General features: G+C 34.6%; 56 protein-coding genes and 3 pseudogenes (1 of these 59 running past the window's edge). 53 read left to right on the forward strand and 6 right to left on the reverse strand.

What is annotated here, in order from left to right; genetic code table 11:
- Positions 1 to 43 precede the first annotated feature (43 nt).
- From JFU54_RS15960 to menA, 15 genes are all read left to right on the forward strand, one after another.
- Positions 44 to 610: a TetR/AcrR family transcriptional regulator gene (locus JFU54_RS15960; protein ID WP_078422116.1), complete on the forward strand. Its 567-nt coding sequence runs from the start codon at positions 44 to 46 to the stop codon at positions 608 to 610.
- A gap of 57 nt (positions 611 to 667) precedes the next feature.
- Positions 668 to 2,524 (forward strand): alpha/beta fold hydrolase, encoded by a 1,857-nt coding sequence (locus JFU54_RS15965; RefSeq protein WP_201065282.1) that lies wholly within the window; start codon positions 668 to 670, stop codon positions 2,522 to 2,524.
- 545 nt (positions 2,525 to 3,069) lie between these two features.
- On the forward strand, positions 3,070 to 3,579 hold the full coding sequence (locus tag JFU54_RS15970; RefSeq protein ID WP_002142397.1) for a DinB family protein: 510 nt from the start codon (positions 3,070 to 3,072) through the stop codon (positions 3,577 to 3,579).
- A 544-nt stretch (positions 3,580 to 4,123) separates the two neighbouring features.
- Entirely contained in the window at positions 4,124 to 4,429 is a 306-nt protein-coding gene (arsR, locus tag JFU54_RS15975; RefSeq protein WP_000046014.1) for an arsenical resistance operon transcriptional regulator ArsR, read from the forward strand.
- A 60-nt stretch (positions 4,430 to 4,489) separates the two neighbouring features.
- Positions 4,490 to 4,927 carry an ArsI/CadI family heavy metal resistance metalloenzyme gene (locus JFU54_RS15980; protein ID WP_201065284.1) on the forward strand — a complete coding sequence of 146 codons (438 nt, stop codon included), beginning with the start codon at positions 4,490 to 4,492 and terminating at the stop codon, positions 4,925 to 4,927.
- Between the two features lie 18 nt (positions 4,928 to 4,945).
- Complete coding sequence (arsB, locus tag JFU54_RS15985; RefSeq protein WP_002128038.1) at positions 4,946 to 5,986, forward strand: ACR3 family arsenite efflux transporter; 1,041 nt, start codon at positions 4,946 to 4,948, stop codon at positions 5,984 to 5,986.
- A gap of 25 nt (positions 5,987 to 6,011) precedes the next feature.
- Complete coding sequence (gene arsC / locus JFU54_RS15990; RefSeq protein WP_201065286.1) at positions 6,012 to 6,416, forward strand: arsenate reductase (thioredoxin); 405 nt, start codon at positions 6,012 to 6,014, stop codon at positions 6,414 to 6,416.
- Between the two features lie 266 nt (positions 6,417 to 6,682).
- Entirely contained in the window at positions 6,683 to 7,657 is a 975-nt protein-coding gene (locus tag JFU54_RS15995) for a phosphotransferase (RefSeq protein ID WP_201065297.1), read from the forward strand.
- Positions 7,658 to 7,720: 63 nt separating this feature from the next.
- Positions 7,721 to 8,320 carry a DJ-1/PfpI family protein gene (locus tag JFU54_RS16000; RefSeq protein ID WP_016120473.1) on the forward strand — a complete coding sequence of 200 codons (600 nt, stop codon included), beginning with the start codon at positions 7,721 to 7,723 and terminating at the stop codon, positions 8,318 to 8,320.
- Positions 8,321 to 8,688: 368 nt separating this feature from the next.
- The gene (locus JFU54_RS16005) at positions 8,689 to 9,438 is read left to right on the forward strand and encodes a metal ABC transporter ATP-binding protein (RefSeq protein ID WP_002084653.1); all 750 of its coding nucleotides are present in this window, start codon (positions 8,689 to 8,691) and stop codon (positions 9,436 to 9,438) included.
- Positions 9,435 to 10,301 carry a metal ABC transporter permease gene (locus JFU54_RS16010; protein ID WP_201065298.1) on the forward strand — a complete coding sequence of 289 codons (867 nt, stop codon included), beginning with the start codon at positions 9,435 to 9,437 and terminating at the stop codon, positions 10,299 to 10,301. The genes JFU54_RS16005 and JFU54_RS16010 overlap by 4 nt, the downstream gene beginning before the upstream one ends.
- 17 nt (positions 10,302 to 10,318) lie before the next feature.
- Positions 10,319 to 11,257: a manganese ABC transporter substrate-binding protein/adhesin MntA gene (mntA, locus tag JFU54_RS16015; RefSeq protein ID WP_201065312.1), complete on the forward strand. Its 939-nt coding sequence runs from the start codon at positions 10,319 to 10,321 to the stop codon at positions 11,255 to 11,257.
- A 140-nt stretch (positions 11,258 to 11,397) separates the two neighbouring features.
- Positions 11,398 to 11,607 (forward strand): glycine zipper domain-containing protein, encoded by a 210-nt coding sequence (locus tag JFU54_RS16020; RefSeq protein ID WP_088039723.1) that lies wholly within the window; start codon positions 11,398 to 11,400, stop codon positions 11,605 to 11,607.
- A gap of 435 nt (positions 11,608 to 12,042) precedes the next feature.
- Positions 12,043 to 12,252 carry a hypothetical protein gene (locus JFU54_RS16025; RefSeq protein ID WP_201065638.1) on the forward strand — a complete coding sequence of 70 codons (210 nt, stop codon included), beginning with the start codon at positions 12,043 to 12,045 and terminating at the stop codon, positions 12,250 to 12,252.
- A gap of 316 nt (positions 12,253 to 12,568) precedes the next feature.
- Entirely contained in the window at positions 12,569 to 13,480 is a 912-nt protein-coding gene (menA, locus tag JFU54_RS16030) for a 1,4-dihydroxy-2-naphthoate polyprenyltransferase (protein WP_201065315.1), read from the forward strand.
- Positions 13,481 to 13,579: 99 nt separating this feature from the next.
- Here menA and satA read toward each other — a convergent pair whose 3' ends face one another.
- Complete coding sequence (satA, locus tag JFU54_RS16035; protein WP_201039107.1) at positions 13,580 to 14,131, reverse strand: streptothricin N-acetyltransferase SatA; 552 nt, start codon at positions 14,129 to 14,131, stop codon at positions 13,580 to 13,582.
- A 253-nt stretch (positions 14,132 to 14,384) separates the two neighbouring features.
- On the opposite strand from satA, the gene JFU54_RS16040 reads away from it, so the two are divergent.
- The 4 genes from JFU54_RS16040 (at position 14,385) to JFU54_RS16055 (ending at position 18,864) form a co-directional block, all read left to right on the forward strand.
- Complete coding sequence (locus JFU54_RS16040; RefSeq protein WP_002013625.1) at positions 14,385 to 15,071, forward strand: response regulator transcription factor; 687 nt, start codon at positions 14,385 to 14,387, stop codon at positions 15,069 to 15,071.
- Positions 15,068 to 16,852, forward strand: a complete 1,785-nt coding sequence (locus JFU54_RS16045) for a sensor histidine kinase (RefSeq protein ID WP_201065317.1) — start codon at positions 15,068 to 15,070, stop codon at positions 16,850 to 16,852. Before JFU54_RS16040 ends, JFU54_RS16045 begins: the two co-directional genes overlap by 4 nt.
- Positions 16,853 to 17,035: 183 nt before the next feature.
- Positions 17,036 to 17,878, forward strand: a complete 843-nt coding sequence (locus JFU54_RS16050; protein WP_201065321.1) for a polysaccharide deacetylase family protein — start codon at positions 17,036 to 17,038, stop codon at positions 17,876 to 17,878.
- 275 nt (positions 17,879 to 18,153) lie between these two features.
- Positions 18,154 to 18,864 (forward strand): alpha/beta hydrolase, encoded by a 711-nt coding sequence (locus tag JFU54_RS16055; protein ID WP_201065324.1) that lies wholly within the window; start codon positions 18,154 to 18,156, stop codon positions 18,862 to 18,864.
- Between the two features lie 115 nt (positions 18,865 to 18,979).
- Here the strand turns inward: JFU54_RS16055 and JFU54_RS16060 are convergent, their stop codons facing one another.
- A complete protein-coding gene (locus JFU54_RS16060) occupies positions 18,980 to 19,345 on the reverse strand; it encodes a YxeA family protein (RefSeq protein WP_002013629.1) in 366 nt (121 codons plus the stop codon).
- A gap of 574 nt (positions 19,346 to 19,919) precedes the next feature.
- Between JFU54_RS16060 and JFU54_RS16065 the strand changes: the two genes are divergently transcribed.
- From JFU54_RS16065 to ppsA, 4 genes and pseudogenes are all read left to right on the forward strand, one after another.
- Entirely contained in the window at positions 19,920 to 21,458 is a 1,539-nt protein-coding gene (locus tag JFU54_RS16065; protein ID WP_002165492.1) for an alpha/beta hydrolase, read from the forward strand.
- A 590-nt stretch (positions 21,459 to 22,048) separates the two neighbouring features.
- A pseudogene (locus tag JFU54_RS16070) lies at positions 22,049 to 22,918 on the forward strand (DinB/UmuC family translesion DNA polymerase); the annotation flags it as partial.
- A complete protein-coding gene (locus JFU54_RS16075; RefSeq protein WP_201065329.1) occupies positions 22,915 to 23,256 on the forward strand; it encodes a YolD-like family protein in 342 nt (113 codons plus the stop codon). The pseudogene JFU54_RS16070 and the gene JFU54_RS16075, both read left to right, overlap by 4 nt.
- Positions 23,257 to 23,386: 130 nt before the next feature.
- A complete protein-coding gene (gene ppsA / locus JFU54_RS16080; RefSeq protein WP_201065331.1) occupies positions 23,387 to 25,993 on the forward strand; it encodes a phosphoenolpyruvate synthase in 2,607 nt (868 codons plus the stop codon).
- A gap of 55 nt (positions 25,994 to 26,048) precedes the next feature.
- Here the strand turns inward: ppsA and JFU54_RS16085 are convergent, their stop codons facing one another.
- Positions 26,049 to 26,666: a TetR/AcrR family transcriptional regulator gene (locus JFU54_RS16085; RefSeq protein WP_002165497.1), complete on the reverse strand. Its 618-nt coding sequence runs from the start codon at positions 26,664 to 26,666 to the stop codon at positions 26,049 to 26,051.
- A gap of 170 nt (positions 26,667 to 26,836) precedes the next feature.
- Here JFU54_RS16085 and JFU54_RS16090 point away from each other — a divergent pair, with 170 nt between their 5' ends.
- The 18 genes and pseudogenes from JFU54_RS16090 (at position 26,837) to JFU54_RS16180 (ending at position 44,334) form a co-directional block, all read left to right on the forward strand.
- Entirely contained in the window at positions 26,837 to 28,018 is a 1,182-nt protein-coding gene (locus JFU54_RS16090; protein WP_002165500.1) for a YhgE/Pip domain-containing protein, read from the forward strand.
- A gap of 424 nt (positions 28,019 to 28,442) precedes the next feature.
- Complete coding sequence (locus tag JFU54_RS16095; RefSeq protein ID WP_002013637.1) at positions 28,443 to 29,141, forward strand: response regulator transcription factor; 699 nt, start codon at positions 28,443 to 28,445, stop codon at positions 29,139 to 29,141.
- Complete coding sequence (locus tag JFU54_RS16100) at positions 29,134 to 30,228, forward strand: HAMP domain-containing sensor histidine kinase (protein ID WP_002165502.1); 1,095 nt, start codon at positions 29,134 to 29,136, stop codon at positions 30,226 to 30,228. The genes JFU54_RS16095 and JFU54_RS16100 overlap by 8 nt, the downstream gene beginning before the upstream one ends.
- 202 nt (positions 30,229 to 30,430) lie before the next feature.
- Positions 30,431 to 31,482 (forward strand): annotated as a pseudogene (locus JFU54_RS16110) (efflux RND transporter periplasmic adaptor subunit).
- Positions 31,479 to 32,153: an ABC transporter ATP-binding protein gene (locus tag JFU54_RS16115; RefSeq protein ID WP_201065334.1), complete on the forward strand. Its 675-nt coding sequence runs from the start codon at positions 31,479 to 31,481 to the stop codon at positions 32,151 to 32,153. The pseudogene JFU54_RS16110 and the gene JFU54_RS16115 overlap by 4 nt, the downstream one beginning before the upstream one ends.
- A gap of 2 nt (positions 32,154 to 32,155) precedes the next feature.
- Positions 32,156 to 33,340, forward strand: coding sequence for an ABC transporter permease (locus JFU54_RS16120; RefSeq protein ID WP_002165506.1), 1,185 nt, complete (start codon positions 32,156 to 32,158; stop codon positions 33,338 to 33,340).
- A 185-nt stretch (positions 33,341 to 33,525) separates the two neighbouring features.
- Complete coding sequence (locus JFU54_RS16125; protein WP_002165507.1) at positions 33,526 to 34,893, forward strand: FtsX-like permease family protein; 1,368 nt, start codon at positions 33,526 to 33,528, stop codon at positions 34,891 to 34,893.
- 222 nt (positions 34,894 to 35,115) lie between these two features.
- Positions 35,116 to 35,550 carry a ferritin-like domain-containing protein gene (locus JFU54_RS16130; RefSeq protein ID WP_002013647.1) on the forward strand — a complete coding sequence of 145 codons (435 nt, stop codon included), beginning with the start codon at positions 35,116 to 35,118 and terminating at the stop codon, positions 35,548 to 35,550.
- Between the two features lie 215 nt (positions 35,551 to 35,765).
- Positions 35,766 to 36,233 (forward strand): DUF2691 family protein, encoded by a 468-nt coding sequence (locus tag JFU54_RS16135; RefSeq protein WP_002013648.1) that lies wholly within the window; start codon positions 35,766 to 35,768, stop codon positions 36,231 to 36,233.
- A gap of 23 nt (positions 36,234 to 36,256) precedes the next feature.
- A complete protein-coding gene (locus JFU54_RS16140; RefSeq protein ID WP_002013649.1) occupies positions 36,257 to 36,772 on the forward strand; it encodes a GNAT family N-acetyltransferase in 516 nt (171 codons plus the stop codon).
- Positions 36,773 to 37,651, forward strand: coding sequence for an aminoglycoside phosphotransferase family protein (locus JFU54_RS16145; RefSeq protein WP_201065337.1), 879 nt, complete (start codon positions 36,773 to 36,775; stop codon positions 37,649 to 37,651).
- 124 nt (positions 37,652 to 37,775) lie between these two features.
- Positions 37,776 to 39,104, forward strand: coding sequence for a YjiH family protein (locus JFU54_RS16150; RefSeq protein ID WP_201065339.1), 1,329 nt, complete (start codon positions 37,776 to 37,778; stop codon positions 39,102 to 39,104).
- Positions 39,105 to 39,967: 863 nt separating this feature from the next.
- Positions 39,968 to 40,312, forward strand: a complete 345-nt coding sequence (locus JFU54_RS16155; RefSeq protein ID WP_201065342.1) for an ArsR/SmtB family transcription factor — start codon at positions 39,968 to 39,970, stop codon at positions 40,310 to 40,312.
- Positions 40,313 to 40,341: 29 nt separating this feature from the next.
- Complete coding sequence (locus tag JFU54_RS16160; protein ID WP_201065354.1) at positions 40,342 to 40,857, forward strand: SRPBCC family protein; 516 nt, start codon at positions 40,342 to 40,344, stop codon at positions 40,855 to 40,857.
- 90 nt (positions 40,858 to 40,947) lie between these two features.
- Positions 40,948 to 41,328, forward strand: a complete 381-nt coding sequence (locus tag JFU54_RS16165; protein WP_002033018.1) for a VOC family protein — start codon at positions 40,948 to 40,950, stop codon at positions 41,326 to 41,328.
- Positions 41,329 to 41,488: 160 nt separating this feature from the next.
- Entirely contained in the window at positions 41,489 to 42,076 is a 588-nt protein-coding gene (locus JFU54_RS16170; protein WP_061675630.1) for a GNAT family N-acetyltransferase, read from the forward strand.
- 322 nt (positions 42,077 to 42,398) lie between these two features.
- Positions 42,399 to 43,031, forward strand: coding sequence for a YdcF family protein (locus JFU54_RS16175; RefSeq protein ID WP_002033016.1), 633 nt, complete (start codon positions 42,399 to 42,401; stop codon positions 43,029 to 43,031).
- A gap of 154 nt (positions 43,032 to 43,185) precedes the next feature.
- Complete coding sequence (locus JFU54_RS16180; RefSeq protein ID WP_088292176.1) at positions 43,186 to 44,334, forward strand: acyl-CoA dehydrogenase family protein; 1,149 nt, start codon at positions 43,186 to 43,188, stop codon at positions 44,332 to 44,334.
- A gap of 182 nt (positions 44,335 to 44,516) precedes the next feature.
- Here JFU54_RS16180 and JFU54_RS16185 read toward each other — a convergent pair whose 3' ends face one another.
- A complete protein-coding gene (locus tag JFU54_RS16185) occupies positions 44,517 to 44,987 on the reverse strand; it encodes a hypothetical protein (RefSeq protein WP_088039689.1) in 471 nt (156 codons plus the stop codon).
- A gap of 187 nt (positions 44,988 to 45,174) precedes the next feature.
- Here JFU54_RS16185 and JFU54_RS16190 point away from each other — a divergent pair, with 187 nt between their 5' ends.
- The 3 genes from JFU54_RS16190 to JFU54_RS16200 all read left to right on the forward strand — a co-directional run bounded on the left by JFU54_RS16190 (position 45,175) and on the right by JFU54_RS16200 (position 47,495).
- A complete protein-coding gene (locus JFU54_RS16190) occupies positions 45,175 to 45,852 on the forward strand; it encodes a copper homeostasis protein CutC (RefSeq protein ID WP_201065356.1) in 678 nt (225 codons plus the stop codon).
- Between the two features lie 23 nt (positions 45,853 to 45,875).
- The gene (gene lepB, locus JFU54_RS16195) at positions 45,876 to 46,427 is read left to right on the forward strand and encodes a signal peptidase I (RefSeq protein WP_002013664.1); all 552 of its coding nucleotides are present in this window, start codon (positions 45,876 to 45,878) and stop codon (positions 46,425 to 46,427) included.
- A gap of 234 nt (positions 46,428 to 46,661) precedes the next feature.
- Complete coding sequence (locus JFU54_RS16200; RefSeq protein WP_088039687.1) at positions 46,662 to 47,495, forward strand: DNA alkylation repair protein; 834 nt, start codon at positions 46,662 to 46,664, stop codon at positions 47,493 to 47,495.
- A 213-nt stretch (positions 47,496 to 47,708) separates the two neighbouring features.
- On the opposite strand, the gene JFU54_RS16205 is transcribed toward JFU54_RS16200, so the two are convergent.
- The gene (locus JFU54_RS16205; RefSeq protein ID WP_098635619.1) at positions 47,709 to 48,119 is read right to left on the reverse strand and encodes a hypothetical protein; all 411 of its coding nucleotides are present in this window, start codon (positions 48,117 to 48,119) and stop codon (positions 47,709 to 47,711) included.
- 257 nt (positions 48,120 to 48,376) lie between these two features.
- Between JFU54_RS16205 and JFU54_RS16210 the strand changes: the two genes are divergently transcribed.
- The 7 genes from JFU54_RS16210 to pcp are packed head-to-tail and all read left to right on the forward strand — an operon-like array spanning position 48,377 to position 53,987.
- On the forward strand, positions 48,377 to 49,129 hold the full coding sequence (locus tag JFU54_RS16210) for an IclR family transcriptional regulator (RefSeq protein ID WP_061675364.1): 753 nt from the start codon (positions 48,377 to 48,379) through the stop codon (positions 49,127 to 49,129).
- Positions 49,130 to 49,143: 14 nt separating this feature from the next.
- Complete coding sequence (pxpB, locus tag JFU54_RS16215) at positions 49,144 to 49,857, forward strand: 5-oxoprolinase subunit PxpB (RefSeq protein WP_201065367.1); 714 nt, start codon at positions 49,144 to 49,146, stop codon at positions 49,855 to 49,857.
- A complete protein-coding gene (locus JFU54_RS16220) occupies positions 49,848 to 50,837 on the forward strand; it encodes a 5-oxoprolinase subunit C family protein (RefSeq protein ID WP_201065372.1) in 990 nt (329 codons plus the stop codon). The genes pxpB and JFU54_RS16220 overlap by 10 nt, the downstream gene beginning before the upstream one ends.
- An 18-nt stretch (positions 50,838 to 50,855) precedes the next feature.
- Complete coding sequence (gene pxpA / locus JFU54_RS16225) at positions 50,856 to 51,629, forward strand: 5-oxoprolinase subunit PxpA (protein WP_201065375.1); 774 nt, start codon at positions 50,856 to 50,858, stop codon at positions 51,627 to 51,629.
- A gap of 34 nt (positions 51,630 to 51,663) precedes the next feature.
- On the forward strand, positions 51,664 to 52,359 hold the full coding sequence (locus JFU54_RS16230; protein WP_002142352.1) for a DUF969 domain-containing protein: 696 nt from the start codon (positions 51,664 to 51,666) through the stop codon (positions 52,357 to 52,359).
- Between the two features lies 1 nt (position 52,360).
- Entirely contained in the window at positions 52,361 to 53,323 is a 963-nt protein-coding gene (locus JFU54_RS16235) for a DUF979 domain-containing protein (protein WP_033709246.1), read from the forward strand.
- Positions 53,324 to 53,339: 16 nt separating this feature from the next.
- Positions 53,340 to 53,987, forward strand: coding sequence for a pyroglutamyl-peptidase I (pcp, locus tag JFU54_RS16240; RefSeq protein WP_201065378.1), 648 nt, complete (start codon positions 53,340 to 53,342; stop codon positions 53,985 to 53,987).
- 493 nt (positions 53,988 to 54,480) lie between these two features.
- Here pcp and JFU54_RS16245 read toward each other — a convergent pair.
- A pseudogene (locus tag JFU54_RS16245) lies at positions 54,481 to 55,967 on the reverse strand (peptide MFS transporter).
- 393 nt (positions 55,968 to 56,360) lie between these two features.
- Here JFU54_RS16245 and JFU54_RS16250 point away from each other — a divergent pair.
- Positions 56,361 to 57,086, forward strand: a complete 726-nt coding sequence (locus JFU54_RS16250) for an NAD-dependent protein deacylase (RefSeq protein WP_201065384.1) — start codon at positions 56,361 to 56,363, stop codon at positions 57,084 to 57,086.
- 225 nt (positions 57,087 to 57,311) lie between these two features.
- Positions 57,312 to 57,671, forward strand: the start of a protein-coding gene (locus JFU54_RS16255) for a peptidoglycan D,D-transpeptidase FtsI family protein (RefSeq protein WP_172796639.1). Its footprint extends 1,797 nt past the window's final position; 360 of the gene's 2,157 nt are visible here — the first part of the coding sequence; its start codon is at positions 57,312 to 57,314; the stop codon falls past the right edge of the window.

Consider the following 57,671-nt stretch of genomic DNA (forward strand, 5'->3'; position numbering starts at 1 on the left):
AAATTAGTACTATATAGTTCTAGTTATGACAAAGGTAAAATTAATGAATCAAAAACGTGTGATTGAAGTAGCTGCAACATTATTTTTAGAAAAAGGGTTTGCTTATACAAGTATGGATGAATTAGTACGTGTAAGCAAAGTTTCAAAGTCTAATGTGTATTATCACTTTTCTAATAAGGAAGTATTATTAGAAGGGGTCGTTGATTATTGGATTGAAATGTATCAATCTGCAATTGATGACGTACTTTCTCAGAACCAATTTTTAGTTGAAGATCGTATCCAACTGTTTTTAAAGCAATTATCACAAGGAGTTCAGTCGAGAGAGTATAAGGGGAGCTGTCCATTTATTACTCTTTATATTCAAAGTCCTACACAGGCCACGCAAATAAAAGAAAAAATAGGTCTTTTTTTTACAGAATTACAAAAGAAAGTTTCTCTATTACTTAAACAAGGGGTAGAGAATGGAGAATTCAGAAATACGATTAATATTGATGAGGTAGCATCACTTTTTATTACAAATCTTGAAGGAGCGTTATTTATTTCAGAAACATTGAAGGATGCAACTGTAATCACGAAAACAGCAGATTATTTATTTAACTTGCTTCGATAAAAGAAGCTTTTTTTTACATCAAATTAGTACTGAATAGTACTAAAAAGGAGATTTTATATGAGAACAGTATTTTTAATTGGTGGAACAGGCTTTATTGGAAAGCAATTAGTGAAAGAATTAGCTAAAGAGGATGTTAAAATTCTTCTTTTAGTGAGGTCGAAAAGTAAAGCAACACGCATTTTTCAAGAAAGAGGCATCTTAAAAAAGGCAGTTATGCACTTTATTGAAGGTGATTTGACGAAAATAGATTTAGGTCTAAGTGCTGAAGATAAGGAGAGGATATTGAAAACGGATGTGATTATTCACGCAGGAGGCCCCATGGATATTCAAGTGACAAGTAAAGAGGCAGCTTCCGTATTTTTAAATGGCGCCAAACATATTAGTGAATTAGCTAAAAGTATTCATCAATTGAAGGGCTTGCAACAATTTATTCATGTTGTAGGTTATATGAGTCCCTTTGATGATAAAAATAGCAAGATTGCAATTGATGTGTTTAAAGAAGGAAACAATTATTTGAAAATGAAAAATCCATATGAGAGAACAAAATTTTTAGCAGATCTTTATATCCGTCACCAGGCATCAGCAGTAGGTTATCCGCTTTCTGTAATTAATCCGCCAACTGTAGTTGGTAGTAGTAAAACAGGGAGTACAGAGCAGATAGCAGGATTAGGTTTGCTTGTGATGAGTATGCGAAGAGGGCTCATGCCAGTGATTCCTGGAGGTAAGGGATATAGGTTACCACTTATTTCAAACGATGAGCTTGCGAAGTTTATTGTGCAAGTTTTCAGATTGAAGCAACCGACTATTCAAACATATACACTTGTTGAAGACAAACAGCACGATCAGAACATTGCTGAATTATTAAGTATTATGTCGGAAAGTATGAATATGAGGGCACCAAAAATCTCTGTCCCAATGCCACTTATGAAAGCAATTATGAATAGTGGAGTAAGTAAAATAACAAAAATTCCTTCTGATGGACTGAATTTTATCACAAAACGAAAATTTTCAAATGTTTCAACGAAAAAAATTATGGGAGGAGATTGGTTTAAGAAGACGAGTGTAATGAAATTTTTCCCTGCCGTAGTAGCTGATCTGGATTATCGAATGATGTATCAAAATGGCCAGCATAATCATTTATTTAAACGAACATTATGCGATAACACTACCCTTTACCAATTACAAGGAGAGGGTAAACCGTTTATTTTATTACATGGTTTATTGAGTGATGGAGAGGATTTATTTCCTTTAGCACAAGAGCTTCATGAAAAAACTGGTCAACCTGTATGGATCTTGGATCTTCCAGGTTTGGGACGTTCTCCTTTTAAACAAGAGAAAAATCTTCTAGATATCTATTTGAATGTAGTGAAAAAGTTATTGGAGAAAGCTACTAATGGTGCACATCTAATTGGCCATTCATTCGGTGCGTTTATTCTTCTGGAAGCATTGGTACAAAAGTATATAGATAAGAAGTATTCAATCACTTTACTTCAGCCACCTGTTGCTAAAAAAAATGCTAAATCGCTAAATGTTCCCCAATTTATGAACAAATGGACATTAAAATTGGCAACTACTAATTTGATAGGGCGTTATTTATTAAGTAATGGTTTGTTTGAAAGTATGGAGAGTATCCCTGGAAATTATATTGAAAAAATAAGTAACAGTTTTACTTCTCCTAGAATTTTAAATACTACGGTTCAGCTTAACAGTTTACTACTGAAACACGATCAAGGTGATTTTAATGAAGTAACAAAGTATAATCTTCACATTATTTGGGGGGATTATGACAGAGACTATTCTGCTCCATCGCATCTTGGTAAGGTTGATTTTGTTCCATATGGCCATCATTTTCCTCTTAGCCATCCGAGTGAAACGGCAACATTAGTAATAAAAAATAGTAATACTAGCAGATGAGAGTGTGGGATAAATAAACAGTGTGTAGTAAGATCGTTGTGTCTTTGAAATAAAATAGTACTGTATGGGGTCCCACCCGATACCTATCAAGCTATACTTCTGAAATATCCCCAAAACGAAAATTTCATCCTTTCATAGTTGTCCATAGGATCTTAGGTCGATTTTCATTTTTGAGAAGAATACATTTCTCAAATTGATGGCAATATGGGGGGAAATAATGTTACGATGTTTATAAAAAAGTAGTTAGACTAGTGTGTTTTACTCCGATTCATTTCAAAATATAATTGAAAATCCATCTTTAAATTAAAAAAGAAGGTGTTACCTTTATATATTAATAACTTCGAAATATTGTATAACAGATAATTTTTATGCATTATTGATTAACATTGCTTATTGTGCTAACGAATCAGGATAGTGTGGCGACCGACAAACTAAATAGTTGCTTATCCTCAATTATTAGAAGGAAAGTTCTATCATTTCGAGAATTTATTAGACATAGACGAGTGCTATAATTTTCTATATCTACATATAAGAGGTGACTACGCATGAATCAAAGACCGTCAGAAGAAGAATACGCCGGGAACTCCGGCGAATATATCCGTTTGGTACCGGACGGTAACATCATCGATATTCTGCTCGCCCAGGAAAAACAAATGACCGAGCTCCTGGCATCGTTGACCGAAAGCCAGTACGCGTATCGGTATGCTGAAGGAAAATGGACGCTGAAAGAAGTCGTGGGCCACATTGCAGACTCGGAACGCGTCATGACCTACCGCCTGCTCCGGTTCGCAAGAGGGGACCAGACGTCTCTGACTGGTTTTGATCAGGAATTGTTCATGCCTCCTTTCGGAAGTTGGACAACCGAGCAATTGGCCGAAGACTACCGGGCCGTACGGCAATCAACGATCACATTGCTGCGCGGGCTACCGGCGGAGGCGTGGACCCGCAAGGGCACAGCCAACAACCTAAGCATTACGGTGCGCGCCCTCGCATACGGCATCGCAGGACACGAACTTCATCACATGGGGGTCATCCGAAATCGGTACTTGAGTTAATCGTCGGCTGAGGCCTTTGGAATGGAACTAACACCTCTCATACAACCTTAGATATTAGATACCGTTCTTATTGGGGTCCCGCCCTACAACCATCAACTTAAGGATTTAGACTATTTTTGAAATTAAAAGCACATTACTATTCTCTTATGTTAATGAGAAAAGGTGACGTGCTTTTTATGAATATGCACCAAAAACAAGAGTTATCTTTATTTGCCGAAGCGTTATATCGATTTTTTTCATTTGGGGGTATTTGTTTTTCTTAGCTTGATGGTGATGGGGCACTACTCTATAATGGTCAAATTAAAATTTAAAACAGTTATAGAGACTCCGTTCCTCGGAAATATTGTAACTATTAAGTTGTAAAAAGAACCGTAGTTTTTCATTTTTGGAAAGGCTATGACCTTTTTTAATGGTGACATGGATATGATGAGAGGAAGTTGAGTTATTTTAATCAAAAAAAATTGATTAATAAGTTGCATAAAGAACTAAACAGCGTATATACTATAAATATCAAAAAAAGTTGATGAAGGGAGAGTGAACTACAGTGGCGCAAGATTTTCAGCTCTATGAGAAAAAATTCAAAGCATTAGCGGATCAGAAGCGTTTAGAGATTATGTATGAACTTTGCCAGCGAGGCCAGACTTGTGTATGTGATCTAACAGAGATTTTTGAAATGACGCAATCTAAGTTGTCATATCATTTAAAGATCTTATTAGATGCAGGTTTAATTGTAAAAGAAACAAAAGGTACGTGGAGTTATTATGATTTAAATGATGCGGAAGTAAATAATTTATTATCAGAAGAATTATGCTGTATCTTTAGAAAAACAGGCAAAGGTAGCTGTTGTTAAAATTTTGCACCATTAATCAAAAAAAATTGATTAATAACATATAAAGAGGAGGAATAAGCTATGAGATATGTTCACGTTGGTATAAATGTTACGGATTTAGAGAAGTCTGTTGAATTTTATGGAAAGGTATTTGGTGTGTCACCAGTTAAGGTGAAAATGGATTATGCAAAATTTTTATTAGAGACGCCAGGACTTAATTTCACGCTGAACGTGCGAGATGAAGTTAAAGGAAATCAGGTAAATCATTTTGGTTTTCAAGTGGATACAGCTGAAGAAATTACATTACATAAAGAAAGATTAGAAAAAGAAGGTTTCTTTGCGCGTGATGAGATGGATACAACTTGTTGCTATGCAGTTCAAGATAAGTTTTGGGTAACGGATCCTGATGGTAACGAGTGGGAATTCTTTTATACAAAAGCACATAGTGATGTTCATAAAATTGAAGAGCCTTCTTGTTGCACGACTTCTAACGTAGTAGATAAAAATTCTTGTTGTTAATAGGAGATGGAAAATAAAATGAAACGTTTATCTTTTCTAGATCGATATTTAACACTATGGATTTTTCTAGCTATGGCTGTTGGGATTGGTTTAGGGTTTGTGTTTCCTAGTGTAGTAGACGGACTAAATACATTACAAGTTGGAACGACGTCCATCCCGCTCGCTGTTGGTTTAATTGTCATGATGTATCCACCGTTGGCGAAAGTTCGTTACGAGGAAATGGGCCGGGTATTTAAAGATGTAAAAGTATTGGTTTTATCTTTAGTGCAAAACTGGATTATTGGTCCTGTACTTATGTTTGTTTTAGCAATTATTTTTCTTCCAGATAAGCCAGAATACATGGTCGGACTCATTATGATTGGTTTAGCACGCTGCATTGCAATGGTAATTGTTTGGAACGACCTTGCAGATGGGGATAAAGAGTATGCAGCAGGTTTAGTGGCTTTTAACTCCGTATTCCAAATGTTATTCTTCTCTGTTTATGCATACGTGTTTGTAACAGTCATTCCAGAATGGTTAGGGATTGAAGGGGCTATTGTCGATATTACAATGGGAGAAGTAGCGAAATCAGTATTTATCTATTTGGGAATTCCTTTTATAGCAGGTATGTTGACACGTTTTGTACTCGTTAAGTTAAAAGGAAGACAGTGGTATGAAAAGGTGTTTATACCGAAGATTAGTCCACTTACATTACTTGCATTACTATTTACAATCATCGTTATGTTCTCTTTAAAAGGGGAAATGATTGTTAGCGTACCATTAGATGTAGTAAGAATAGCAATTCCGTTATTAATCTATTTTATTGTAATGTTTTTTGTTTCTTTCTTTATGGGAAGAAAAATTGGTGCAAACTATCCGGTGACTACAACGTTAGCATTTACAGCAGGTAGCAATAACTTCGAGTTAGCAATTGCTGTAGCAGTTGGTGTGTTTGGTATTCATTCAGGCGCAGCATTTGCAGCTGTTATCGGGCCGTTAGTTGAAGTACCTGTAATGATTGCACTTGTAAACGTCGCTTTTTGGTTTAAGCGTAAATATTTTAATGATCAACCAGTATAATTTAAAAATAAAGGCGGAAAACAACATGGAAAACAAAAAGACAATCTATTTCTTATGCACAGGAAATTCATGCCGAAGCCAAATGGCAGAAGCATGGGGCAAACAATATTTAGGAGATAAGTGGAATGTATATTCTGCAGGAATCCAAGCACACGGAGTAAATACAAATGCTATTAAAGCGATGAAAGAAGTAAATATCGACATAACAGATCAAACATCAGATATAATTGATGTAAATATTTTAAATAACGCTGATTTAGTTGTTACCCTTTGTAGTCATGCGGATTCTGTTTGCCCTTCGACACCTCCGCACGTAAATCGTGTTCACTGGGAATTTGATGACCCGGCAGGAAAAGAATGGTCTGAATTTCAACGTGTTCGCGATGAAATAGGAGAGCGTATAAAACGATTTTCTGAAACAGGGGAGTAAATAAAGGAAAGAGCCAATCTTCTATTGTATAGGGGATTGGCTCTTTTTCTATACATAGTCACTACTGCATTGGTTTACAACAACTATCTCAACGAATGTAGAATATTATGTAAGAATGATATAGTTAGAATAGTAGTCCACCTCTATTAAATTTATATATATAATACTATTAATAATGAATAGAATTTTGGTTTTTAGAGTAATCGAGATAGTAATCATAAAAAATAGCGTGTAATAAAAATTTTTTCACATGAAAGGAAAAAAGGGTGAAACACATAATAAAAGACGTATTAATAAATTATTTTAAAGAAATCCATTCACTAGCAGTGGAAGAAGAGCTACATAAAAATAGCTGGAATACAGATTTACACTATAAAATTATGGTGAATGGAAAGCGATATTCCGCACGGTTTATCAATAGCAAGCGAACAATCAATCCAGCTTTTGGGGCGTTATCAAACGAACAACTGATAGAGCAAGTACGTTTTACGTATTATTTATGCGAGCATGGAGTCCTTTTTATGCAAATTAATAAAAATAGGTCAGGAGAGTCATTTACATTAGTCGCTTGGAATGATGAACAATACCGATTTATATTGTCTAATTGGATTGAAGGAGAACATATTACACTCTGTACGGAAGCTATCGCAGAAGCATTTGGAAAGGAAGCAAGAAAGGTTCATGATATTTCTAGTGCATTTCAAAGCGCGATTTTTCAGAAGAAATCTCATTTGGATGGGTATGCCCAGTTTATTAATATGTTAGAAAGCAAGACAAGCACATGTAAGGAATTGCGGGAGTATATAGATCTTGCTAAATATCATATAGACTGCGCATATACGAGTGAATTAGAGTTTATTGTACAAACAGACTTAAATCCTTTGAATGTTTTATGGGGCTCAAGTCAACAGGTAAAAGGAATTGTAGATTTTGAATCTATTAGTTATGTTGACCGTATTGAAGGGTTAGCCTTTTTAATAAAATGGTACTCTCGAACGAAAGGAATACAGTCGCATAAAGTATGTCCGGAAGTTGCTAGAGCATTTTTAGAAGGGTATAAAGCTAATAACATTTTAACTTCAAATGATTATAAAAGACTTTCTTCGTTGCTATGGTTATCCGGTAGTTTAAATTGGAACTTCGTTAAAAAGACGATGAGTCTATTTGGTGACGGGAGAGAATTAGAGGAACATTTGAAAGTTTATAGAGTAAGGGGAGAAAGGTTGTCTTCATTGTTTTAATTTGTAGATAACATTTCTTCTCTTTTGGGATTTATAAAACAAAGCATATGAGGTGTTCTAAAAATGAAAATACAAATTGTATTGTTTGACGGATTCGGAGAGCTTGTCTCCTTTGCACCTTTTGAGGTATTGAAAAGAGCGATAGAAGAAGGGGCTCCGTTTACGGTTGAATTAGTTTCTAGTGAACCAAAACAAGAGGTTACTACTTCGTTTGGAGTTACGGTTAAACTACATGATTTTTTACGAATGGATAATCGTCCAGATTTGTTAATTGTACCCGGAGGTGGCTGGAATCATAAAGCTGAACATGGGGCGAGAAAGCAAGCAGAGATTGGAACTTTGACCAAAATGATTAGAGAGATGCACAATGAAGGAACGATTGTTGCGGGAGTTTGTACTGGAGGTATGTTACTAGCTGCATCCGGTATATTGAATGATAAAAAGGCAACAATGCATCATTTGGCGCAGAGTGAAATTAGTCAATATGGGGCAGAACTTCTTCATTACAGAATTGTGGATCAAGGCGATATTATTACTGCAAGAGGAGTTACTTCAGGGATTGATTTAGGTCTTTGGATCACGGAAAGGTTTGCAAGTCCCAAAATTGCAGCTGCTGTTGAATATAGAATGGAATACGAGAGGCGAGGTGTTGTTTGGAAGTGATTTGAACGTAATCATAGTTTTTTGCTGTAGAGCGTATTACATATCCTTAAAGAAAAAGGGCCTACTCGTATGAGTTGGTTCTTTCTTTTATACACTACTATTTTTTACAGTAATATCTTTTCCAAAAGAGCATAGAATGGATCATGTATTTTGTTTCATAGTGATAATGATTTTTATTATATATTCATAAATTAGCAAAAAGTAGTTTACAAATTTGCGTCTGGCTTATATAATTTGACTCATATAAAAAAGTTTCCCCAGGGAAACTTAGGTATGGATTTACATTCATATTATATTTTTTTGTCCGAAAGTTGCCTTTGTGCAAAATAATTATATTAACGAAAAAAAGAAGGGGGAATACACAAAAAATGAGTGAGGCTATAATCGTCAAAGATTTGTTTGTATCCTATCAAGGGAATCAAGTAGTTCAAAACGTTTCTTTTGAAATTGAAAAAGGAAAACTCGTTGGAATTATCGGTCCAAACGGTGCGGGGAAATCTACTTTAATGAAAGCTGTTTTAGATTTAATCCCAAGTGATAAGGGATATGTTCGGATTCTTGGAGAGGATATTCGAAGCGCTAGAAAACATGTTGCATATGTACCGCAAAGAAGTGATATAGATTGGGATTTCCCGATCACAGTAATAGATGTCGTACTAATTGGAACGTATCCATCTTTAGGGATGATGAAAAGGCCGAAGAAAGAGCATCGGGATTGGGCGTTTGAATGTTTAAAAAAGGTCGGAATGGAAGAGTTTAAAAATCGTCAAATTGGTGAGCTTTCAGGCGGACAACAACAACGTGTCTTTTTGGCGAGAGCTTTAGCACAAAAGGCAGAGATATTTTTCTTAGATGAACCATTTGTTGGAATTGATGTAACAAGTGAAGAGACAATTATTAAAATTCTTAGAGAGCTACGTATAGAAGGGAAAACGATTGTTGTTGTACATCACGATTTAAGTAAAGCAGAGTCCTATTTTGATAAATTACTATTACTGAATAAAAGCTTAATTCATTACGGGGAAGTACGACAAGTATTAGAACCAACTGTTATGTCAAAAGCATATGTGAATCAAGGAATATTGTTTAATAATGCAGCGGAGGTACATTCATCATGAAGATTGTAGAATTTATAGATGCATTAACGCAGTACAGTTTTCTGCAGAAGGCGCTTTTAACTTCCGTTATGGTAGGAGTGATTTGTGGGGTAATAGGATGTTTTATTATTTTACGAGGTATGGCATTAATGGGTGATGCGATCTCACATGCCGTTCTTCCTGGAGTAGCACTTTCTTATATGATCGGTATGAACTATTTCATAGGGGCGGTTTTAACAGGTGTTATTACTGCAGTTGGAATTGGATTTGTAAGTCAAAATAGTAGAATTAAACATGATATGGCGATAGGGATTATGTTCACTTCTGTTTTCGCTGTAGGGATTATTTTAATTACCTTTATGAAGAGTAGTTCTGATTTGTATCATATTTTATTCGGGAATGTCCTATCAGTTCGTTCTTCTGATATGTGGATGACACTTATTATCGGAGTGGTTATTATCGGGCTTGTGATGCTATTTTACAAAGAATTACTCGTATCCACTTTTGATCCAACGATGGCGCAAAGTTACGGATTACCGAACAAATGGATTCATTATGGCTTAATGATACTACTTACAATGGTTACAGTAGCATCACTTCAAACTGTAGGAATTATTCTAGTTGTCGCTATGCTTATTATACCAGCGGCTACAGCGTATTTATTAACAAATCGTTTATGGGTCATGATTTATTTAGCCGCAGGTATTGGTGCACTTTCATCTGTAGTAGGGCTATATTTTAGTTTCTCTTATAATCTTGCTTCAGGTGCAACAATTGTTCTTGTCGCAACATTCTTGTTCGCATTGGCATTCTTTTTTTCACCGTCACAAGGTTTGTTTTGGAGAGCTATCAAAATTAGAAAAAATAGAGCAGAGTTGTCATAATTGATTGGAGGATAAAGATGAAATTCAAAAATGTTTTATTATCGATACTTTGTATTTTCGTATTTGCATTAACAGCGTGTTCGAGTAACACCAATGGAAAAGAAGAGGGCAATGGAAAATTAAAAGTTGTAACTACATACTCCATTATATATGATATGGTGAAGCAAATTGGTGGAGATAAAGTTGAGATTCATAGTCTTGTTCCGATTGGAGCTAACCCGCATGAATATGATCCATTACCAAAAGATGTTATGAAAATGACAGATGCAGATATGGTGTTTTACAATGGATTAAACCTAGAAGAGGGCGGAGCATGGTTTAAAAAACTATTGAAAACTGCAAACAAATCAGAAAAAGATGCACCGGTTTATAAAGTAAGTGAAGGTGTAGAGGCTATTTATTTAGAAACTAAGGGATTAGAAAAAGAACCAGATCCGCATGCATGGATGAATATTAAAAATGGTATTTTATATGCTGAAAATGTGAAAAAGGCATTAATTAAAGAAGACCCTAAAAATAAAGAGTTCTATACTAAAAATGCCGAAAAGTATGTAGCAGAACTTCAAAAGTTACACGATGAGACAGTGAATAGAATTCATCAAATTCCTGAGGAAAAACGTTTCTTAATCTCTAGTGAAGGTGCTTTTAAATACTTTGGAAAAGCGTATGACATTAAGACGGGATACATTTGGGAAATTAACTCAGAAAACCAAGGTACGCCAGATCAAATTAGAGATGTTGTAAGTGTAATTCAAACAAACAAAGTTCCAGCTTTATTTGTAGAAACAAGTGTAGATCGACGTAGCATGGAAACTGTTTCAAAAGAAACAAACGTGCCAATTGGAGGGACAATTTTTACAGACTCACTAGGTAAAACGGGTGAGGATGGAGATACGTATTTGAAAATGATGAAATGGAATATAGATACAATTATTAATGGATTACAAAAATTATAAAAGGCTTCGTAAAATTCAACAACAATTCCTTCACCCTTTTATATGTTAAGAAACTTCGCATAAATCTGTCCTTATAGGTCAAAATATGTAAGGTATTGTGCTGGAATGCACTTGCCTATTCTAAATAAGGAGTGAGATGAATGGCTGATAAAAACGAACGTAACCGTGTCGATAATGATGCTGGCGAAGCGGTAGGAACTGGTGTCGGTGCTGTCGCTGGAGCTGCTGTAGGTTCTGTTCTTGGTCCACTTGGTACCGTTGCAGGAGCCGTTGTAGGAGGAGCGATGGGTAACAAAGTCGGCGAAGGTGCCGATGAAGCTAATGACAGTGTTGCGACCCGAGAAGATTAGAATTTAACCAAAGTGACACTGAATGAATTGGATTCCCAAAAAAGGGAGTCCTTTTTTTATTAAGTTAATTCAGCTTTTTTAGGTAAATTCCCAGTAAGATTGTAAATCAATTCACTTAAAGTAACGGGTGCGTTAGTTCAACAAGCTATAAGCAGCAATCATAATCATTTTCTTAATCTTCAGCAATCGGTCGTTATTGCTGAATAAACCTTAGATTTTTAATCGACTTTATTGTTATATTTTTGAGTACAGTGAAGTATCTTATATCGGAAATTAAACAACTATATTTTAACCCCGTCCTAAATTTAGAACGGGGTTATGCTTGTTTTAGCTTTTAAAGTTTAATAGCACCACCTAAATGGAAGTTTTATCTCGCAACGAAGAGGTAACTCCAGTTCTAAAAGAAGGGCCTGAAGTGTTTTGGAGTTTGTAGAGTTGATAGATGCTTTAAGATATGTTTCATCAAGTCGTGATAAACCTTTTAAAGCTTATAAGCATATTACTGAAAATTGGGATGATAACAAGGATAGTGTAAATTCACAGTGGAAAAATATAATTGAGGGATTATCAATTTCCAGTGTCAAAGGTGAAGCATTCAAGGCAGTTGCTAGTACCATAGAAGGTTTCTTTAAGGAACAGGAATGACTTAATAGTCATTCCTGTTTGTTTTTTTGCGGTATCAAGTTAAGAAGCACACTCTTCCCCAAAAATCATAAAAATGAACTTCGGTTCTGTGAAAAAAATCCATTTAGGGGGTGCTTTAAAATCTTAGCTTGATGGATGTGGGGTACCACCCCATATTAGAAAAAACGATATTTTGATGCAAAGTTATGGTGCAAGCAAGAGCATTAAAGTTCTATCGCTAATTCTTTTTTTGATATAATAGATGTGAAGCAGGAAATAGATAGAAAGATACTTCTAGTGATTTTATACTTAAAATGTAGGGAGATTGAACAGAGTTATGGGGAATGAAAAAGAAATTAGTTCCGCTAAATTAATATGGAAGATGACGCGCCCACATACATTAACGGCGACGTTTTCTCCTGTAATTTTAGGGACAGTGGCATCACTTTACATTGCAGAAATTCATTGGCTTTTATTTATTGCGATGATGGTTGCATGTTTAGCGTTGCAAATAGCAACGAATTTATTTAATGAGTACTATGATTTCAAACGTGGATTAGATACCGCTGATTCAGTTGGCATCGGTGGTGGAATTGTCCGTCATGGATTGAAACCAAAAAATGTTTTAACAGTTGCGCTTTTATTGTATGTAGTAGCAGCATTTATTGGAATTTATATTTGTATGAATAGCAGCTGGTGGTTAGTCGTTATTGGTTTAATCGGGATGGCGGTTGGCTATTTATATACAGGTGGTCCCTTACCAATTGCGTACACTCCGTTTGGAGAATTAGTTTCTGGATTGTTAATGGGGACATGTTTTGTACTCATTTCTTTCTTTATTCAAACGAATACTATAACGATTGAAAGTGTATTGATTTCCATTCCAATTGGAATTTTAGTAGGTGCAATCAACATGTCGAATAACATCCGAGATATCGAAGAAGATATTAAAGGTGGAAGAAAGACATTGGTAATCCTCCTTGGGAGAGAGAAAGCAGTAGTAACACTAGCTGTAGCCTTTTTCATTGCTTATTTATGGATTGCCGTGATTGTATTGATGGGTTATATAAGCCCTTGGGCATTAGTTATGTTCCTAGGTTTGAAAAAGCCAATCTCTGCAATTCAAAGTTTCCAAAAAGGAGCAAAGGATCCCGGGTATATGCGCATCGCAATGAAATCAACAGCGATGACAAATACGATTTTTGGCTTCTTATTATCAGCAGGATTATTAATTAGTTATCTGTTTTAAATAAAAACTATTGTTAAGTGACTAAACCCCAATTTCTCGATTTTAATTTAGAGAGATTGGGGTTTTTATTTTGAGTTTGTTTAATGTTGTAAACTATTTTCATTTGAAATGCAAATACCAATAAATTGCAACTTCATCACTTGTCATATCCAAACTTTTATAAATAAGAAAATCAAATCCACCTATTACAAATCCACATTTTTCATAGAACTTACATGCTGCGACATTATTATTTTGCGTTTCAAGCATGATACCGGGCATGTTGGCTTCTTTTGCCCATTGCTTTGCTTGATCAACTAATCTTTTACCAACCCCGAGTGTACGATGTTTTTTATCCACCGTTATATCTTCTATGTAAGCATAGTGATTCCAATTCTTTTTCAATACTATTAATCCGATGATTTGGTTATGTAACAGTGCTATGTAAATTACTTGATTGGGCTTATTTATATATTCATTGTACGCCAGTTCTTCATTATCATTTTGTAAATAACTTTTTTCATAACTCGGAACGTCTTCTACTGTATATTCTATGCGTCTATTTACTTTTGAAAGAGAAAGAATTAACCGAGCATTCACTATAAAACTGTCATCAATCTCCGGGTGATTGTCTAAATCATTTGTTTCTAACTTTCTAATTAAAAGGCTCATCGTGATACCTCCCAAATCATATTATTTCTTCTGGTTCTTTATGTGATTCAAATTCATTCCAATTACAAAATTATAATGGAATTTCAATAGTAAGGCTATCTCTGCATTTTATCTTTATATCAGTATGCTATTATCTTGATATAACTATGTTACATTTAGTAGTGACAGAAATAGTGAAAGATTTCTAATTGGTTAAAATATAAAATGAACTATTTCTTTATAAAAATAAAATTAATCATGGGGAAGATGAAATATGCAAAGAACAATTTTAATTGTAGAAGATGAAGATATTTTACGTGAAATAATGAAGGATTACCTACTAAACGAAGGATATAACGTCTTAGAGGCGATTGATGGGAAAGAAGCATTATCTATATTTGAAGAACATGAGGTACATTTAATTATTTTAGACATTATGTTACCGGAATTAGATGGTTGGGCGGTCTGCCGGCGAATTCGTAAGAAATCTAATGTACCTATTATTATGCTAACGGCTCGGGTGGATGAAGATGATACCTTACTCGGATTTGAACTGGGAGCAGATGATTATGTTACAAAACCATATAGTCCTCCTATTTTATTGGCAAGAGCAAAACGATTAATTGAAAGCCGATATACTTCTACTGTTAATGTATCTATTGAAGACACATTAACTAGTAGTGGTATTCATGTACATTTCCCTTCTCGTACAGTAAATATAGATGAGAAAGAAATAAATCTGACGCATACAGAATTTGAAATATTAACGTATTTCATGCAAAATCAAGGGATTGTAATTTCAAGAGAACAACTAATCAATAAAATTTGGGGTTATGAATTCGCTGGGGATGATCGTACTGTTAATAGTCATATCCGTAATTTGCGTCATAAATTAGGGCAAAAAGCGACTTGTATTGTAACCGTTGTTAGAACTGGTTATAAATTTGAGGGGCAGGTATGAAAAAAGGAATTGTATTAAAGTTATTTATATTAACAACGGCATTATGCACACTTATTTTAGTGACTATTTTTATTGGACAAACCATATTTTTTAAGCAATATTATTCGAATCGAAAAGTTAATGATATTAAAACGAATATTCAATCCTTTGAAAAGGCATATATAAAAGCTGGAGATGACGCGAAAAGGATTCAAGAGTTGGAACAAAATTTCTACCAAGATAATGCGACATGGATTACAACGTTAAATAGTGTAGGGAATATAAAATATGCAAATGATTTTTCTTTAGAAATTCAGTTAGATCCTAACGGAAATAACACCTTTTCTGAACGTTTAATTCAGATACCGTTGTATAGTTTTGTTAATTTAGAAGATATACAAAGGATAAAAGATAGTTTAGAACAGGGGAATCATATTATTATCGATGGAGTGCAGGAAGGTGATGCAGTAGTCCCTGCGATGTTAACAATAAAAGAGAAGAATATTGGTTTGGAGAACAAGCAGTTGTCAGAGAAGTTATATGGCCCAAAAGTCGCATCTTCAAAAGAAAATTCACAGTTATATTTAGCAGGAAGTATTAAGAACGTGCAGTTACCGGAGGGTACTGTAGGAACTAACTCTATTTATGGAAATCGTGTGTTAATAGATAGAATAAAACAATTTCAGGTTGATTTAATATTAAATCAAAAACCAAATAATATTACTTCTACAGAAATAGTGGATTATGAAGAAAATGATATTAAATATAAACTATTAATCAAACTAACAATAGATGCAGATGGTAAGGTGAATTATATATTTGCTATGACATCATTACAGCCAGTTGATGAAGCTGTGCAAATGATAAAGGATTATTATGTATATTTAATTATATTTGTATTGATTTTAATCGTTTTGATATCGTTCTATTATTCAAATAAAATCGCCAAACCACTATTACAAATAAATGATACTACAAAAAAAATCGCTGGTTTAGATTTCTCAGAGACGATACCTATTACTACAAAGGATGAAATAGGTGATTTATCAAAAAATATTAATACACTTTCTAAGGCTTTGCATTCGTATATTAATCAATTGCAGCAAGATATAGAGAAAGAAAAGCAATTAGAAAATACACGTAAAGAATTTATCGCGGGTGTTTCACATGAGTTAAAAACACCTTTAAGTATTATGAAAAGTTGTATTTCAATTTTGGAGGATGGTGTTGCTAGTAATAAAAAGGATTATTACTTTAAAGCAATGTCAAAAGAAGTAGATAAAATGGATATGCTCATTATTGATATGCTGGAGTTAGCAAAGTTCGAGTCTGGTACGTATAAAATGGAAATGGATGTTTTCCATATTGATGAGATGATTGATTATATATGTGAGCAATTAACCTCGGATATAACAGCTAAGCAATTACATGTGCATAAACAACTTTCTAAAATTGAGGTAGTTGCAAATCCACATCGAATAGAACAGGTGGTTACTAACTTTATTACGAATGCGATTCGTTACACACCGGAACATGAGAATATTATTATTTCTACAATAGAAGAAAATGAACGTGTAAAAGTATGTGTAGAAAATAAAGGAGCACATATTGAACTAGAACATTTAGAGAAAATATGGGATCGTTTTTATCGAGGAGATACGTCTCGTCAACGCTCCAAAGGTGGAACAGGATTGGGCCTTGCTATTTCAAAAAATATATTAGAGCTGCATGGTGCGGAATATGGTGTTTCGAATACAGAAGATGGAGTGTTATTTTTCTTCTACTTAAATAAAAACGTGTAGAATTTTCGTTCTACACGTTTTTATCATTTTTAAACAAAATCGACATTATCTGCATTTTATCTTTATCCGTCTCTATTAATCTATTTATTGTAGATACCGGTTGAAACGAATGATTCAGTCGAGTAAAGGCTCAGCCTTATAAATAATGAATATGAAAATTAATAGGGAAAGGATCGAAAAATAATGAAAGAATCACAAAGTAAGGAAAAAACAAGTCGATTAACTAAGGTAATAATATCTCTAGGAGTTGTTTTAGCAACGACCTTTTTCACTTTCTTTTTAATTGGAAAATGGCACTCTATCCCAGCGAAGGGAGTAGCTAATGAAAGTATGAAACAAGTTAATACGCAACAACAAGAAAAGAAAAAGGAAACACAACCGACAAAACAGAAAAGACCTGATGGAAAACCGGTAGGAAAAGTTGTGTATTTAACATTTGATGACGGTCCTAGCGAATTGACTGGGAAATTTTTAGATGTACTAAAAGAGCAAAATGTTGCTTCGACATTTTTTATGCAAGGTAGTAATTTACAAAATACAGGTTTTCAGGAAAATGTAAAACGAGCAGTAAAAGATGGACATTATATTGGTGCACATAGTATGACACATAATAGTGATAAGTTATACAAAAAAGGACAATTTGTACCAGAGATGAAAGAAACGTTAGATCTTATCCATAATATTACGGGTACAACTCCTAAACTAGTCCGTCCACCATATGGATCTGCACCAGGATTAAAGGGTGAGGAAATTCGTAATCAAATTGTAGAAGCAGCAATAAAAGTTTGGGATTGGACAATAGACTCAAATGATTGGAAGTTAAAAGATAATCCAACTCAGATTATCGAAAATGTAAAGAAACAGACAACAGAAGAAGTAGAAGTTGTTTTAATGCATGAAAAGGCGCAAACATTACAAGCTCTTCCTGAAATTATTAAATTTTATAAAGAGCAAGGGTATGAATTTGGGGTATATAATGATGAAGATCATTTTCGTCTAAACTTCCAGAAAGATCAACGTCTATAGTGAACGTGGTTATCTTAACAAGGTGTTTTTTATTACTAAATCAATAACTAAGCCAAAAGTCGATTTCCTATACGATAAAGAAATCGACTTTTTCTTTATGAAATTTTACTTTGTGTATGAAGCCTGTGTTTTATGATGAATATATTGAACTCATTTTAAAACGGCATTTGAGGGCTCGTATTATTTTTTCTAAATTTATTAGTTAAGATTATTCGACAATTATATAAATAATCATTTAAAGTATAAAATATACACATCTTAGGGAGGGCATATATGTGAAGAAGTGGATGAAAATTGTTCTTTACTCTTTACTAGGTATTTTACTTATAGGAAGTATTACGTTTTTGACTTGGTCTCAGTTTACTTATAAACCAACGAAAGAGGCTTTGTCGTTAGTAGATGATAAAAAAGATGAAGGTAATATAGTATTTGGAGAGAAAGATGCTAAAATAGGGGTTATTTTTTATCAAGGAGCTAAAGTAGAAGCTGAGGCTTACAGTTACTTAGGAAAAGCTCTTGCAAAAGAGGGGCATGTTGTAGTAATGCCTAAGTTACCATTAAATTTAGCGATACTTGGAATCAATGCAGTAGACAGTGTAATTGAACAGTATCCTGAAGTTCAAAAATGGTATGTTGCGGGGCATTCAATGGGAGGAGCTATGATTTCTAAGTATGCTTTTCAACATGAAGACAAGGTAGACGGGATCATTTTCTTAGGTTCGTATCCTGCAGATGATTTTTCTACCAAATCGATTCCAATGTTATCAATTTATGGAGAAGTAGATGCTTTAGCAACTGTAGAAAAAATAGAGAACAGTAAAAAGTTAATGTCAAAGAATACAACTATGCACATGATAAAAGGCGGAAACCATGCTCATTTTGGCATGTATGGTGAGCAAAAAGGTGATAATGCGAGCTTAATTACGTCAAAAGCACAACGAGATGAAACAGTGAAAGTAATTGAAGAATGGTTATTAAAACAATGATAGCGAATGTAATAAATTTACCGAAAGGATTCTCCCATCTCAAGCATGTGTAGGAAGATAGCCTAACGGTAGGTGGGAGAGATAATAAAGAGCCAACTCGTACGAATTGGCTCTTTTATTTATTTGCTATCTCCAATTGTCCCCTTATTTTCTCCGGAATGTCCTTTTCAGAAATAATGTCGTAGGAATAGACATACTTACCTTTCACATGAATTTTTAAGTAAGTTTTTCTTATAAAATCATTAGGAGTGTTCGTTCCTACTTTATATTCCTTCTCATTCCTTAATTCATCAACACCTTTTAGCGAGTACATAGCTCTTCCTTTATGATGGTAATCTGGAACGCCATATTCCTCCGCAATAGCGTATACATTTTTTTCTTCAGCAATCGGATTAAATCTGTCTAAATCTCCGCGTAATATGAAAGGTAGTAAGTATATAGGGAGGCCTATTCCTAGTATGCAAATTACAAATTTCTTCATGATCGTTTCTCCTCTTGTTCATTTACATGATTCAGTATAGAAAAAAATTCTTATAAATATAGAGGGAAATTCCTTAAGGTTTTCTTAATAAAGTTTAACCGTGTGAAAAAAGATTAACTTGAGCATTAAGCTTACGGAATGAATAGCCAAATAACCTGTTTTCTTTATTTTTTGATGGTAGGTTATTTGGTTTTATATTGGTATGAGTGAATTAAGAAATAAGTGGGATTTAGGAACTAGAATAAATTTATCTTACAGTAATAAGAGAATTATCTAAATAAATGATAGTGAGAACAATTAAAGAAAGCATCTAGTGGGGTGCTTTTTTCTTTTGGAATAGAGAATCCCATGGGGCAGTTACATGTAATTTAGTGCTGTGCTTCTAGGTCATTGGAAAATCCAACGATAAAAAAAGAGGGGGAAGGCATTTTTTATTGAAGCTTGTTAATGATAGCTTTTTAACTTGAGAGGGGGATCGTAAAATAGATTATTAATCTCTTTGATAATTTTTATTTTCCTTATAGCTGGCATACTGTATTAGAAATTTTTAATTTTGAAAGGAGAATCAATAATTATGGGTAAGAAAAGAAGAATAAGTAATAAGTTATTACTTGTCAGTGCAATTTGTACAATAACAATTCCCTCAGTATCATATGCGGAGGAAGTAATTTCACCTGAAAATTTTACGAGTTCTTCAAGTTTGTATGAGGGACGGAATACGGAAGTATTGAAAACAAGCTTATATCCTGATACATATAATTATCTGTTTAACCACCAATTTATTTCGAAATTAAAGGAAGCAAACACAACTATAAAAAAAGTAGACAATAGTGATGATGAAAATCCTATTATATCTACTACTCTTTCATTTATTCGCCATATGAATAGTGAAGATTATAAATCTGCATTTGATTTAACCTCAAGGTCATTACAGAAAATAATATCCAAAGAATGGTTGAAGAGCTATTGGGAGGGACTGCCAGTTCAATTACAAGCAGGTTCTTTTATAGAAATTGGAGAGGTTACACAAAAAGAGACAAATCCTGTTCATACAAATGTGGAGATTCAATTAGTTTTTGAACAAATGACTGTACCTTTACTAATAAAACTAGATCCATCTGGAAAAATAGACGATTTTCAACTCAGCATGTCGTTTAGTCCTGTTGCAGAGCGTCCATCATATAGTAAGCCTGAATCATTTGTTGATAAAGAAGTAGTAGTTGGAAGTGGTGCATTTCCATTACCAGGAACATTGTCTGTTCCAAAAGGAAAGGGTCCTTTCCCAGCGGTTATTCTTGTTCAAGGATCTGGAGCAACTGATCAGGATGAAACAGCGTTTGCTTTAAAACCATTTCGCGATTTAGCTGAAGGTCTTGCATCGAAGGGAATTGCTGTCCTTCGCTATAATAAACGAACATATGAACATGGGTTGAAAACACAATTCAGTCCCTTTTATACAGTTGATAAAGAGACAACAGATGATGCTCTTCTTGTAACTCAATTTCTTAAAAATGAGCCTCTAATAGATAAGAATCAAATTTATATTCTGGGTCATAGTCAAGGTGGAATGATGCTTCCGAAAATGATTGAAAAAGACCAAAATCAAAATATTGCTGGGGCAATTGTAATGGGAGGGCCAGCTCGTACGATCCAAGACGTTGTTTTAGATCAATTTGAGTACCTTTTTTCTATTGGAGCAATGAACCTAGAGGAATATAAATTCTACAAATCGCAATTTGAATTATTAAATGATCCCAATTTCTCTAGTCAGAATCCCCCAAAAGATTTTTACTTAGGATCAGCAGTATTTTGGGATTCTATCCGGAAAATTAAAGCAGCAGAAATGTCAAAAGAACAAAAGACACCGCTTCTTATTATTCAAGGAGAAAGAGACTATCAAGTTCAATCAAAAATCGAAATTCCTCTTTGGAAAGAACAATTAAAAGAACGAGATAACGTTGATTATCGACTATATCCAAAGTTAAATCATTTCTTTACAGAGGGGGATGGGGAAATAAGTAAGCCGGATGAATATTATAGTCCTGCTAATATACCTGAGTATGTTATAAATGATATTGCTGCTTGGGTGCAAGGAAGATCGCAATTAAATTAGCAACCATATGTTTTAATAAAGGCTTTCTTTCTGTAATCAAAATAGAAACCAGCATCCAGTAGATTTCTTCTTAAAAGAAGTAGAAAAACTTGAAGATGGTGGGCTATGGTTGAAATATGTAACAAAACTTGTTTAACCGTCATTTAACAATGAAGATACATTATGGAATGTATCTATATAATGAAAAAAGCGCTATTCTTTTTGTAGAAATATACAGAAAGGATGGCTTTTTTTCGCTTTATAGATAGTACAAAACCTTAGTTTGATAGTGATGTGGTGATACCCCATGTTAAATAACAGAACGGAATTTTGATTAATATAAATATCGTGTTGTAGTTTTTCATTCTTTAAATCAATGTCAATTTTTATAGGTATATTTAAGTTTCGTTTCATATTTAAAGAGTTGTAGCCATCATATAGCTATAACGTTTCAAGTTTTAAATAATAAGTACCGTTGCTGGAGAATCGACTTTTTTAATGAAATGGAAATGAGTAAGGTAAGAGAGTTTAAAAACATAAAATAATAGGAATTGTCTTTGTTATTTTATATTTAATGGATTGGCTTTGGCTTTATTTACTATGGGACATGCGAATTCGCATTAAAGTTCAAGAGAGAAATATATGAACGTACACGGATCGAAAGTACGATTGGTATTGGTCCGAATTTATTATTGAGTAAAGTAGCGATGGATATTGAGGCGAAAAAGAATAAAGATGGAATAGCGTATTGGACATATGACGATATACCCGAGAAGTTATGGAGTATTAGACCACTCAGTAAATTTTGGGGTATATCGTATAAAACGGAAATGAAATTAAATCGAAAAGGTATACATACGATTGGGGATTTAGCAGAGTACCCATTGAATTATTTAAAACAATCATTTGGTGTAATAGGAGAAGAATTACACTTGCATAGTAACGGGATTGATTTCAGCAGAATAGCAGAGAAATATGTTCCAGCGACAACATCTATAGCGAAAAGCCAAATATTATTTCGTGATTATTCAATTGAGGAGTTCATCGTTATTTTATTAGAGCATATAGAAGAAGTTTGTTACAGATTGAGACGAGAAAAGAAATACGCGCAAACGATTCATTTTTCAGTTGGGTATAGTAGGGAATACGGAGGAGGAATAAAAAAAGCACATACGTTAAACAGAGCAACAAATTTAACGATGGATATTTACAATGTTTGTACATATTTTTTATACGAGCGGCATACAGGGGAGCCGATTCGATCGATAAGTATTTCATTAACAAATTTAATAAATGAAGGAGAAGAGCAAATTTCACTTTTCGATAACATTATACAAAGGGAAAAAGAAATGCGATTAACGAAGGTTATGGACGAAATTCGAACACGATTTGGTAAGAACAGTATTTTACGTGGCATTTCCTACACAAGCGTCGCAACAGCAAGATATAGAAACACATTATTAGGAGGACATAAATCGTGAAGAATGCTAATATGCCAAAAGGAAGAGGTATGGTAAAGTGGCAACCGTTTGCCAGTATGCCAGAGCAGTTCGTCTGTATTAAAGAAATGATACAGGAGCAAACGAAAGTCCCGCGTCCAATCTTGACGCAAGATGCAAAGGAAATGATTGGAAATAAGCTGCTATGTTCATTTTTAGGTGAAGAAGAGGTTTTACTTACATATTATAAAGATGGCTATCTATATAAAAATTACATAACAGTAGCTGATATAAATCCATTAAATAAGACGATTACTTGTACCGATGCTTTTCATAATCAAAGGATGTTTAAGTTTGTTGATGTAATTGAAGTGAATTAGAGGGGGAGAAATAAAAAATCATCTCTTCCTAACTTAATTATATCATGTAAATCACGTTCGAAATAGACTGTTTATTCTTATTTACTACTGCTACAATCAAGAACACACGCATAGTAAGGAGAGATGTTACATGAGTTCTTTCGTTCTCGATTTTCAGGAAATAGAAAAAACGCAGCTTTCGCTCGTTGGCGGAAAAGGATTGAATTTAGGGGCATTATCAAACATTCAAGGAATACAAGTGCCAGAAGGTTTTTGTGTTACAACGGTAGGGTATGAAAAGGCCATCGAACAAAATGAAGCGTTTCAAGCTTTGTTGAGTCAATTAGCAATGTTAAAAATTGAAGACCGGGCTCAAATTGCTGAAATTAGTAAGAAGATTAGAGAAACCATTATGGCAGTAGAAATTCCTTCTGATGTAGTGGAAGCAGCGGCTTATTATATCTCTCGTTTTGGAAATGAACATGCTTATGCAGTGCGTTCTAGTGCTACGGCTGAAGATTTGCCGTATGCCTCGTTTGCTGGTCAACAAGATACGTATTTAAATATCATCGGAGAAGAAGCGATTTTGCAGCATGTAAGAAAGTGCTGGGCTTCTTTATTTACAGAGCGAGCAGTTATGTACCGCATGCAAAATGGCTTTGAACATAGTCAAGTTTCTATATGTGTTGTCGTTCAAAGGATGGTTTTTCCGGAGGCTTCGGGCATTTTATTTACTGCTGATCCGATTACTTCTAATAGGAAGGTGCTATCAATCGATGCAAGTTTTGGACTCGGTGAGGCTTTAGTCTCTGGCTTAGTATGTGCTGATAATTATAAAGTAAAAGAAGGCAAAATTACCGGAATGATGATAGCGACTAAAAAATTAGCTATTTATGCTTTAAAAGAGGGCGGAACAGAGACGAAACAGATTGATTCGGTTCAGCAAAAGCTTCAAACATTGTCTGAACCACAAATATTACAACTAGCACAGATCGGAAGACAGATTGAAGCTAATTTTGGTTGTCCGCAAGATATTGAATGGTGTTTAGTGGATGATACATTTTATATTGTCCAAAGTCGCCCAATCACGACTTTATATCCAATACCAGAAGTAAATGATGGGGAAAATCATGTGTATGTATCGGTTGGTCACCAGCAAATGATGACCGATCCCTTGAAGCCATTAGGAATGTCTTTATTCCAGTTAACATCTTTTGGACAGAGGTTTCAAGCTGGAGGAAGGTTGTTTGTTGATGTTGCACAAAGATTGGCTTCGCCTACTAGTAGAGAACTTTTATTAAATATGATAGGGAATTCGGAACCGCTTATTAAAGATGCATTAACGACTGTAGTCGAGCGAGATGATTTTATTACATTGTTACCAGATGATGAAAAAGAAAAGAGTGTTGGTAAAAGTGAACCACCTGCAAGTTCACAACCAAAAATTGAAAACAATCCAGCGATCGTTACGGATTTAATAAAGATGAATCAAGCATCAATCGAAGAGTTAAAACGAAACATGCAAACGAAATCAGGGGTGGATGTACTTGATTTTATTTTGGAAGATATGCAGCAATTAAAGAAAATATTATTTCATCCGCAAAGTATGGCTGTCATTATGGCAGGTATGGATGCTTCAACATGGATCAATGAAAAAATGGAGCAATGGCTAGGCGAAAAGAATGCAGCAGACACACTTTCTCAATCAGTACAAAACAATATTACGTCTGAAATGGGGCTAGCATTACTCGATGTTGCTGATGTGATTCGGCCATATCCAGAAGTTATTGCGTATTTACAACATGTAGAAAATGATAACTTTTTAGATGAATTAGTTCAATTTAAAGGCGGAGAAAAAGCTCGAGATGCCATTCTAACTTTTCTAAATAAATACGGAATGAGATGCAGCGGAGAAATCGACATTACGAAAACGCGCTGGAGTGAAAAGCCAACAACCATTATCCCGATGATTTTAAATAATATAAGAGATTTTGAAGATGGTGCTAGTAAACGGAAATTTGAAGAAGGACTGCAGGAAGCTTTGAAAAAAGAAGAAGAGTTAGTAGATCGATTGCAGCATTTGCCGGATGGTAAACAAAAAGTAGAAGAGACGAAGCGAATGATTCGTAACATCCGTAATTGTATTGGTTATCGTGAATATCCAAAATACGGCATGATTAATCGTTATTTCATATATAAGAAGGCATTATTGAAAGAAGCTGAACAACTTGTGCAGAGCGGTGTCATTCATGTAGTCGATGATATATACTATCTAACTTTTGAAGAACTTCACGAAGTTGTCCTTACGAATAAACTAGATTACGAGCTTATTCATAAACAAAAAAATGATTACAAATTATATGAAAAACTAACGCCTCCACGTGTAATGACGTCTGATGGAGAAATCATTACAGGTAAATATAAACGAGAAAATCTTCCGGCTGACGCGATTGTAGGTTTGCCTGTTTCTTCAGGAGTGATTGAGGGGAGAGCACGCGTTATTTTAAATATGGAAGATGCGAATTTAGAAGATGGAGATATATTAGTTACTGCCTTTACTGACCCTGGATGGACACCATTGTTTGTGTCTATAAAAGGGTTAGTCACCGAAGTTGGTGGGCTCATGACACACGGAGCAGTTATTGCACGTGAATATGGATTACCAGCAGTCGTCGGTGTAGAGAATGCTACGAAACGAATAAAAGATGGGCAACGAATTCGGGTACATGGGACTGAAGGGTATATTGAAGTGTTGTAATGAAATAAAAGATCATCCGCTATTATAGTAGATGATCTTTTATTATATAGCTGACTTATTTTTTTAAACCAGCCGCATAAAAAGGTCCATGAACTGCGATTGTTGATAAAATACGAGCAATCTCCTCAGGTGTTTCTTTTTGTCCATTATTTAACCATTGTTGAATGACACCTATATGAGCAGATGCCATATAAGAAGCTAAGTATTGGCTTGGGACAAGTAAATCCTCCTTATTAATGAGAGGCCCATTCGTATCTTCAAATAGTGTTTTCCACATAAAGTCTTTCAGTTTCGTTTGGAAAGATAAATCTCCTTTTGGGCTTAGTACAGCTTTCATAAAATCACTATTTTCATTTAGAAATTCAAGAATAGAAGCGATAAGTATAAATGGCATTGTGGGGGAAGGGCTTGATCCAAGATCAGCAATAACTTCCGGTAATCTCTGTTTAGCAATGCTAGAAAATTCATACATAATTTCTTCTTGGCATTTTGTCATTAAATCAAATTTATCTTGGTAATGTGTATAAAATGTACCACGATTTATGTTTGCCTTCGTAGTAATATCTTTCACTGTAATGGCGTCAAAACCTTTTTCCTCAATTAATTCCACTAATGCATTTCGTATGGCAGTTTTCGTACGAATAACACGTAAATCTAAATTACTATCGCGCAAAGTATGTCCCTCCTTAATTTTAGCCAACACATTTCAAGGATGTGTCTTATAACCGACACATTCACGATTTTTGATTATTGTATAAGGTTCAACTCGAACATATAATTCAAATATAAATAAACAACACGTTGTTGGTTATTATAAATCAAATTAAAGGAGGAGAAAAGAAAATGTTTAAAAACAAACTTTTATTGTTATCTCCAGTTATTGCACTACTTGTTGTTTTTATTTTTTCATTAACATTATTTCCAACCGTTCAACCTAAGCCGAAAAACTTACCAATCGCAATTGTAAATGAGGATCAAGGAGTAGAAATTCCGAATCAACCGAAGATGAATATGGGGCAAACAATTGTTGATAATATGAAAAAGACATCAAAATCAGAGGAAGAACCTGCGGTAAAGTGGGTAGAAGTGCAAAATAAAGAAGCAGTTCAAAAAGGCTTAAATAATCAAGAGTATTATGCAGCATTAGTCATTCCGAAAGACTTTAGCGTAAAACAAGCATCATTACGAACACCACAGCCATCTTCGCCTGAAGTCGAAATATATATAAATCAAGGAATGAATACGGCGGCTTCAACTATGGCAGGGCAAATGTTAAATGGCGTAGTTGATAATATGAACAATAACGTTCGTACACAACTATTGGAAGGATTTAAAGCAAAAGGGACTACATTAACAACGGATCAAGTTTCAAATGTAGTAACACCTATTACAAAGAAAGTAACAAATGTGAATGAAATCGGAAAAAATAGTGCGAACGGTAACTCGCCAATGTCTTTATTCCAGCCGTTATGGATTGCAAGTTTAGCGAGCGCAGCAATTATCTTTATTGCGATAAGTAAAATGCCAGTAGGTACAAGAAAAGAAAACTTTGTATTAAAACTAAAACAAATAGTAACAGGAGCAATTGCTACACTTGTAATTGGATTTGGTCTTACATGGATAGCTGATGGAATGGTAGGATTAAATATCCCGAATTTCACGGATACGGCTCTGTTCTTATCCATTACTTCTTTTTGTTTCTTCTTAATGATTTCTGCGGTGCTTTCATTAGTTGGACTAAAGGGTATAGGTATATTCGCTCTATTACTTTTCTTTGGGGCACCGCTATTAGCATTAGCGCCTGAAATGATGTCACCATTTTATCAAGATTGGGTGTACGCATGGTTGCCAATGCGATTTATGATTGAAGGGCTTAGAGAAATATTCTTCTTTGGAAAAGGATTAGCTTGGAATACTCCTCTTACTGTACTCGTTTGGATTGGTGTAGTAAGCGTGGTTATTATACTTGGAACAGCTTTCAAACGTAGTGTAGTAAAGGAGCAAAAAACTGAAGTGAATGCATAAAAATAAGTAAAGGAAAAACCGTTTCACTAGTAGTGGAGCGGTTTTTATGTTGAAATACAAGTAAGGGTACAAAATATATTGATATAATGAAAGGAAGTTAGTTATTTGTGAAGCTAACTGTCACTTAGCTAGGCTTGATATGAAGGGATCCTACTGTAAAATCTGTTGTACTATATAATTATTATCTCTGATATACTTTAGTTTTGTTAGTTTTTCTACATTTTCTACCATAAAATGTGAAATCGTAGAGGGTGTTGCAAAGTTAACAAAACATAGACATGCAAAAAAAATGCAGAAGAAATATAGTACTCGAAGTTATCTCTAAAAAGTAAGAATCTCATAATAATGTTCTTTTAAGATGATATAAACAAAATAGACTATTTTAAAATTGGACGTATGAAAAAGGAATGAGGGGAAGAGCAAAATGAAGCAGATTTCAATTTTAATAGCGGATGATGAGGTGGAAATTGCTGAATTAATTGGGATACATTTAGAGAAAGAAGGTTATCATGTTGTGAAAGCTACTGATGGAGAAGAAGCTGTTCTTATTATTCAATCGCAACCAATTGATTTAGTTATTTTAGATATTATGATGCCAAAAATGGATGGTTATGAAGTAACGCGACAAATTCGTGTGAAGTATAATATGCCAATCATTTTTCTAAGCGCGAAAACATCTGATTTTGATAAGGTGACAGGTCTTGTACTAGGTGCGGATGATTATATGACAAAGCCTTTTGCCCCAATTGAATTAGTTGCGCGTGTAAATGCACAACTACGTCGATTTCTTACGTTAAATCAACCGAAAGTAGAGGAGAACAAATCCGTTTTAGAAGTAGGTGGAGTGGTTATTAATCTTGAGCAACGAAAGCTAAATGTATACGGAGAACAAATTGAATTAACCCCAAAAGAGTTTGATATTTTATATTTATTAGTGAGCCATCCGAAAAAAGTGTACAGTGTGGAAAATATCCTTCAGCAAGTGTGGGCGGATGATTATTATGATGGGGGAAGTACAGTTGCGGTACATATTCGTACTTTACGAAAAAAAATTGGGGAGGATACAAGAAAGAATAAGTTAATAAAAACGGTATGGGGGGTAGGTTATACTTTCAATGGCTAACATGATGAGAAGTTTTCGTTTTAAAATGATTGCTTTGTTTGCGCTAAGCATGGTGTTAGCAGCTGGCGGAACATATATAATCTATAAAGTATTACAGCTTTATTATAGAACGATGGTACATTACGAAGATTACTTAGCCCAATTTAGACCAATCGTAGATATTAAATTCTTTTTAATGTGTTTTATCCCACTATCTGTTGTATTCTTTTTCTTTTTAACAAAACCATACTTAAAATATTTTAATGAAATTTCTAACGGTATTCACCATCTTGCTAACGGTGATTTTACAAAGAAAGTTCATATTACTTCAAATGATGAATTTGGCGAGATTGCGCGTGAAATTAATATAGCGAGTGAAAAATTAAAAGAGGCGGTTGAGAGAGGTGATTTTGCAGAAAGTAGTAAAGATCAGCTCATTGTTAACTTAGCACATGATTTAAGAACGCCTTTAACATCAGTTTTAGGTTATTTAGATTTAATTCTTAAAGATGAGAATTTGTCAAAGGAGCAGATTAAACGTTTTTCTATGATTGCATTTGCGAAATCGCAGCGACTTGAAAGTTTAATTGATGAGTTATTTGAAATTACGCGAATGAATTATGGCGTGCTAAAGTTAGATAAAAAAACAATTAATATAAGTGAGTTGCTTATACAGTTAGATGAGGAATTGTATCCATTATTGGAGAAACATCATTTAGAAGCTAGGTTGAATGTTAATCCTCATTTATATATTTACGGTGACGGGAATTTGTTAGCTCGAGTATTTGAAAATCTTGTAACAAATGCAGTTAGATACGGAGATAATGGACAATTTGTTGATATGAATGGATATATTGATAATGGAGAGGTTATCGTACAAATTATTAATTACGGAGATAGCATTCCAGAAGAAGATTTGCCTTATCTTTTTGACATGCTTTATACAGGTGATAAAGCAAGAACAGGGCAGCAGGGCGGTACGGGCCTTGGGTTATTTATTGCTAAAAATATTGTTGAACAGCATAATGGAACGATTTCAGCAGAAAGTAATATAATTAGAACAATATTTGAAGTAAGATTGCCAAAAGAAGAGAGTTCAAGAATTTAATAAAAATTTAATGTTTACCCCACTTTTTATTTAACTAGTTTTTTCTACCCTATACGTATGTTAGGTCAAGGAGGAACTGGTAATGAAAAAGTGGGGCTTTTTATATTGTACATAGTATGTACGGGGCTTTATATATCAAAAACTATTAAAGAAGAGGACATACAGTTTCTAAAAATAAAACACATGAAAAAGTGAGGATATTATGAAGAAAGCAAAAAAACTAGTCATCGTTGGTGTAATTACAATTGGTTTAGGGGTCGGGTCTTATATGACATTTGCAGGAGAATCTGAACCAGTTAAAACTTATAAAATATATGAAGTGACAGAAAAATAAATAGAGAATGAGCAAAAATTAGGTGGCGAAGTTATCCCAAATGGTATAGAAGCAATTTCATTCGATCCAACAAAAGGTACGAATGAATTAGCTGCTAAAAAAGGTGATGAAGTAAAAAAGGACAGCTTCTTTTTAAATATAATGACCCTATTACTAAACAAGGTGTAACATTGCATCAGAAACAAATGGATTCAGCGAAGCAGAAACTAAAAAAAGATAAAAACGCTGGTCTTCCTGAGGAAGCGTTAAAAGCATCAGAAATCGAAGTGCAACAATTAGAATCGCAACTTGAAATGAAAAAGTTTGAAGTAGAAAAAGCTGATGAAATAATTAAATCAGCAAAAGAGAAAGTGAACACACTTTCTGTAACGAGCCCGGCTGATGGTGTAATTGATGACATTGTCAAAAATAATGATGCTGGTATGAGCGGAATTACGCTTCGTCACGCTGGTCCATTTAAAGTAAAAGGCCAACTGTCTGAATATGAGCTTGCGAGTGTGAAGATTGGGCAAGAAGTAACAGTTTCATCAAAAACTGTATCTAGTAAGACGTGGACAGGAAAAGTTACAGAAATCGGATCCACACCATTAAAAAATATGGATGAAAACAAAACAGTTTCCAGCTATCCATTCACTGTTACATTGAACGATAGTGAAGGATTACAAAACGGTTTCCACGTAAACGTGACAAACAAAACAGGTGAAGCAACAGGTACAATCGTTCCGAAAAGCAGTATGGTGAAAAAAGGTGACAAAGATGTTGTCTTCGTTGTAAAAGATGGAAAAGTGAAAGAACAAGTGGTTACGGTTGAATTTGAAACGAATCATGAAGCAAAAGTTTCTGGAGTGAAAAAAGGTGTACAAATTATCTCTGAACCTATGAAAAATGTAAAAGATGGTATGGAGGTTAACACAAAATGATTCATTTAAAAGGCATCACGAAATCTTTTCAAAACGGTACAGAGTCCGTCCAAATATTACATGGAATCGATATAATACTGAACCAGGGGGAATTCACTTCCATTATGGGACCATCTGGTTCTGGTAAGTCAACCTTAATGAACATTATCGGTTGTTTAGATAAACCAACGGCAGGTACGTATGAGCTAGCTGGTCAAAATATTTCAACCATGTCTGAAACAGAACTTGCACACGTTCGTAATAAAAAAATCGGCTTTGTATTTCAAAATTTCATGTTACTACCAAGGCTTACAGCACTTCAAAATGTAGAATTACCTCTTATTTATGCAGGAGTTGATAAAAAAGAAAGACGTGAGCGTTCGTTAGCTGCTTTAACGAAAGTTGGGTTAGCTGACCGTGCTACCCATCTTCCAAGTGAGCTATCAGGTGCTCAAAAACAGCGTGTTGCTGTAGCGCGTGCGATTGTAAATAATCCGAAATTTATTTTAGCCGATGAACCAACTGGTGCACTTGATACGAAAACGAGTGAACAAATTATGGAGCTCTTTTACGAATTAAATAAACAAGGTTCAACGATTATTATGATTACTCACGATCGTGAAATCGGAGAAGCAGCAGTACGTCAAATTGTAATTCATGACGGCAATATCGTACAAGATTGGAGAGAATAAATTTGAATACGAATGAAAATATACGCATGGCCATATCTTCTATTTTTGCGCATAAAATGCGATCTATATTAACAATGCTAGGCATTATTATTGGAATCAGTGCAATTATTACAATTATTTCAATGGGAGATGGACAGACTGCAAAGATGCAAAAGGAACTTGCAGAGAATCAGCATATGGATGAACTTAAAATAGAATACTTCAACCCGGATTCTCCGACAGAAAAAGCAAAAATTACACCACATATGGTAAAGCAATTGCAAGTGATACGAGGTGTAAAAGATGTGTATCCCAATGTGCATATGGACGTAAAAGTATATACGGGATCAAAAAATGTTTCCTTTAGTTTAAATGGGGGAACAGGAAACTTTATGCAGGACTCTAAAATGAAAATGGTACATGGGCGAGAGTTAACACCGGATGAACTAAAAAAGCCAATTCCTGTTGTAATTGTAGCTGAAGATTTATTTAAAACACTATTTGATAATTGGAAAGATGATTTGTATATAGATATAAAAGGAAAACCATATAAGGTTGTTGGGGTGTACAAATATGAAGACGGTTTTCAACGTCAATTTAAATTGTATGAAGGATATACATCTATCGACAATGCACCTTTAATTGCAGGGATTGAGGAATACGATACAGTGAAAATTAAGTTAACTTCTCCAAGTGAGCGAGAGGCTGTAGAAAAACAAGCTATATCTGTATTGGATGAATTGAAATCCCCAGAATTTGAGCATTCTTTTACAGTCGAGGATACGAAAGCATATGGTCAAAAAATAGAAGAGTCAACACGAACGATGAAAATAGTATTTGCTAGTATTGCTGGAATTTCCTTAATCGTAGGTGGTATTGGTGTGATGAATATCATGCTTGTATCCGTTACAGAGCGTACACGTGAAATAGGTATTCGAAAAGCGCTCGGTGCAACGAGAGGAAAAATATTAACACAATTTCTCATCGAAGCATGTATTTTAACGTCATTAGGCGGGGCGATTGGTTTTGGATTAGGTATGTTTTTTGCTTGGATCGCTTCGTCAATAGGTGAATGGCCACTAGTTATTTCTGTAAGTCTTGGATTACTCTCAGTTGGAATATCGATGTCAATTGGTATTGTCTTTGGCATACTGCCGGCTAATAAAGCGGCTAAATTGGATCCGATTGAGTGTCTGCGGTATGAATAAGTGAACAGGGTAATTTTTTAGTAAGGTGTTTTCAAAAAAGAGTAAATACTCCTGCGAGTATTCACTCTTTTTTTCAACAAATCATTGATGTAATGTCTTCCATTTCTGGAGGGATGGCTGGTGACCTTATCTAGCATTGCCCTTTGTAATATTTTGCATCAATCATTTCCTGGAGGTTAAGATAAATGAATTTATTTAATATAGTTCAACGTAACATACGGCGTAATTTTAAAGAGTATATACTCTATTTTGTATCGTTAGCTTCAAGTATGCTTATCTATTTTATATTTGCATCACTTCGATATAGTACTCAAATAAAAAAAGAAATGGTTAATAATGTGATGATTAATAGTGTTCTTCAATCTTCAAAAGTGATTCTCATTATTTTTATAGCTATATTTATTATTTATTCTACTAATTTTTTTATAAGGAAACGAAAAAAAGAGGTAGGATTATATTCTTTACTAGGAATAACTAAAAAACAAATTGGTACGATGTTATTTTGTGAGACTATGATAATGGGAGGCGTTGCTTTAGTAGTTGGCATACTGATTGGCAGTATGAGTTTTAAGTTATTTTTAGAACTGCTAATGAGTTTAATGAAATTAAATGTACCTATTCATTTCGAGTTATCTATAAAAGCGATAATAGACACGTTCATCGTCTTTTTATCTATTTTATTATATACAGCATGGAAAAACTCTCGCATTATTTATAAATTTCCATTGATTGAAATGTTTCAAGCTAATCATCAAGGAGAACGGATGCCAAAAGGTTCTGTACCTAGGGCGTATATAGGTCTTATTTTAATGGGATTAGGATATATACTAGCAGGCTTCTTCCGTGAAGTAGTAAATATTGTGCGGAATCCCATTGATCCTATGAACCCTATTATAAATCCTATAATGATTCCAGTTTTTATTTTGTTTTTAGTTGTTTTTGGGACATATTTTCTATTCACTTCTTATACAGTTATTGTTTTAAAGAAAATTAGAAGTAAAAGAGAAATATTTTATAGCGGTATAAATATAATAAACATTTCGCAATTACTATACCGAGTAAAAGGAAACGCTAAGTTACTTGCAATAATTGCTATATTAAGCGCTACAGCTTTAACTGCAATTAGTACAGTCGCAGCAGGGTATTATGTAGGGCAATCTGAAACAAATGGAGATTTTATGCAACTGTATGGAGTTGCGTTATTTATTGGAAGTTTTTTAGGGGTTATATTTGTATTGGCGACAGGTTCAATTATATATTATAAACAATTATCTGAAGCGTATGCTAATCAGAGATATTATGAAACTCTTCGTAAAATAGGTGTTACGAAAAAAGAGGTAAGAAAGTCAATTTCGAAGCAAGTTAGCTTTAGTTTTATTTCACCTCTAATAGTCGGACTTGTTCATAGCTTATTTGCGATACCAATAATAAACAACATGCCTATATATAACATCATTACTCCTATTTTAATTAGTAGTGGTGCATATTGTATAATTTATGTTGGATATTATGTGTTAACTATTTATTCGTATTTTAAAATTGTGTATAAATAAAATGGAATGATACGTGTAATAGATAAAAAACGGTTCACTAATAGTGAACCGTTTTTTTTTGTGAACTCATTATTACTCTATAAGAAAATAAAGCAGTGATAGATAGGTTCTTCAATATTTTAAAGGTAATCGAAGAGTTTGGATTTGCGGTTCTTTTTTGTATACATGCTCCTACTATTTCAAAATGCATAAAATGTTATGTGAAATAACGGAGGGGATACGATGTATAATTCGAATTATGATAATTGGTATAGACAGAATGATAAGCTAATTAGTGATATTGAAAAAGCTATAAACGGAGAGTATAGCGCTATAAGCTGCTATGCAAAATTAGCTAACATGGCTCCAAATCAAGTAGAACAAAAACAAATTCTTGAAATTCGTAATGATGAAATAAGGCATTTTCATCATTTTGTACAAATCTATACGAATTTAACTGGCAGACAGCCGAAACCACAGATTACGGAAAATTGCCCTAATACGTACTTACAGGGATTAGAGTTCGCTATACAAGATGAGCAAAAGACCGTAGATTTTTACTTGGAAATTTCAGATGAAGCAGCAGATGCATCTATGAAAGAGTTATTGCGCAGAATAGCTGCAGATGAACAAAATCATGCGGTGTGGTTTTTATATTATTTTGTGAAGTCGAAGTGAGTGTTCAAAATGAATGGCTGATGTGCTGAACATATTAGAAATTATTTTAAAACGCGGTGCAACAATTGAATAAGATATGTAAATGTAAGCAGAAGGAAACCGTTTCACTAGTAGTGGAGCGGTTTTTTATGATGTGCATAGGTATCGACAAAATATAGTAATTAAATTTGATATATAATGTATGAAACAAAAATAAATAAGCTAGGAGCAGACATATGAAAAGAGGGATTACAGTAGATATTCTAGATGGATATGATAATTTACTTTGGAAAGTGTTAAAGCCAATTGATATTACTGCATTTGATTGGCAAGTCATGGGAAGGGAGGAAGCTTATACAATAATAGGGAATGAATTAGGTCCAGAATTATTTTCAGAAGATAACGAGATCATGGAAGGATCAGAATTAAAAAAGCTAATAAAAGATAACATATATTATCTTTTATTTGTAGACTTAAAAGCATATCCAAAAGGGAAAGTACTAGGAGAAATTGAAACATATGAAGAATTTAAGAAGAGTAAGTGTGAAGTAGTCGTATTAGTAGCGGATGGTGATTACATACAAATTTATGCAAAAAACCAAGAAGAGATTGAAATGATATATGAAAACGCACTGAATCAAGGATTTTATGTAGAATATATTACAGATGAAAATGATGGAAGGACTCGTATGTCAGTATGGTAGCAATTTGAAAGGGGAACGGCAATATGGAGAGAAATATAAGTAAAGAATATACAATTCGAATTGCTACTGAAGATCAAAGTGATAGTATTATCATTTTATTAAAAGAAGTAGCACAATGGCTACAATATAAAGAAGTGGATCAGTGGCAGTATCTTTTAGGAGAGGAAGCTACGGCTGAAATACTAGAATGTATAAGAGAGAAATATACATATGTTGTTATGAAAGAAGATGAAATAGTTGGTACGGTTACAGCTTCTCCTAAACAAAATGAATGGGATGAACATATTTTTGGTAAAGAGGAAGCTTCTGATTCATTATATATTCATAGATTTGCGGTGAAACGGAAGTATAAGGGGAATGGAATAGGAGAATGGATTTTGCATTGGATAGAAGAGAATGTGCAAAGTGATAAAGAGTATTTGAAGTTAGATTGTGTTGGGCATAACCAAACGTTGAATGGTTTTTATAAGCGATGTGGTTTTGAATATATCGGTAGTACGGATGGACTTAGTAAGTTTCAAAAGAAAAGGAGAAAGTGAATGAATCTAATTAACGTAAGTTTAGTTAAGAAGTTAATACAACAACAGTTTCCCGAATGGGCCCATTTAGAAGTGAAACCTGTAAAGTTTAGTGGGCATGATAATAGGACGTTTCACTTAGGGGATGAGATGAGTGTCAGATTACCAAGTGATGTAGCATATGCACCGCAAGTAGAGAAAGAAAACACTTGGTTACCTATATTAAGTAAGGGACTTTCTTTACAAATTTCTGCACCAATTGCGAAAGGGAATCCGACTGAAGAGTATCCATGGCCTTGGTCTATTAATAAGTGGATCGAGGGAGAGACAGTCACGAAAGAAAATGTTCGTGACTTAGATGAATTTGCGGCGGACTTAGGAGCATTTTTAATAGAGCTACAATCAATTGATGCGAGTAACGGGCCAATAGCTGGAGAACATAATTTTTACCGAGGCGGGCTTATATCTGTATACGATGAAGAAGCGAGAGTGGCTATTGAAAATAATAAGGATGTTTTTGATGAGACATTATTAAAGCATCTTTGGAATGTAGCACTTCGTTCAACATGGGACCACAAACCAGTTTGGATTCATGGAGATGTTGCACCAGGAAACTTACTCGTTAAGGATGGAAAACTTTGTGCCGTAATTGATTTTGGTATTTTAGGAGTAGGAGATCCGGCTTGTGATGCAGCGATGGCATGGACATTTTTTGATAAGAATAGTAGAAACGTATTTAAAGAAGTATTGCGCATGGATGAAGAAACGTGGAATAGAGCGAGAGGATGGGCGCTTTGGAAGGCGTTAATTACATATGATGCGAATAAGACTAGTAATAAGATAGTGGCAGAAGAATCTTATCGTGTAATTCAAGTAATTGTGGATGATTATAAGAGGTAATAGAAAAAGCTTATTTTGATTGTATATTTCAAAATAGGCTTTTTTACATGATTAAATATTCGAATTAAAAGAAGGAATCCGACGTTATTATACAGAATATTTAGATAATAGGAGGTGTCTAATTTTGAATGAAATTGAGTTAAAAAGTAATGTAATTAAGACAGGGCGAGAGAAGGGGATTATACTTCGGTTTATACTTGCTAGTCTAGTTGGTGTGTTTATGTTTTTTGTTCCTGTTACGATAAACGGTGCTTCGTCTATTATGATTGATCATATCGTATCGTGGATAAGAGCTACGGTTCCTTCGGTAGTACCTTATTATGCACTGCTTGTTATGGTAATTGGTGCAATTTATCCATTTTATACGAAGAAGTGGAATGCATCTATCGTAGACATTTGTTTTTCTATTTTAAAAGTAGTAGGTGTTGTTTTTGGCATATTATATTGTTTGAAAGTAGGACCAGCTTGGTTCTTTGCGCCAGATGTTGGACCGTTTTTGTATGAGAAGTTAGTTATATCAGTAAGTTTACTCGTTCCAATCGGCTCGGCCTTTTTAGCGTTATTAGTCGGATACGGATTGCTTGAGTTTATCGGCACGTTTTGTCGTCCGATTATGAGACCGTTATGGAAAACACCTGGGCGCTCAGCAATCGATGCGGTGGCTTCCTTTGTGGGGAGTTATTCGCTTGCACTTCTTATTACGAATCGAGTGTACAAAGAAGGAAAGTATACGACGAAAGAAGCAGCAATTATCGCTACAGGTTTTTCTACAGTATCCGCTACATTTATGATCATCATCGCAAAAACATTAGACATTATGCATTTATGGAATGTTTACTTTTGGACTACTCTTGTTGTAACATTCATCGTGACCGCTATCACCGTAAGAATCCCGCCTCTTAGTAGAAAACCAGATACATATATTACGAAAGAAGGATTCCCAGAGCCCGTTTATAAAGAGAAAATGTTAGAGCGAGCTTGGGAAGATGCATTAGAAGTATCGAAATCTGCGCCAAGTATTATGAAAAATATCGCAGTGAATTTAAAAGACGGATTTATAATGACAATGGGAATTTTACCATCGATTATGTCAGTAGGGCTAATTGGAATCGTCTTAGCAAAGTTTACGCCAATATTTGATTGGATTAGTTATATTTTTTATCCATTTACATGGGCTTTACAGCTTCCAGAAGCGGAACTAGCTGCAAAAGCAGCATCAGTTGGTATTGCAGAAATGTTTTTACCTTCTCTTTTAGTTGTAAGTGCACCGCTTGTTACAAAGTTTGTTATTGCGGTTGTGTCCGTTTCATCCATTTTGTTTTTCTCCGCATCAATCCCTTGTATATTATCGACAGATATTCCGTTAAAAGTATCTGAACTTATTATTTTATATGTGCAAAGAACGATTTTAACGTTGCTTATTATTACGCCGATTGCTTATTTGTTGCTTTAAAAATGTAGCCTTAAGTTTCTGAAGTTATGCCATTTTCCGATTATTCAAATCAGAAAATGGCATAACTTTAATTATGTTCTATAGTAACTCCAGCTGTTTTTTCATAAATAACGTATGAGCTAAGTAAATAATCATACCAATACTTGTGATTAAAACTCCTGCGAGTAGAAAAACTTTATCCATAGGGCTAAAAGTGAACCTAATGTAGGTGAAATAACCATAGCGCCGTGGACCATTGTATTTGCGGTACTAATTACTTTTTCCATTAATCTTGCAGGGGTTTAGATTTGAAGTAAGTAACTATAGCATACAGAGATAGAAGCGATAAATATACCAATAAAAACCCAAATGATTACCATAAAAATAAATTGCTCGATATAAAGCCGAACCGTTTAAGATATTTATTTTGTTTATTGTATTTCCCTATTTTCCAATGGTTATAGCTCCGACTAAAGGGCCTAACCCAATGATACTTATAAAGATTCCAAACAAACTAGCACGTATACCCATATTTTTTGCCAATAAAACGCCTAAACTATCAAATAAAAAGGTGAAAAAAAATACTGTAGCGTTAAATAGTATTAAAAGTGTTAAAGCTTTCTTGGACCAAATAAAAACAAAGCCTTCGCGAAAATCGTTCCAAAACCCACTGACTAAAGCACCACTTTATCGTAAAACATAGGTTTGTGAAATGTTTTTAATCCATTCTTATTATTAAGTAACGATGTGGTATTACTTTAGTTTTCGAATATTCCTTGACGGGAATATTCCTCTTTGGTTATGATCGATTCAACAGGAAAATAATATTAGTGATGATATTGATGTGTTATAACCGGAGACCATCACTTAACGAGGTGAGTGATATGTCGGGGAAAATTCCGGGCGTGAACATGGCGACGCTGAGTGCCTTATCTGAACCGAATCGTATGAATATCGTTGAACTGTTGCGTGACGGTCCTCTAACTGTTGGGGAAATTGCCGACCAGCTAGGATTAAGGCAACCACAAACTTCAAAACACTTAAAAGTGCTAAGTGATACTGGAATTGTGGAAGTGCAGGCTGAAGCTAATCGCCGGATTTACAAGCTCCGACCTGAGCCTTTCCAAGCACTTGATTGTTGGGTGCAGTCATTTAAGCGTGTGATGGAAGAGAGATTCGATAATTTAGATGAGTATTTGAAGGAATTGCAAAACAAGGAAAAGTCATAAAATCAGTTCATATTTAAGGAGGAATTAAAATGTCAAATAATACAATGGTATCGAGAGTAGAGAACGATCGGGTATTAGTACTGGAGCGCGTTTTCGATGCGCCGCGCGATTTAGTATTCAGTATGTTTAAAGAACCAGAGCATTTGAAACACTGGTGGGGACCAAGGGGCTGGGAAATTCCAGCATGCACTGTCGACTTCCGTCCGGGAGGCGTTTGGCACTACTGTATGAAGTGTGTCGATCAGAACCTGGGGCAATTTTTTGGTATGGAATCATGGGGCAAAGGAGTTTATAAAGAGATTATTGAGCCAGAGAAAATTGTCTACACCGATTACTTTTCGGATGCTGAAGGCAATGTAAATGATTCTATGCCGTCAACCGAGATGACATTGGAATTCATCGATTTAGGTGGAAAGACAAAGCTAATAAACCGTGCTGAATATGTTTCCGAAGAAGCTCTTAAGACTGTTATGGACATGGGCATGCTACAAGGTATCACCGAAACTTGGGATCGTTTGAACGAGCGATTGGAGTCGCTGAAATAGATTTTTGCACCGCAACTTTATTTTCGGTGATAATTAGGTGTAAGTGTATGGAGTTTAATAAAAATTGTTTATAAAGGAGCGTTAAAATAAATGATTAATAATGTTGGTCAAATCATGTTGTATGTAAATAACCAAGATGAAGTGAAGGAATTCTGGACAGAAAAAGTAGGATTTATTGTCATTTCAGAGGAAGATAACGGTCAAGGAATGCGATGGATTGAAATTGCTCCAACTAAAGAAGCTGAAACAAGTATTATTCTCCATAATAAGGAGCTAATTGCTAAAATGCAGCCGGAGTTAAATCTTGGCACACCTTCTTTAATGTTCTTCTCAAAAGAATTCGATCGTTTATATAGTGATTTAGTAAACAAAAACGTTACAGTCGGAGAAATTGTAAATATGCCTTCAGGTAGAATATTTAATTTTGCAGATAGCGAAAATAATTATTTTGCAGTAATGGAAAAGAAGTAAATTTCAATTCAATTTATGAGTGCGATGCTTGAATAAAAGGCATCGCACTTTTTATTTTAAAGATATATTTTATTCCTTGATATAAAAATAATTTCACGTTCTTATATAACGATATAACGGTAAAAGAGTATGATATAGTTACAACAAAGGGGGCTTACAAATGGAAATTATTCACGAAAGAGCAAAGTTACGGTTAATGGATAGCAATGATGTCGAAAAAATGTTTTCAATCGTGGAAGGAAATCGAGATATTTGGGCGTATTTAATCTCTAAAATGGATACTGTTCAAGATATGCAGCAATATGTTCAAAAGGCGATAAAAGCTTATGGGGCAGGGAAGGATTTGCCATTTGTTGTTGTTGATCAAAAGACAAATGAAATAGTAGGGAGTACACGCTTATATAACATTTCAGTTGAAGATAAGACGGTGGAATTAGGGAAAACGTGGTATGACCCAAGTGTGCAACGTACGAGTATGAATACGGAATGTAAGTACATGTTATTACAATATGCTTTTGAAAAGTTGCATATGCGGAGGGTACAAATTAAGACGGATGCACGAAATGAAAAAGCACAAAGAGCAATTGAAAGACTCGGCGCAGTAAAAGAGGGTGTACTTAGAAACGAAAGAAAATTACCGAGTGGACATGTTAGAGATGCAGTTGTATACAGTGTAATTGCAAGTGAATGGCCAGCTGTAAAGGAACGGTTATTAGAAAAATTAGAATCGTATAAAGAAAAACGATAATTCATATTAAGAAAGGTGTATTGATCGTCTAGTTGAAAAATATACCTTTTTTCTTACAAAATAGTTACTTCTTTTGTTTCATCATTCCATTATGATAAAAAATTCGTTACAATGTAGTTGTATGGTAATAAACTTATAAATTACATAAATGTAATGAAAACCGCAAACGAAAAATGAATTGATAATCCTCAATTTTAAATGAAAACCCTTTAATGCATATATATGATAAGAAAAATTCCTTCTTTTAAACAAATTCAAACAAAATGATTTGATATATACGTTTTTATATAGAAGTATGGATGATGTACGGAGGCAGTTATAAATGAAAGAAAATAAGAAAAGTAAGAAAAGAAGAATCTTGCAAGTATTCTTGCTTATGATTTGTTCTATTATTTTATATGTAAGTTATGCAGCTTACGATATTTGGAGTTATCGCTTTAAAACAGATGATGGTGTGAAGACAGATGCTGGTATCGTGCTGGGAGCAGCTTCATGGAACGGAAAACCATCTCCTGTATTTAAAGAAAGAATTAATCATGCAATTTCCTTATATAAGAACGGTAATATTAAAAAGATTATTTTCACAGGTGGTACAAAGTTTGAGGCAGAGCTTGAGGAAGCGCGTACTGCTAGAGTGTATGCACTGAAACATGGTGTGAAAGAAGAGGATATTCTAATTGAAACAAAATCCCTTTTCACAGAGGACAATTTAAAGAACGCAAAGCAAGTTGGAATAGAGAACGGAATACGCACATATACGATTGTGAGTGATCCACTTCATATGAAACGTGCAATGAAAATTGCAAAACATATTAAAATTGAAGCGTATGCATCACCAACTCCAACGTCAGCGTATAAAACGTTAGATACAGAAATCCCTTTCTTTTTTAAAGAATTATGCTCGTATATTGGATATGTAACCTCTTTGCCATTAAAGGCATTGAAAGGGGATTAATATAAGAAAAGAACCTATCTTTTTTATAGGAACTTTTCTTATTGTTCAAAAGCATTGTATTTTTATCGGAATAGTGAAACAATAGAGAAGTAACTTCATATAATCATAATGACAAAATGAACGGTTTATGAATCGGACATAAAGGAGATTATGTATGGCACTCTCATTTGTTGAAACAGAAGAACAATCTTTAGTTATTGAACAAATAAATAAATTGATTCCGAAGTTCATGGAAAGGGAGCATCAACTAAGTGAATTAGGATCATTTCCGTATGAAAATATTAATAATTTGAAAGATATCGGATATACGAAATTAACGTTGCCAAAAGAATTGGGAGGCAATGCGATTTCTTTATATGACTTCGTTTTATTTCAAGAGAAAATAGCAGAAGGCTGCGGTGCTACCGCATTATCGATTGGATGGCACCTTGGCATTGTAAAGGAATTAGCTGAAAATCGTTCTTGGAATGAGGAAATGTTCACTTGGTTTTGTGAAGAAGTACGTAATGGTGCGCTTTTTAATCGAGCAGCGACAGAGCCGAATACAGGTAGTCCTACGCGCGGCGGGAAACCAGAGACGTTAGCTGTCAAAAAAGGTGAGAAGTGGATTATAAATGGAAGAAAAACGTTTACGACAATGGCACCAGTACTTGATTATTTTATCATTTCAGCAAGTATTGAAGGCCAGGAAGATATCGGAGAGTTTGTCATTCCAAAGAATACGCAAGGCGTGACAATTGAAGAAACGTGGGATAGCATCGCAATGCGAGGAACTGCGAGCCATGATCTCGTTTTACAAAATGTAGAGATACCAGATCGCTTTTTCACTGATATAAAGGGTTCAAAAGTTAAAGCTAAGGGTATTGGCTGGTTGCTACATATACCAGCATGTTATTTAGGAATTGCACAATCAGCAAGAAATTATGCAGTTCAGTTTGCGGTATCATACAAGCCAAACAGTTTAAATCATTCTATAAGTTTATTACCGAATGTTAGAAGGTTAGTTGGAGAATTAGAACTTGAGCTTATGCAAGCTCGTGTCTTTTTATATCAAATTGCGAAAAAATACGATGAGGCAGAAGATAAATTATCATTGCAAGCCGAACTAGCAGCTGCAAAATATGTTGTAACGAACGCGGCAATATCTATTGTAGATAAAGCAATGCGTATTGTCGGGGCGAAAAGTTTATCAGAAAAAAATCCGCTTCATCGTTATTATTTAAACGTAAGAGCAGGACTACACAATCCGCCGATGGATGATGCAACACTGTCTATGCTGGCGGATGCGGCGTTTCGGTCGTAATGAAGAAATATAAAGTCTGTTCCGTTCAGGAACAGGCTTTTCGTTGTCGGTGAATCGGTATTCTATGTTGAATCGTTGATATAATTCCATGTATTATGTCATTGTTCAAAGAAGAGGGAATTCTCGTTTTACAAAATAAAAAGGCTATTCTTTTGATAAGAGGATAGCCTTTTTATTTTGTTCTATTGTGGCTGCACTTCAAGATTCATACTACTTTCAGAACCGTCTTGATTATGTGCAAATAATGAATACTCACCTGGTAAAGGATTGGCGATGAGTGAACGTAAAGGAAAGGATTCACTTTCATTTGGCTGTAACGTGTGTTTGACTAAACGATCTTCTTTGAATTTAATTGAATAGGTAAAACTGTTTGTACTAGTATTTTTAATTGTAATATGTAAGTCACCTTGGCCACTAAAGTCAAAGCCTGTACCAGTATCGCCTCTGAATACAGTTGAGTTATTAAATGAAGATGAACGAAAGGTTTGAGTTTCTTCTTTATTGCTTGATGAAAGGGTAATCGTTTCTGTTTCTATACTTGAAGTTGAGGAATCTAGTTTTGTATTTTGTTTTGTTAATAAAGTAATCGCGCAAAGTGATGCAATTACAATAAATGAACTAGAGATAACGAACCGTTTTTTTGTAAGAATCATATATTTCTTTCCTTTTATAAGGATATAAGAATTTATAATTTTAAGGGAAACATAACATATATGATATTTATTATCAATTCAATAAATCTTTCTTTTCATTCTTCTTTTTATAGTTTTATAGTGGAATGCTATGTTTCTTATTTCACCTACTGTATAATAAGAAAAAAGTACGAAAAGAGGTTATCTCATGCTAGAGGTTATTGCAACTTGTTTAGAAGATGTGAAGCGAATTGAAAAGGCTGGTGGAAATCGAATTGAACTCATTTCATCATATACAGAAGGTGGTTTAACACCGAGCTATGCTTTTATAAAAAAAGCAGTAGAAGCAGTGCAAATACCAGTTCATGTTATGATTCGTCCGCATGCGAAGTCTTTTACATATACGGAAGAAGAAATTGAAATGATGAAAGCAGATATTGTAGTTGCTCAAAATCTTGGAGCTGCTGGTGTTGTATTAGGTGTGTTAAATGAACAAAATGAAGTTGATGAAGAGAAATTAGTAGATTTATTATCTGTTGTAGATGGAATAAATGTAACGTATCACCGTGCGATAGATGATACAGAAAATCCAGTAGAAGCGATGAAAGTTTTGAAGAAATTCAATAAAGTTACTCACGTTTTAACTTCAGGCGGACAAGGAAATGTAGTAGATAATATTCCGGTTCTTGCAGCAATGCAAAAGGAAAGTGAAGGGAATATACAGCTTGTTGTCGGAAGCGGAGTAAAGAAAAAGAATGTAAAACAATTGCTAGATGAAACTGGAATTACGCAGGCGCATGTAGGTACAGCGGTTAGAGAAGGTAAGTCATGTCTTTCTGAAATTGATCCTAATTTAGTACAAGAATTAGTTCAAATAATAAAATAAACACTTAAGAAAGAGGAGAAACGATGAAGGAAAATACGAAGAAAGAATTATTCTCATGGGCTAAAACGATAGGATTTACCCTTGTATTAATCGCTATTATTCGCGGTGTTTTATTTACACCTTCATTAGTACAAGGGGAATCGATGATGCCCACTTTAGAAAATAACGAACGAGTTCTCGTGAATAAGATTGGTTATAGTATAAGTGGATTAGACCGTTTTGACGTTATCGTCTTCCACGGAAAAGAAGGGTACGATTTAGTAAAACGAGTAATTGGTTTACCGGGTGATACAGTTGAGTATAAAGATGATGTTTTATATGTAAACGGAAAAGCGATGGAAGAACCGTATTTAAAAGAATTTAAAGAAAAGGCGTCTGGTCGTGTATTAACTCCTGATTTTACGTTAGAACAAATCACAGGGAAAACGAAAGTGCCAGAAGGCCAAGTGTTTGTTTTAGGAGATAATCGTGAAGTTTCTAAAGACGGTCGTATGTTTGGATTTATTTCAGAAGATGAAATTGTCGGAAAAGGACAAGCTGTTTTCTGGCCGTTGAAACAAGTGAGAGCATTATAAAGTAAAGCGAAAGTATGGGAGAAATATTCTTCCTGTCGGTTTGAAATAAAGTCGTACTGTTTATAAAAAAGTTGCACCGTTTTATTCTTTTTGATTAAAGAAATCCAAGTGCGTTTGAATCAAATTTTTTTGTGAAACTGAATGTTCATTTAAGAAGGACAGAGGCCATTTTGATTATTATTTTTCAAAATGGCCTCTGTTTATTTGAAAATAGTATTGTGAGGAGGGAATTAAATGATAGTGAAAGAAGCAGAAGCTATCTTAAGCAGGAAAGGAGCCAAGAAAGTAAACGAAATTCCTAAAGAGGTCTTACAATTACTACAGCAAGGGAAATTAGAAAGTGTTAATCTAACAGAATGGCTAGCTATAAATCATATTGAACTACTTAAAAATGTCTTACCTTCAATAGGACTCAAGGATAGTTTGGAGTTTATAGTAGCTGAATTGGAAAAACAGAACGTTGAAACTGGAATGAAAGTCATTCGAATAATAGGAACTTTATTGGATAAAGTTATACGCGAAGAGAGTGAAAGGAAAAAGGAAGACTTACTGTTAAAATTATCTAATCATATTTCAGATAGTGTACGATGTTGGGCAGCGTTTATGAATAAAAAAACAAATAACACATTAAAAGATAAATTAACGTACATTCGACCTTTTGCAGCGGATCATCATTTTGGTGTTCGAGAAATTGCTTGGATGTCTATTAGAGAAGACCTTTCACAAAATATAGAAAAAAGTGTGGAGTTGTTAGTAGAATGGGCAAAAAGTGAAGATGAGAATATTCGCAGGTTCTCTGTAGAATCTATTCGTCCTCGGGGGGTATGGAGTAAACATATTGAAACATTAAAACAAGAACCTGATAAAGCACTTCCTATTCTTAATTTACTTAAATCAGATCCTTCAAAATATGTCCAAGATTCAGTTGGAAACTGGTTAAATGATGCAAGTAAAACCAAACCGGATTGGGTAATCAACCTGTGTGAAGAATGGGCAAAGGATACTGACATAAAATCAACTAGTAGAATTATTAAAAAAGCTAAAAGAACAATCTTGAAAAACAATTAACGTTCAATTAATAGGCTTGTTAGTTGAACGAGGGAAACAAATAATCAATCATGTTTAAAAAAAGAATAATTTGAATAGCTATTAGAAGAGCATGTTTTGAACAAAGATTGTTCAAAACATGCTCTTTATATTTTTTTCTATATCAGTGTTATTAATGTAAATTGATAACACTTTATTTCAAATCTACACTTACATACTTTATTATTGAAATTTTTAATCTAACGATTTTGTAGCAATGTGAACTTTGGAAAGTGAACCATCGTTATTTCTAAAAACAATTGCATATTCACCGTCAGGAAGCCAATCAGTCCAGTGAATATTGAATTCGCTTATCGCTTGTTCCCCAGGTTTTAAAGTTCCGTCAATCATCCAAGAATTTTTAGCGTTATATAGAGTGTAACGAAAAGGAGAATCACCTATATTTTGCACAAGAACGTTTAAGTTATCTCCTCCAAAATAATTGAAACTATAGGTGCTTGATCCAAAAAAGGCAACGTTGTTGTTAGTTATGAGACGTTGTTCAATTTGAGAGCTTAAATTAGTATCTTCATTTGTCGCAAATGTTACATTATCCCCTATACAAAAAGATAGCATAATTGCAGGAATCACTAGCAGTCTTTTCAAAAGAAACACTCCTCACATTTTGTTGTACATTACCAAATTAAATAAACGATATAGATTAAATAAATAATAATTAGATATAAAAATTTACAAATATATTTAATTATTTACGTTTTTTTAAATGACTGACAAAATATATCGGATAATATACGCGAAAAATATATTGATAGAATTGAAAGAATATTTTATAATTTTAAATTATATGTTTGTTTCGAAAAATGGAATTGAAGTTCCGAAATTCGGAACGAGAAGGAGATAGGATGAGTATAAATAAAACGGCAGTTAAGACAATGGATATTTTAGAGTTGTTTTATGAGCATGAAGAGCTAAGTTTGACAGAGATGGTTCAGCTTACGAATATGCCGAAAACATCTGTTTATCGTTTAATTGGTTCGTTAGAAGAAATGGACTTTTTACAAAAAACAGAAAAGGGAAAGTATCGTCTCGGAGTCGTTTTTTTACGATTTGGTCAACTTGTTTCACAAAGGTTATCCGTAAGAAATATTGCGATTCCTTATATGAAAGAGCTTAGGGATAGTTTAGGGCAAGCAGTAAATTTAATTATTCAAGATGGTAATGACGCAATTTACGTTGAGAAGATGGAAGGAGTTCAGCCAGTACGTGTTTATACGGCGGTTGGAAGAAGGGCACCACTGTATGCGGGTGCATGTCCGAGAATTTTACTATCGTATTTTTCTGAGGAAGAGAAAAGGAAGTACGTAGAGGAAACGGATTTAAAGCAGTTTGCAGATGGAACGATCGTGAATAAGGAGCATTTACTAGAAGTGTTACATATGGCAAAACAAGCTGGATATACAATTAGTTATTCTGAATTAGAAAATCATACAGCGGCTATAGCAGCTCCAATTTTTGCAAGTGATGGAACGGTTGTAGCCGGCATTAGTATTTCGGGATTAGCAATTGAGTATAGCGAAAGTAACATTTCATATTTTACTGCGAAAGTGAAAGAAACAGCATACCGCATTTCGAAAGAACTCGGCTTTTTGGCATAGAAAGAGGGAGTGGGATGAAATTTTCTGCGTTAGGGGATCAAGCAATTATTGTTACATTTGGTGAAGAAATTGGGATGGATATATATGAAAAAGTGCAACGGTTATTTCAAGCGCTAAGGCGGCATCCATTTGCAGGAATGGTTGAATGCGTTCCGTCGTTTACTTCATTAGCGGTGTACTACAATTTGTACGAAGTATGGATGAAAAATGATAGAAATATAAGACCATATGATTATGTTTGCCAGTATATACGGGAGCTGTGTGATTCATATAAAGAAGAAGTGAACCGAGATGTGAAACATATTTCTATACCAGTGTGTTACGGGGGAGAATATGGACCAGATTTAGAAGAGGTTGCGCATTATCAAAGATTACAAGTAGAGGATGTTATTCGAATACATAGTGAAACAACATATTTCGTGTACATGTTAGGCTTTACGCCTGGCTTCCCTTATTTAGGGGGATTATCAAAAGAACTAGAAACACCTAGAAAAGAAACACCACGGTTACAAATCGCTCCTGGTTCAGTAGGGATTGGCGGAAATCAAACGGGTATTTATCCGCTTGAAACACCAGGAGGCTGGAATATTATCGGCCGAACACCTATTTCTCTGTTTAATCCAAAAGAAGAAACACCAACATATATTCAAAGTGGTATGTATTTACGATTTATACCAATAACAAAGGAAGAGTACGTATCGCTTGAGGGGGCTAAAGAATGGATGTAGAGATTTTGCATGCAGGAATGTTTACAACAGTCCAAGATTTAGGGCGATTTCACTATCAACAATACGGTGTACCTGTTGGCGGTGCTATGGATAAAAGTGCGCTCAGGATGATTAATATATTAGTAGGTAATGAGGAGAATGAGGCTGGACTCGAAATTACAATAATGGGACCTAAATTGTTAATAAAGAAAACGACTTTGCTTGCGATTGGCGGTGCGGATATGGAACCGTTATTAAATGGAGAACGCATTCCATTATGGCGCCCTATATTAGCTGAAGAAGGAAGCATGCTTTGCCTCGGAAAAGCGAAAAGCGGTTGCAGAGCATATGTGACTTTTGCGGGCGGTATAAATATTGATCATACGATGGGAAGTAAAAGTACTTACATACGTGCTGCTCTTGGCGGTATTGAAGGGAGAATGCTGAAAAAAGGAGATTATTTTCAAATTGGTACAGGGGCAGAAGTTGCAAGCCGTTTCATTCAAAATTTACAAGAAGAAAAGCGTATAAAAACGAAGTGGGCAATTTGTAACAATGCTTTACCAAAATATAAGAAGCATCCTATTCTTCGCGTCATAACAGACTTTGAATATGATCAATTTACAGAAGAAAGTATAAAGTCGTTTTTTTCGAAAGAGTATAAAGTGTCCAATTATGCTGATCGCATGGGATATAGGCTTGACGGAGATGTTTTAAATAGAGTTGAAGAGATAGAAATTTTATCGAGCCCAGTTACATTCGGAACAATTCAAGTACCAAATGGTGGACAGCCTATTATATTAATGGCGGATAGACAAACGACAGGTGGTTATCCGAGAATTGGAAATGTAATTTCAGTAGATTTACCTCTTCTAGCGCAGCTGAAACCAGGAGACTATGTAACTTTTGAAAAAATAACTATGGAAGAAGCTGCACAATTGTATATAGAACAGGAAACAAGTATGAGTCTATTAAAGAAATTCATCGCTTTACGAAGCTGAGATTAGGAGGAAAACATCGTGACTACGATCGATTTAAACTGTGATTTAGGAGAAAGTTTTGGAGCTTATAAAATGGGGAATGATGATGAAATTCTTCCGTTCGTTTCCTCTATAAACGTTGCTTGTGGTTTTCATGCTGGTGATCCGTCCGTTATGAGGCAAACGGTTGAAAAAGCCCTGCAGCAAAATGTAGCAATAGGGGCACACCCTGGATTTCCTGATTTAATTGGATTTGGAAGAAGGAACATGCATGTTTCAGCAAGTGAAGTATACGATTATGTTTTATATCAAATTGGCGCATTAGAAGGATTTGTTAAAGCTGCTGGAGGGAAAATGCAACATGTAAAACCGCACGGTGCCTTATATAATATGGCGGCAACTGATTCGGAAATTGCGGATGCAATTGCAAAGGCAATTTATCATATTAACCCTGGATTATTACTTTACGGATTAGCAAATAGTGAGGCATTTATAAGGGCAACAGAAAAATATAATATAACTCTCGTACAAGAAGCTTTTGCCGATCGTACGTATAAGCAGGATGGAACTTTAACGAGCCGTACAGAAGAAAATGCTCTTATAAAAAATGAAGATGAAGCAATAAAACAAGTACTTCAAATGGTGAAAGAAGGGTATGTAGAATCGGTTAATGGGGGGAAAGTAGCAGTTCAAGCGCAAACGATATGTTTACACGGGGACGGAGAGAAAGCAGTCCAATTTGCGGAAAAAATATACAGAACATTCGAATTTAATGGTATTTCTATATGCGCACCAAATAAAGTGAAACTTTAATTAGCGGGATTAAAAATGAGAGGAAGTGTTAAAATTGGTGAAATTAATTGGGATTTTACTTGTTGCGGTTGGGTTTTTATTTAGGCTAAATACACTGTTAGTAGTTATGGTTGCGGGTATTGTTACTGGTATGGTTTCAGGCTTAAGTTTTTATGATGTAATTAGCATGTTCGGTAAATTTTTCATAGAAAACAGATATATGTCTATGCCAATCATATTAACTTTACCGGTAATCGGAATTTTAGAGCGTTATGGTTTAAAAGAAAGAGCAGAAGCACTTATAACGAAATCAAAAGGAGCAACAACTGGAAGAGTATTAATGTCATATTTTACGATAAGAGAATCATCAGCAGCACTTGGACTAAATATTGGTGGTCATGCGCAAACGGTAAGACCGCTTGTTGCGCCGATGGCAGAAGGGGCTGCGCAAGGTAAATACGGTAAACTCCCTGAAAAATTGAGAGAAAAGATTAAAGCAAATGCAGCAGCTGCGGAAAATACAGCTTGGTTTTTCGGAGAAGATATTTTCATCGCAACTGGAGCCATTTTATTAATGAAAGGATTCTTCGATTCAGTAGGTATGCATGTCGGTGTATGGGATATGGCGCTTTGGGGAATTCCAACTGCGATATCTGCCCTTATTGTGAGCTGGATCAGGTTTAGAAGGTTTGATAAGTATATAGAGAAAACAATGAAAGCAGAAGAAAAACAAGAGAAGGAGGCTATATAAGATGAACATCATAACAATGGATACAATTTATTATGTATTAGGTATAATCGTTGCATTTATCGCTGTTCGTATTGCATTTGATCGTGAGCATCCAAACCGATTCGGTTCTAGTTTATTTTGGGCATTGTTTGCAGTTACATTTTTATTCGGAAATGTAATCCCTTCGTTTTATGTTGGCTGTATTGTGCTTGTTATGGTTGTTTTGGCTTCATTAAATAAAGTAACAAAATCCGAGGAGAAAGAAGTACCAGTACAAGAACGTGTGAAACATGCTGAGAAATTAAAAAATAAAATTTTTATGCCTGCAATATTAATACCTATTTTTACAATTATCGGAACGTTAACGTTAGGAAAAATCAAATGGGGAAATGTTGCACTTGTTGATCCTGATAAAGTAACATTAGTTGCATTAGCGTTAGGGGCATTACTTGCATTCATTGCGGCGATGCGTATTACAAAAGCGAAAATAACAACGCCTGTTCAAGAAGGAAGTAGGTTACTACAGGCTGTCGGTTGGGCAGTTATTTTACCACAAATGTTAGCAGCACTTGGCGGTATTTTTGCGAAGTCTGGCGTAGGACAAGTCGTTTCGGATCTAGTCGGACAAGTGTTACCGACAGAGTATCCATTCGTTGCTGTTATGGCCTATTGTTTAGGAATGATGCTATTTACAGTCGTAATGGGGAATGCATTCGCAGCGTTTGCAGTAATCACTGGTGGAATCGGCTTACCTTTAATTGTGCAAATGCACGGAGGAAACCCAGCAATTATGGCAGCACTCGGTATGTTTGCTGGATATTGCGGAACGTTGCTTACTCCAATGGCAGCAAACTTTAATATCGTACCTGCGATGCTTTTAGAATTGAAAGATAAAAATGCAGTCATTAAAGCACAAGTACCAATTGCTCTTTCCATTTTTATTATAAATATGTTTATTATGTACGGCCTTGTATATCGTTTCTAATTAGGAGAGTGAAACTATGAAAACAGTATTAGTAACAGGATTTGATCCGTTCGGGGGAGAAAGTATCAACCCAGCTTGGGAAGTCGCAAAAAGTTTGCATGAAAAAACAATCGGAGAGTACAAGATTATTAGTAAACAAGTTCCAACCGTATTTCATAAATCAATAAGAGTATTAAAAGAGTATATAGAAGAGTTGTCGCCTGAAATGATTATATGTATTGGACAAGCTGGGGGCAGACCAGATATTACGATAGAGCGTGTAGCAATTAATATTGATGATGCGAGAATTGCTGATAATGAAGGGAATCAGCCGGTGGATATGCCGGTTGTAGAAGAAGGCCCTATTGCGTATTGGTCTACACTTCCGATGAAAGCAATCGTGAAAAAACTTCGCGAAGAAGGTATACCGTCATCTGTTTCACAAACTGCAGGTACATTCGTTTGTAATCATTTATTCTATGGACTCATGCACGAACTAGAGAAGAATGATAAGAAAATAAAAGGCGGATTTGTTCATATTCCGTTCTTACCAGAACAAGCGAGCAACTATCCAAGTCAACCGAGTATGTCACTTTCTACTATTAGTAAAGGTATAGAATTGGCAATTGAGGTAGCGATGGAAGTTGAGGTGGATATTGTGGAAATTGGGGGTACGACGCATTAAATAATAGTAGATTAAAGAGGACTGATGCAGCCCTCTTTGTGTGTTTGTATTTTGTAATTGAAGATGCAGTATAGAATATAAAGGGAAAGGTTGCAATGGGAGTATTCTAACAAATATGGAATTGTTCCAAATAAAAGGGAACTTTTTAAATAGTTTCTTAATGATGTAGAATTTTCGTCTATATGAATGGATAAAAAGTTAAGTTCTGATAAACTCAAAGACATACAAAGTAATGATTTTAAAATGGTGTGATAAAAATATCACACCATTTTTATGTAAAACAAACAGAGTGAATTTTTTTCCATTAGTAAAGTATAACTGGGTAAGAGATAATCATCAGAATTGTTAATTGTACTATGATTTTTCAAAACTGATAAATTTAAATATAAGTACGGTAAGAATGCGATATTTATCTAACTTTTACAAAAAAGAGTAACCCATTTGGCTACTCTTCACATAGAAACTTGTATTTGTTCATTTCAATAAGAGACCGTTATTGAAGTCCCTTCATGAAATTTTGGATTTTGATGATAATGTAAACAGCAGGATGCTAACTAAAATGGAGATAGCACCAATAATACCAAAGTAAATTGCTTCTGTTGCAGGATTATACAGTTTAACAACTTGGGCATTTATTGCTTGCGCAGACGCAGTTGATAAGAACCATAAGCTCATGGTTTGCGAAGAGAAAGCAGCTGGAGCCAGCTTCGTCGTTATTGATAACCCTGAAGGAGATAAACAAACTTCTCCAATTACAATTAAAAAGAAGCTAAGGACTAACCACATAGGATTCACTAAAGAGTGAGTACCGTTGATTAAAGCCGGAATAATCATAACTAAGAATGATAAACCTGCAAATAGCAATCCAATAGCGAATTTTTTTGCCGTTGAAGGCTGCTTCTTGCCTAACTCTATCCAAACCCATGCAAAAATCGGGGCAAGCGTTACGATAAAGATTGGACTTAATGATTGGAACCAAGCGGAATGCAATGTAATTCCATTGAACTGTAATTGAGTTCGTTGATCCGCGTATGTCGCTAAGATAATAGCACCTTGTTCTTGTATAGACCAAAATATTGTAGCTGCAATAAAGAGTGGTATATACGCAAGAAGACGAGATTGCTCTACTTTTGTTGTTTTAGGACTACGATACATATAAATGAAATAATAGGTTGGAATAACAATCCCTAAGATACTAATCAGGAATGTAAAACGATTTATAGTTAACAACCCAGTTGGAATTGTAACCACACCTAGCAATGTTAATACAACTAGACCAACACTGAAATACTTAATAGTCTTTTTTCTTTCCGAATCTGATAATGGATTAGGTACTTGCGTACCGACTAGACCAAGGTTTTTCTGTTTTGTTCCAACAAATACCCCTAACCCAATTGCCATACCAATTGCCGCAACTCCAAAACCAAGGTGGAAATTATATTGCTGACCTAATGTTCCGACAACTAAAGGTGCAAGTAAGGCACCTAAGTTAATACCCATGTAGAATATACTGAACCCTGAGTCACGACGCGCATCTGTTTCACTGTATAAACTTCCTACGATGTTCGATATGTTAGGCTTTAACAACCCTGTTCCTAGAACTAAGAAGACCATAGAGATAAATAACGCACTTTTACTACCCGGTAAAGCTAAAATAAGATGGCCAATCATAATTAAAACGCCACCAAAGAATACGGTTTTACTTGGACCAAATAAACGATCCGATATCCATCCACCGATAATACTAGACATGAACAGTAAGGAACCGTAAATTGCCATTATCGAGGTTGCGGTAGATTGTTCAATTCCTAATCCACCTTTTGCGACTGAATAGTACATATAATACAGTAAAATAGCTCTCATTCCGTAATGAGAAAACCTTTCCCAAAACTCAGTGAAGAATAAAGAGAATAATCCTTTTGGATGCCCAAAAAATCCTGTTTGAGGAATACTTTGAACAAGTTCGTTTTTTTCTTTCATAATGTTAATATTACCCCTTGTTAATTTTTTATATTATACAAGTATAACTTAAGAGGCTCCCAGTAGTCCATAACTATCTAAGCCCATCGATGAAGAAAAGCAGCCTTCTGGCTGCTTTCTAAATGAATTGAAAAATCGTCATTTGCTCATTAGACACACCTTTCACTGAATCTACCTCTAAACAATCCAGAATTGATTGTGAGAGTGCTTTAGCTACTAAGAATGCTACGTATATTGTTGACTTAATTGAACAGTAGTTATCTTTGAAACTTTAATTACACCCAAAAAAGTTGGGGGTTAATTCATGCAATGAAGTAAGTAAAATGAATTGTACAACACCTATTGTAAACAACTGGTATAATAAGTTTAGGAATATACTTAGAGGTGATTTTTGTGCAATTTGAAGAAGTACGTTCAATTTTAGAAAAAGCGAAGAAAATTACAGTGTTAACAGGTGCTGGTGCAAGTACGGAAAGTGGTATCCCAGATTTTCGTTCAGCAAATGGATTATATGCTGATGCGAATGTAGAGATGTATTTGTCGAGAGGCTATTATAATAGAAATCCGAAAGAGTTTTGGAAGCATTATAAAGAAATCTTTCAAATTAATACGTTTCATCAATATAAACCAAATCGAGGGCATCGCTTTTTAGCGGAGCTAGAAGAACAAGGGAAAGACATAACGATTTTAACGCAAAATATTGATGGTTTGCATCAAGTAGGTGGTAGTAAACATGTAATTGATTTACATGGAACACTTCAAACTGCACATTGTCCGAAGTGTAAAACGGGATATGATTTACAATATATGATTGATCATGAAGTACCGCGTTGCGGGAAGTGTAATTTCATTCTAAACCCAGATGTTGTTTTATACGGAGATACACTGCCTCAATATCAAAATGCGATCAAACGTTTATATGAAACGAATGTACTTCTTGTAATGGGAACATCATTAAAAGTGCAACCTGTCGCTTCATTCCCAGAAATCGCAAAGAGAGAAGTAGGCGCAACAACAATTTTAGTAAATGAAGAGTTAACAGGGCAAGAATACAATTTTGATTTTGTTTTTCAAAATAAGATTGGTGAATTTGCCAAAGGGTTATCTTCGATTAAATAAGTTTTTGTTTTCGTAAAGAAACTGAGGTGAATGATGTCCACCTCAGTTTTTTTGTATGAATTATATTCATGTTATTGCGTATAAGGGGAATGGTAATAAATAGGATGATAAAATCAAAAACTGAAAATTAAATCTTTTATTTCTTTTGTAATTAATATAAAATTCTATATATAGCATATAAATAAATTTAATACATAATGGTTCATGCGTAGAAATGTTAATAGAATGAAGCGAGGGAGCAAAATGAGACAGAAAAAGGAGAAACAGAAACAGTCGAAAAAGAAAAAGACTCATATTCCATTTCGGTTAAATGTACTATTTTTTATCGTTTTTCTTTTATTTTCAGCTATTATTATTCAATTAGGTAAAGTACAAATCATCGACGGAGAAACGTATCGAAATGAAGTGAATAAAAAGGAAGATATAACGGTGAGTACTCCAGTTCCGAGAGGGAAGATGTTTGACCGGGAAGGGAAAGTTATTGTAAATAATAAACCGTTACGAACTGTTACATATACGAAGATGAAAGGAGTGGACTCAAAAGAGGTTTTAATAGTGGCAAGAAATTTAGCAAAGCTAATTGAA

Origin of the sequence: Bacillus sp. TH19 (assembly GCF_016651075.1) — a bacterium.
Classification (GTDB): Bacteria; Bacillota; Bacilli; order Bacillales; family Bacillaceae_G; genus Bacillus_A; species Bacillus_A mycoides.

Excerpts from the sequence above, each read along its gene's own strand:
- JFU54_RS16175 (WP_002033016.1), top strand. The coding sequence starts at position 42,399 with ATGAAAGAAAATAAGAAAAGTAAGAAAAGAAGAATCTTGCAAGTATTC.
- JFU54_RS16000 (WP_016120473.1), top strand. The coding sequence starts at position 7,721 with ATGAAAATACAAATTGTATTGTTTGACGGATTCGGAGAGCTTGTCTCC.
- JFU54_RS16220 (WP_201065372.1), top strand. The coding sequence starts at position 49,848 with ATGGATGTAGAGATTTTGCATGCAGGAATGTTTACAACAGTCCAAGAT.
- JFU54_RS16115 (WP_201065334.1), top strand. The coding sequence starts at position 31,479 with ATGATTCATTTAAAAGGCATCACGAAATCTTTTCAAAACGGTACAGAG.
- ppsA (WP_201065331.1), top strand. The coding sequence starts at position 23,387 with ATGAGTTCTTTCGTTCTCGATTTTCAGGAAATAGAAAAAACGCAGCTT.
- JFU54_RS16050 (WP_201065321.1), top strand. The coding sequence starts at position 17,036 with ATGAAAGAATCACAAAGTAAGGAAAAAACAAGTCGATTAACTAAGGTA.
- JFU54_RS15960 (WP_078422116.1), top strand. The coding sequence starts at position 44 with ATGAATCAAAAACGTGTGATTGAAGTAGCTGCAACATTATTTTTAGAA.
- JFU54_RS16045 (WP_201065317.1), top strand. The coding sequence starts at position 15,068 with ATGAAAAAAGGAATTGTATTAAAGTTATTTATATTAACAACGGCATTA.
- JFU54_RS16060 (WP_002013629.1), bottom strand. The coding sequence starts at position 19,345 with ATGAAGAAATTTGTAATTTGCATACTAGGAATAGGCCTCCCTATATAC.
- JFU54_RS16145 (WP_201065337.1), top strand. The coding sequence starts at position 36,773 with ATGAATCTAATTAACGTAAGTTTAGTTAAGAAGTTAATACAACAACAG.
- JFU54_RS16010 (WP_201065298.1), top strand. The coding sequence starts at position 9,435 with ATGAAGATTGTAGAATTTATAGATGCATTAACGCAGTACAGTTTTCTG.
- JFU54_RS16210 (WP_061675364.1), top strand. The coding sequence starts at position 48,377 with ATGAGTATAAATAAAACGGCAGTTAAGACAATGGATATTTTAGAGTTG.
- JFU54_RS16170 (WP_061675630.1), top strand. The coding sequence starts at position 41,489 with ATGGAAATTATTCACGAAAGAGCAAAGTTACGGTTAATGGATAGCAAT.
- JFU54_RS15980 (WP_201065284.1), top strand. The coding sequence starts at position 4,490 with ATGAGATATGTTCACGTTGGTATAAATGTTACGGATTTAGAGAAGTCT.
- JFU54_RS16100 (WP_002165502.1), top strand. The coding sequence starts at position 29,134 with ATGGCTAACATGATGAGAAGTTTTCGTTTTAAAATGATTGCTTTGTTT.
- JFU54_RS16160 (WP_201065354.1), top strand. The coding sequence starts at position 40,342 with ATGTCAAATAATACAATGGTATCGAGAGTAGAGAACGATCGGGTATTA.
- JFU54_RS16200 (WP_088039687.1), top strand. The coding sequence starts at position 46,662 with ATGATAGTGAAAGAAGCAGAAGCTATCTTAAGCAGGAAAGGAGCCAAG.
- JFU54_RS16005 (WP_002084653.1), top strand. The coding sequence starts at position 8,689 with ATGAGTGAGGCTATAATCGTCAAAGATTTGTTTGTATCCTATCAAGGG.
- JFU54_RS16065 (WP_002165492.1), top strand. The coding sequence starts at position 19,920 with ATGGGTAAGAAAAGAAGAATAAGTAATAAGTTATTACTTGTCAGTGCA.
- pcp (WP_201065378.1), top strand. The coding sequence starts at position 53,340 with ATGAAAACAGTATTAGTAACAGGATTTGATCCGTTCGGGGGAGAAAGT.
- JFU54_RS15970 (WP_002142397.1), top strand. The coding sequence starts at position 3,070 with ATGAATCAAAGACCGTCAGAAGAAGAATACGCCGGGAACTCCGGCGAA.
- JFU54_RS16130 (WP_002013647.1), top strand. The coding sequence starts at position 35,116 with ATGTATAATTCGAATTATGATAATTGGTATAGACAGAATGATAAGCTA.
- JFU54_RS16185 (WP_088039689.1), bottom strand. The coding sequence starts at position 44,987 with ATGATTCTTACAAAAAAACGGTTCGTTATCTCTAGTTCATTTATTGTA.
- JFU54_RS16140 (WP_002013649.1), top strand. The coding sequence starts at position 36,257 with ATGGAGAGAAATATAAGTAAAGAATATACAATTCGAATTGCTACTGAA.
- JFU54_RS16165 (WP_002033018.1), top strand. The coding sequence starts at position 40,948 with ATGATTAATAATGTTGGTCAAATCATGTTGTATGTAAATAACCAAGAT.
- JFU54_RS16125 (WP_002165507.1), top strand. The coding sequence starts at position 33,526 with ATGAATTTATTTAATATAGTTCAACGTAACATACGGCGTAATTTTAAA.
- satA (WP_201039107.1), bottom strand. The coding sequence starts at position 14,131 with ATGAGCCTTTTAATTAGAAAGTTAGAAACAAATGATTTAGACAATCAC.
- mntA (WP_201065312.1), top strand. The coding sequence starts at position 10,319 with ATGAAATTCAAAAATGTTTTATTATCGATACTTTGTATTTTCGTATTT.
- JFU54_RS16155 (WP_201065342.1), top strand. The coding sequence starts at position 39,968 with ATGTCGGGGAAAATTCCGGGCGTGAACATGGCGACGCTGAGTGCCTTA.
- JFU54_RS16040 (WP_002013625.1), top strand. The coding sequence starts at position 14,385 with ATGCAAAGAACAATTTTAATTGTAGAAGATGAAGATATTTTACGTGAA.
- JFU54_RS16190 (WP_201065356.1), top strand. The coding sequence starts at position 45,175 with ATGCTAGAGGTTATTGCAACTTGTTTAGAAGATGTGAAGCGAATTGAA.
- pxpB (WP_201065367.1), top strand. The coding sequence starts at position 49,144 with ATGAAATTTTCTGCGTTAGGGGATCAAGCAATTATTGTTACATTTGGT.
- JFU54_RS16180 (WP_088292176.1), top strand. The coding sequence starts at position 43,186 with ATGGCACTCTCATTTGTTGAAACAGAAGAACAATCTTTAGTTATTGAA.
- JFU54_RS16095 (WP_002013637.1), top strand. The coding sequence starts at position 28,443 with ATGAAGCAGATTTCAATTTTAATAGCGGATGATGAGGTGGAAATTGCT.
- arsC (WP_201065286.1), top strand. The coding sequence starts at position 6,012 with ATGGAAAACAAAAAGACAATCTATTTCTTATGCACAGGAAATTCATGC.
- menA (WP_201065315.1), top strand. The coding sequence starts at position 12,569 with ATGGGGAATGAAAAAGAAATTAGTTCCGCTAAATTAATATGGAAGATG.
- JFU54_RS15965 (WP_201065282.1), top strand. The coding sequence starts at position 668 with ATGAGAACAGTATTTTTAATTGGTGGAACAGGCTTTATTGGAAAGCAA.
- JFU54_RS16020 (WP_088039723.1), top strand. The coding sequence starts at position 11,398 with ATGGCTGATAAAAACGAACGTAACCGTGTCGATAATGATGCTGGCGAA.
- lepB (WP_002013664.1), top strand. The coding sequence starts at position 45,876 with ATGAAGGAAAATACGAAGAAAGAATTATTCTCATGGGCTAAAACGATA.
- arsB (WP_002128038.1), top strand. The coding sequence starts at position 4,946 with ATGAAACGTTTATCTTTTCTAGATCGATATTTAACACTATGGATTTTT.
- JFU54_RS16135 (WP_002013648.1), top strand. The coding sequence starts at position 35,766 with ATGAAAAGAGGGATTACAGTAGATATTCTAGATGGATATGATAATTTA.
- JFU54_RS16235 (WP_033709246.1), top strand. The coding sequence starts at position 52,361 with ATGAACATCATAACAATGGATACAATTTATTATGTATTAGGTATAATC.
- JFU54_RS16090 (WP_002165500.1), top strand. The coding sequence starts at position 26,837 with ATGTTTAAAAACAAACTTTTATTGTTATCTCCAGTTATTGCACTACTT.